This window comes from Pseudomonas sp. EMN2 (genome assembly GCF_009650555.1).
Lineage (GTDB): Bacteria > Pseudomonadota > Gammaproteobacteria > Pseudomonadales > Pseudomonadaceae > Aquipseudomonas > Aquipseudomonas sichuanensis.
This window is the reverse complement of sequence record NZ_VZZR01000030.1, coordinates 57672-114514: the sequence shown is the minus strand read 5'-3', so window position 1 is coordinate 114514 and position 56843 is coordinate 57672. Positions and strand designations below refer to the sequence as shown.

Sequence of the window (56843 nt, the reverse complement as noted above, 5' to 3'; positions counted from 1 at the left end):
ATGTGTCAGCGCACCACCAGCCGTAACTTGCGCTGCACCCTGCACGAAATACCCGTTACTCACGCCCATGCCCAGTGCGGTTCAAAGCCCAGGCAGCACAGTGGCGAAGGAGAACGGACTATGCCCAAGAAAATCATCATCTCGTTTGACGGCACCTGGAATACACCGGATACCAAATCCGAAATCAAAGGCAGCAAGAGCACCAACGTGTGGAAGTTGCACGCGGCCCTGCTCGCTCGCGACAAGGACGGTACCACCCAGAACAAATGGTATGACCCAGGCGTTGGCACGGCATGGTACGACCGCATCCGCGGGGGTGCCTTCGGCGTGGGGCTTTCAGATAAGATCCTCGAAGGCTATCGTCACCTGGCAAACACCTACGAGCCCGGTGACTTGGTCCACATCTTCGGTTTCAGCCGGGGCGCCTACACCGCGCGCAGTCTGGTGGGCCTGATCCGCAACGCAGGGTTGCTCAAACCCGAGCATATCGACCTGACAGAAGAGGCCTATGGCCTGTATCGGACCCGGGACGAGGGCGCCGACTCGGACAGAGCACAACTTTTCCGCAGCAACTTCTCACGCAACATCACCATCCACATGCTGGGCATCTGGGATACCGTCGGCGCACTGGGCGTGCCGCTGGAATCCTTCGACTGGTTCAACAGGTCGTACTACGAATTCCATGACACCGAACTGAGCTCGATCGTCCACAACGCCTTCCACGCGCTAGCGATCGATGAATGGCGCAAGAACTACCAGTGCACCCTGTGGGATCCGAAGAGCAAACCCAACCAACGTGTGGAGCAAGTCTGGTTCTCCGGTGCCCACGCCAATATCGGCGGTGGCTACCCGGACAACAGCCTCTCGGATATCGCCCTGACGTGGATGATCAACAAGGCGGTCGAATGCGGGTTGGCGGTGGACACCAGCAAGATCCCCAGCCTGCCCACCACCACACTGCCGATCACCAACTCCTACAAGCAGTTCCTCGGCGGCGCCTATAGCCAGTTCAATCCGCCCCACTACCGGGACATCGGGCAAACGCTGTTTGGCCGGGAGGCCATCGATCCAAGCGTCGAGGACCGGCTGAAACACGAGGCGGATTACAAGCCGAAGAACACGGTTGGCCCGAACCTGGTCGGCAGTTTCACGCCGGTTGGGAAGGTCAGGTGACGTTGGCCTGCGCCGCCATCAGCTCGGGGCGCTGGCAAAGGTCTGTCACCGTTTTATCCAGAATTATTGGATTTCAATAATTATTGGCCTGGAATAATTCCACTTAAACCATCTGGGCAACACGGCCTGAGAGTGAATGCACTCAGGCCTGGTTGGCCGCCACAGGACCTCAACTCAACTGGGCAATCAGCACCGCATTGGTGTAGATCAGGCTGCCATCGCTAGCCCGATGGCCCACCAGGTGAAACTGCCCGCGCTCATCATCACTCAGGTACACGCGCAGACGGCAGTCGGACAGCGGCCCATAGCCTTCCGGCAACATCAGGTTCAGCGTGCCCATGTCGACATCGACCATGGCCTCGGGCTCATGGCTCTGTTGCAGGCGCTCTTCGGCCTGCTCCAGCAACGTATGGGTGGGGCCTTGGATGTCGAAATGGATATCGCCCACCGGGGTGGAGCGGCGATCACCGTTGCCTTTGCACCAACCTTCTATCGTCAGGGTACTCATGGCCAATCCTCCTGCTATGGAGCGTTCTCGAACACCAATGCAGTTGTTGACCCAACCCCCGCTTGATTCGTTCCGACGGGCTCATCCCCCCTTCGCCAATGCCGCCTCCATCTCCCGCGCCTGAAACCGCCGGATCAGCATCACCTGGTAAGGCACCGAGATACTCAAGCGCCGAATCGCCAACCCACCCTGCCCCGCCTCCGAGTGGGATTCGATGGCGTTTCTACTTAAGGGGCCAACGAGCCAGCCCTTCTTCTCCATAAGCCTGGATGTCCGGGTCGGCACTGCTCGCCATGCGTTCAAGCACTGCGCGGGATTCCGGGGTGCCAATCCGTGCCAGCGCATACGCGCACTTGCGCTGGAACTCCTGCAGGTTGCCCCAGCGCACCAGGCTGGCGAACGGAATGTTCACCGCCTGCGCAATGGCAGGGACGGCTGCCGCATCGCCGAGCAGCCCGAGTTCGAACACGATATCTTCGTGTCGCTCATGGGTTTCATCCAGCAATAACCGGGTGAGGGTCGATACTGCGTCTGGAAGGGGTTCGAGATCCCCCAGGGATTTTGCCGTCGTGGGCTGCGATCCGTTCATTGTGCTTCCTTGTGGTGGGACAAAGCTGTCCCGGATTATGCGGTCACTTGAGCGCTGCTACCGCCCAGCGCCGCTGTCATTTCCCGTGCCTGCTCGCGCAAAGCCTGGCAAAACGGCTCCACAACCGCCGACGCCGGCCGGTGCTCAGGTTGGATCAGCATCACCCGATACGGCACCGAGATACTCAAGCGCCGAATCGCCAACCCACCCTGCCCCGCCTCCAGCCCGCTCAGCGGGTTAATGATCGCCACCCCCAACCCCTGCCGGACCATGGCGCACACCGAGGCCGCGCTGGTGGTCTCGATCACCGTGCGCCGATTCACCCCGGCGGCGCGAAAGTGCTGGTCGAGCTGCTGGCGGTAGGTGTCGAGGCTGGCCAGGTTGATGAAGTCGACCTCATCGAAATCACTCAGCTCAAGCACAGCCTTGGCCTGCAACGGGTGCCCCTGGGGCAGTACGCAGACCATGTCGGCGCTGAACAGCAGCTCGCCCACCGCGCCCCGGGGCACCTGTTCGACTTCGGTCAGGCCGAGGTCGTGCTGCTGGGCGACCAGCGATTCCTCCAACAGCGGCGACTCCTGGGCGGTGATGCTCACGCTCACGCCACGGTGTTGCTGATGGAAGCGCTGGCAGGCCCTGGGCAGCAGGGTTTGCGAGAACAGCGGCAGGCAGGTGACGGCCAGCCGGCCTTGCTCGAAGTTGCGGATGGCCTGGGCAAAGCGGTCGATGCGTTCCAGGCCGACGAAGGTGCGTTCGACCTCGTCGATCAGCAGCAAGGCCTGGGCGGTGGGCGCCAGGCGCCCGCCTTCGCGGTCGAACAGGTTCAGGCCGGTGACCTGCTCCATGCGCGCCAGCTCACGGCTGACGGTGGGCTGCGAGGTGAACAGCAGCCGCGCGGCGCCGGTGACGCTGCCGGCGGCCATGATGGCGCGGAACACTTCGATGTGGCGGACGGAGAGTTTCATGGGGGTGGCTCGTGGTAGTGGTGTCGTGGGAGCGGGCTTGCCCCGCGATGCAAGCAACGCGGTGTTTGGCACCGGCTATGCCGGTGATCGCGGGGCAAGCCCGCTCCCACGCATGAGTACATGCATATGCATATCAAATATGAATAGATTAAATAAAATTAGCTATTTTTCTGAATCCATCCATTAGCTCACCATCGGTGCATCCATTACAAGGAACACCACCATGAGCACCCCTTCCACCCTCCTGGCCGACGCCGTCCGCCAACACGGCTCGCCCCTGTGGGCCTACGACGCGCAAACCATCGGCCAGCGCATCGACCAGTTGCTGCAGCACTTCGACACCGTCCGTTTCGCGCAAAAGGCCAACCCCAACCTGCACGTCCTGCGCCTGATCCGCGAACGTGGCCTGGTGCTCGATGCGGTCTCGCTGGGTGAAATGGAACGTGCCTTCGCCGCGGGCGCGCAGGTATCCGGCGAGCCAGCCGGGGTGGTGCTGACCTGCGACGTGCTGGACCAGCCGACCCTGGCGCGGGTGGTCGAGACCGGTATCGAAGTGAACGCCGGCTCCATCGACATGCTCCGCCAACTGGGCGAGCGCTCCCCCGGGCACCGGGTGTGGCTGCGCGTCAACCCAGGGTTCGGCCACGGCCACAGCCGCAAGACCAACACCGGCGGTGAAAACAGCAAGCACGGTATCTGGCACGAGCAACTGCCCGAGGCGCTGGCCTGCGTGAAGCAGTACGGCCTGCACCTGGTGGGCGTGCACATGCACATCGGCTCGGGGGTGGATTACCAGCACCTGGAGCAGGTGGCCGGGGCCATGGTCGGGCTGATCGGCCAACTGGGCATGGACATCGAAGCCTTCTCCATCGGTGGCGGGCTGTCCACGCCCTACCGCCAGGACGACCAGCCGGTGGACCTGCAGTGCTATGCCCGTACCTGGGCGGTGGCGCGGGCGGAGATCGAAGCGATGCTCGGCCACCCCGTGCGCATGGAGATCGAGCCGGGGCGCTATCTGGTGGCGGAGTCTGGCTACCTGGTGGCCGAGGTGCGCGCCGTCAAGCAGATGGGCAACAACCACTACATCCTGGTGGACGCCGGCTTCAACGACCTGATGCGCCCGGCGATGTATGGAGCCTATCACCGCATGAGCCTGTTCGATGCCGTGGGGCGGCCGGTGAATCGCCCGCTGCAACCGACCGTGGTGGCCGGGCCATTGTGCGAGTCCGGGGATGTGTTTACCCAGGACGATCAGGAGCTAACGCCACAAGTGCTGCCACAAGCCAAGGTCGGTGACCTGCTGGTGATTCACGATGCCGGGGCCTACGGCGCGTCCATGTCGTCGAACTACAACAGCCGGCCGCTGTTGCCGGAGTTTCTGATCGAGCAGGGTCAGGTGCGCATGATCCGCCGGCGGCAGACTGTACAGGAGCTGCTGGCGTTGGAACTGAGTGTCTAACACTCAGTAGTGCGATACGCGCTGATGTGAACATCGTGGGAGCGGCGGTGCGCCGCTGCGACTTGTCCCGCGATTACCGGCAAAGCAGGTGCCATCAAGCCCCGCGCATTCATCGCGGGGCAAGCCCGCTCCCACGTGCCCTCGCTACAGTTGCGCTGGTGCGACCAACCTGTACCCCACCCCCGCCTCGGTAATGATGAACCGTGGCGCGGTTGGATCATCCCCCAGCTTCTGGCGCAGGTGCCCCACCACGATCCGCAGGTAATGCGTGTCATCGGTATGGGTCGGCCCCCAGATGTCCTTGAGCAACTGCTGCTGGGTAATCACCCGCCCCGGGTGCCCGGCCAGTTGCGCCAGCAGCGCATATTCCTTGCGCGTCAGCGCTACTTCCAACCCCTCCAGCGTCACCTTGCGAAAGGCAAAATCCACCACCAGCGGCCCAAAGCTGGCCGTCGAGGTTGCACTGCCCACCTGCGGCGCCTGGCGCAGCAATGCGCGCACGCGGGCGAGGAATTCCTGGATGCCGAAGGGCTTGGTCACGTAGTCGTTGGCACCACCATCCAGCGCATCGACCTTCTGCACTTCACTGGCACGCACCGACAGCACCATCACCGGCACCGTGCTCCATTCGCGCAGTTCGCGCAGCACTTGCTGGCCGTCCATATCAGGCAGGCCGAGGTCGAGCACCACCAGGTCAGGCTTGCTCAAGGCGGCCTGGGCCAGGCCTTCACTGCCGGTACCGGCTTCGATCACCTTGTAACCCTGGGACGCCAGGCTGATACGCAGGAACTTGCGGATCTGCGGTTCGTCGTCGATCACCAGCAGGGTGGCGGCTTGGCTCATGGGGCTTCACTTTCGCTATCGGGTTGGGTGGGCAGCGGCAAGCATAGTGTGATGCAGGTGCCGTGGCCATCGAGGCCGTCGCCCACCAGGATGCGCCCGCCATGGGCGCCGATCATGCCCTGGCAGATCGCCAGGCCCAGGCCGGTGCCCTGCCCGCCGCGGTCGCCGCGGGCGGCGGTGTAGAACATGTCGAAGATCTTTTCGCGCTCGTCTTCAGGGATGCCGGGGCCCTGGTCGCTGACGGCGAAGCACAGTTGCTCGTCCTGCACCTTCACCTGCAAGTCGAGCCGCCCTTGTGCCGGCGAGAAGCGCGCTGCGTTTTCCAGCACGTTCACCAGCGCCTGCTCGATCAGCGCCGCATGCACGAACAGCAACGGCAGCTCGCCGGGCACATCGGTGTGCACACGCAGCGGCGCCAGCACCACGCGCAGGCGGTTGAGGGCGCTGCCGACGATATCGGCGGGGGCCACCCAGTCGCGGGCGAGCTTGAGGCTGCCATGGCCGAGGCGGGTCATGTCCAGCAGGTTCTGAATGTAACGGTCCAGGCGCTCGGCTTCGTCGCGGGTGCCTTCGAGCAACTCGCGGCGGTCAGCCGGGGGGATGGCGTCGCCCAGCGCCAGCAGGCTGTCGATGCTGCCGCGCATGGACGTGAGCGGGGTGCGCAGGTCGTGGGACACCGAGGCGAGCAAGGCGCTGCGCAGCTGCTCGGTTTCGCCGTGCAGGCGCGCGGCCTCCAGTTGCTCGCCCAGGCGGGCTCGGGCCAGGGCCTGGGCCAGGGGCTGTGCCAGGGCCTTCAGCAGGCGACGGCGCTGGGCGCCCATGGGTTCACCGTTGCGCGGGCGTACGCCGAGCAAGGCCAGGGGTTGCTCCTCCACGGCCAGAGGCCACCACCACCAGCGGCCGTGGGGCAAGGTGTCGCTGCCGAAACCTGCGGCCTGGCCGTGTTGCCAGGCCCATTCGGCGGCGGCGCGTTCGTTGTCGGTGAAGGCCGGCGCATCGCCGCTGGCGACTTGCAGCAGGCCGTCGGCGCTGCGTTCGAGCAGGCACACCTGCACGTCCTGCCAGCCGTTCAGGTGCTGGCCGGCGGCGCTGAACACGGCCTGGCGGTCGGTGGCCACGGTCAGCCGGCGCGACAGATCGAGCAACTGGTTGGTCTGCGCCTGGGTCTCGCGCAGGGCCTGCAACTGGCGGCGCTGGCGGGCGGCGAGGTTGCCGGTGAGCGCGGCCATCAACAGGAAGAACACCAGGGTCAGGACGTCTTCTTCGCGCTGGATGCTGAACGAGAAGTTCGGCGGAATGAACAGGAAGTCATAGACGAGGAACGACAGCACGGCGCAGGCCAATGCCGGACCAAGGCTGCTGCGCACCGCCACCAGCAGCACGGCGGCGAGGAACACCAGCGAGATATTGGGCAGCGCCAGCACGCTGGAAACGGCCCAGGACAGACCGGCCGCCAGCACCGTGGCCACCAGCGCCAGCAGGTAGTGGCGCCACACCCACACGCGCTTGGCCGCGGCACTGGCCGGCTGTGGCTGGGCGTCTCGGTCGAGCACGTTGATTTCCAGGCCATGGCTTTCACGCAGCAGGCGCGCCGCTACGCCGGCACCGAAGAAGCGCCGGCGCAGCAGGTCGCGGGACTGGCCCACCAGCACCAGGCTGGCGCGGCGTTCGGCGGCGTGCTGGATCAGCGTGCGGGCCACCTCCCCTGCCCTGAGCAGCACCACTTCACCGCCCAGCCGTTCGGCCAATTGCTGGGCGGCCTGCAGGCGATGGCGGGCGGTTTCGTCGCGCAGCCGGCCGTTGTCGACATGCACCACGCTCCACGGCAAATGGCGGCGTTGCGCAACGCGGCTGGCATGGCGCACCAGGCGTTCGGCCTGGTCGTTGCCGTCGATGCCCACCAGCAGCCGGCCGCGCAAGGCCGGCGCTTCCTGGCCGCGCTGGCGGTAGCCGCTGGCCAGGTCCGCATCCACCTGGGCGGCGGCGGTCTGCATGGCCAGCTCGCGCAGGGCGGTGAGGTTGGTCTGGGAGAAATAGGCGTCGATGGCGGCGCGGGCCTGCTCGGGCACATAGACCTTGCCCTCGCGCAGGCGCTCCAGCAGCTCGCGCGGCGGCAGGTCGATCAGCACCAGTTCGAAGGCTTCCTGCAGAACCCAGTCGGGCAGGGTTTCGCGCACCTGCACGCCGGTGATGTCGCGGACCTTGTCGTTGAGGCTTTCCAGGTGCTGGACGTTGACCGTGGTGTACACGTCGATGCCAGCGGCCAGCAGCTCCTGCACGTCCTGCCAGCGCTTGGCGTGGCGGCTGCCGGGGGCGTTGCTGTGGGCCAGCTCGTCGACCAGCACCAGCGGGGGCTTGGCCTTGAGCAGGCCGTCGAGGTCCATTTCTTCGAGCAGCACGCCACGGTATTCGCTGCGCAGCAAGGGTTGCTGGAGCAGGCCGCCGAGCAGGGCCTCGGTTTCGGCGCGACCGTGGGTTTCGACCACCCCGGCCACCACCTGCACGCCCTGGCGCTGCTGGGCATGGGCGGCCTGAAGCATGGCGAAGGTCTTGCCGACCCCGGGCGCGGCGCCGAGGAATACCTTGAGTCGGCCCCGGCCTTCGCGGGGCAGGCCGGCCAACAGCGCGTCGGCGCGGGTGGGGTTGCTCATGTTCGATCCTTAGGTTGTACGGTGATCGGTGGCGCCTGTAACGGCCATCGCGGGGCAAGCCCGCTCCCACGCATCGAAGGTCTTGCGTGGGAGCGGGCTTGCCCCGCGATGGGTCCGGTCAATTGCCGGCTAGGGGAGCCAAGCGCTCAAGCGCCTGGTTCAGCGCCAGCACATTGACCACCGGCGGCCCGACCAATGGGCGAAGGGTGGCGTCATTCACCAGCACTTGCAAGCGCTCCACCGGCACCTGCCGCGCCGCCGCCACACGCGGCAGCTGGTAGGTAATGGCTTGCGGCGGCAGGTGCGGGTCAAGGCCGCTGCCGGAGGTGGTCAGCAGCGCCAGGGGCACCGGCCCTTGCTGCGCCTGGTATTGCGCGGCAGCCTCGCCCTTGACCCGCTCGGCCAGTGCCGGGTTGCTCGGCGACAAGTTGCTCGCGCTGCTGGCCACGGTGGCATACGCCCCCGCCGAAGGCCGCGACTGGAACCAGCCATCGCCCTTGAACTCTTGGGCGATCAGCGCCGAGCCGCGCACTTCGCCTTTGTCGTCACGCACCAGGCTGCCATTGGCCTGGTCGGGGAACGCCACCTGGGCAATCCCGGTCACCGCCAGCGGGTACAAGGCACCGGTAACCACGGTCATCAGCAGGATCAGGCTCAATGCCGGGCGTACATAAGCAGTCATGTCAGTCTCTCCTTCAAACCAGGTGCAGGGCGTTGAGCAGCAGGTCGATCAGCTTGATCCCGGCAAAGGGCACAAGGATCCCGCCCAGGCCATAGATCAGCAGGTTGCGCCGCAGCAGGTGGGCGGCGCTGGCGGCCTGCACCCGTACCCCGCGCAGGGCCAGGGGGATCAGCACGATGATGATCAGCGCGTTGAACACGATGGCCGAGAGGATCGCGCTCTGCGGGCTGGCCAGTTGCATCAGGTTGAGCACGCCCAACTGCGGGTAGATGGCGGCGAACAGCGCCGGCAGGATGGCAAAGTACTTGGCCACGTCGTTGGCAATGGAGAAGGTGGTCAGCGCGCCACGGGTGACCAGCAACTCCTTGCCCACCTGTACCACGTCCAGCAGCTTGGTCGGGTCGCTGTCGAGGTCGACCATGTTGGCGGCCTCGCGGGCAGCCTGGGTGCCGTCGTTCATGGCCATGCCCACGTCAGCCTGGGCCAGGGCCGGCGCGTCGTTGGCGCCGTCGCCGCACATGGCCACCAGCCGGCCGTCGTTCTGCTCCTGGCGGATGCGCGCCAGCTTCTTCTCCGGGGTGGCTTCGGCGAGCACGTCATCCACGCCGGCCTCGGCGGCAATGGCCGCGGCGGTCAGCGGGTTGTCGCCGGTGACCATCACGGTGCGGATGCCCAGCTTGCGCAGCTCGGCGAAGCGCTCGCGGATGCCGGGCTTGACCACGTCCTTGAGGTGGATCACGCCGAGCAGGCGCTTGTCGACGCACACCAGCAGCGGTGTGCCGCCGCTCTGGGCGATGCGCTCCACTTCACGGGCCAGGGGCACCGGCATTTCCAGGCGTTGCATGCCGACGAAAGCCAGCACCGCATCGACGGCGCCCTTGCGGTAGCGGTGCTGCTGGAAGTCGATGCCCGACAGGCGCGTCTCGGCGCTGAAGGCGATGGCCTGGTACTGGCTGCTCGAGTGTTCTTCGAAGTCATGCAACTGGCGCAGGTACTCGACGATGGACTTGCCTTCGGCGGTGTCGTCGGCCAGCGAGGCGAGCAAGGCGCCCTCCCCCAGTTCCTTGGCCGTCACGCCCGAGGCGGCATGCAGGGCGCTGCAGCGACGGTTACCGAAGGTGATGGTGCCGGTCTTGTCGAGCATCAGCGTGTGCACGTCGCCGGCCGCCTCCACCGCGCGGCCGGAGCGGGCGATCACGTTCAGGCGCACCAGGCGGTCCATGCCGGCGATGCCAATGGCCGACAGCAGGCCACCGATGGTGGTGGGGATCAGCGTCACCAGCAAGGCGGCGAGGAAGATCAGCGGCAGGCTGCCACCGGCAAAGCGGGCGAACGGCTGCAGGGTCACCACCACGATCAGGAAGATCAGGGTGAGGCCGATCAGCAGGATGTCCAGGGCGATCTCGTTGGGGGTTTTCTGGCGCTTGGCACCTTCGACCAGGGCGATCATGCGGTCCAGGGTCGATTCGCCGGGGTTGCTGGAGATGCGGATCAGCAGCCAGTCGGAGACCAGCCGGGTATTGCCGGTGACGGCCGAGCGGTCGCCGCCGGACTCGCGGATCACCGGCGCGGACTCGCCGGTGATGGCGGCCTCGTTGACCGCAGCGATGCCTTCGAGCACCTCGCCGTCACCGGGGATCATCTCGCCGGCCACCACGCGCACCACATCGTCCTTGCGCAGCTGGCTGGCGGCGACGGTCTCAAAGCTGCCGTCGCTCTTGCGGCGCTGCGCGGTCAGGCCCTGGCTGCCGGCCTTGAGGCTGTCGGCGCGGGCCTTGCCGCGGCCCTCGGCGAGGGCTTCGGCAAAGTTGGCGAACAACACGGTGAACCACAGCCATACGGTGATCTGCACCGCCACGCCGGTGCTCACGCCGCTTTCGGGGGCGAAGCACAGCACCGTGGTGAGCAGCGCGGTAAGGGCCACCACCAGCATCACCGGCGAGCGCTTGAGCTGGCGCGGGTCGAGCTTGACGAAGGCCTGCAGCAGCGCCGGGCGCCACAGCGCGGCGAAGCGGGTCTGGTCCTTGGCGCTGCGTTGCGCCTTCACGTCAGGAATGGGCATGTTCATCAATGATTCCTCAGAAACCCAGGCTCAGGTGTTCGGCGATCGGCCCCAGGGCCAAGGTCGGCAGGAAGGTCAGGCCACCGACCAGCAGGATGGTCACCAGCAGCAGCGTGGTGAACAGCGGGCCGTGGGTGGGGAAGCTGTTAAGCCCCTGCGGTGCGCTCTTCTTCGCCGCCAGGCTGCCGGCCAGGGCCAGCACCGGCAGGATGTAGCCGAAGCGGCCAATCAGCATGGCCAGGGCGATCATCACGTTGTGGTAGGGGGTGTTGGCGCCGAAGCCGGCGAAGGCCGAGCCGTTGTTGGCGGTGCCGGAGGTGTAGGCGTACAGCAACTGGCTGAAGCCGTGGGCACCGGGGTTGCTCACCGCGCCGGCCGGGCCTGGCAGGCTGGCGGCGAGGGCGCCGAGCACCAGTACGCCGACCGGCATCACCAGCAGGGTCGCCACCAGCAGTTGCACTTCCCGAGCCTGCAGCTTCTTGCCCAGGTACTCCGGGGTGCGGCCGATCATCAGGCCGGCCAGGAACACCGCGATCAGCACGAACAGCAGCATGCCGTACAGGCCTGCGCCGACGCCGCCGAAGATCACCTCGCCGACCATCATGTTGACCATCGCCACCATGCCGGTCAGCGGGTTGAGGCTGTCGTGCATGGCGTTGACCGAGCCGTTGGAGGCGGCGGTGGTGGTGACCGTCCACAGCACCGAGCCGGTGGTGCCGAAGCGGCTCTCCTTGCCTTCCAGCGGCGCGCTCTGTTGCACCTGGGCACTCTCGAGGGCCGGGTTGGGCTGGTACTCCGACCACAGCGCGGTGCTGCCGCCGATCAGGAACAGCGCCAGCATGCAGGCGATGATCGCGCGGCTCTGGCGCAGGTCCTTGACGTAGTGGCCGAAGGTGAACACCAGCGCCACCGGGATCAGGATGATCGAGGCCACCTCGAACAGGTTGCTCCAGGCCGTGGGGTTCTCGAACGGGTGCGCCGAGTTGACGCCGAAGAAGCCGCCGCCGTTGGTGCCCAGCTGCTTGATGGCGATCTGGCTGGCGGCCGGGCCGAGCGGGATGGTCTGGTCGGCACCCTGCAGGGTGACGGCGTGGGCGTAGTCGGCGAAGGTCTGCGGCACGCCCTGCCACACCAGCAGCAGCGCTAGCACGAGGCACAGCGGCAGCAGGCCATAGAGGGTGGCGCGGGTCAGGTCGACCCAGAAGTTGCCCAGGGTGGTGGTCGAGCGCCGGGCGATGCCACGGCACAGGGCGACCAGTACGGCCAGGCCGGTGGCGGCGCTGACGAAGTTCTGCACGGTCAGGCCGAGCATCTGGCTCAGGTAGCTGACCGAAGCCTCGCCGCTGTAGGACTGCCAGTTGGTGTTGGTCATGAAGCTGACCGCGGTGTTGAACGCCAGTGACCACTCCTGGCCCGCCAGGTGCTGTGGGTTGAGCGGCAGGCTGCCTTGCAGCAGCAATACGGCGAACAGCAGCCCGAAGCCGGCCAGGTTGAAGGCCAGCAGGGCCAGGGTGTACTGCTTCCAGTTGTGCTCTTGCCCGGCGTTGACGCCAGCCAGGCGATAGCAGCCCCGCTCCACCGGGCCGAGCAGCGGGGTCAGCCAGGTGCGCTGGCCTTCCATCACCTTGAAGTAGAAACGCCCAAGCCAGGGTGCCGGTAGCAGCACGATGGCGAAGAACGCCAGCAAAAGCAGGTAATCGTAACTGTGCATGGCCGCCCCTTAGCTGCGATCGGCGCGCAGCAGCGCCACCAGCAGGTAAACCGCCAACGCCACTGCCAACAGCAGTGACAGCCCATCGAGCATGTACATGAGCCCATCTCCCTTGATGCGGCATGAGGGCCGCTTTGGAGAAATTGTCCGAGGGAGGGGCGTAAAGGGGCGAGATGGGGGGTGGGGTCAGGGCATAAAGAAGGCGTAAAGATCGACCAACCATCGCGGGGCAAGCCCGCTCCCACGACTACCCGTGGGAGCGGCGGTGCGCCGATGCGACTTGCCCCGCGATGGGCGTCAGGTCTGCGCCGAGTGGCGACTCCAGTCCAGCAGCAGGCTGTACCCCACCGCCAACAGCGTCGGCCCGATGAACAAGCCGATAAAGCCAAAGGCGAGCAAACCGCCGAACACCCCGAGCAGCACGATCACCAACGGCAGGTTGCCGCCGCGGCTGATCAGGTAGGGTTTGAGCACGTTGTCCACGCCGCTGATGACGAAGGTGCCCCACACGCCAAGGAATACCGCCATGCCGTAATCGCCCTTCGACACCAGCCAGGCGGTGGCGGGGATCCACGCCAGCGGCGGGCCCATGGGGATCAGGCTGAGCATGAAGGTCACCAGGCCCAGCACCACCGCCCCCGGCACGCCGGCAATCAGGAAGCCGATCAGTGCCAGCAGGGCTTGCGCCGCCGCTGTGCCGATCACCCCGTTGACCACCCGTTGCACGGTACCGGCCACCAGTTCGACGTAGTACTCGGCGCGCTCACCCACCAGCCGTTGCAGCAGGCGGTGCACGAACGCCGCCAGGCGCGGCCCGTCGCGGTAGAAGAAGAACACGAACACCAGGCTCAGGGTCAGCTCCAGCACCCCGCTGCCGATCTGCGCGCTGCGCGCCAGCAACCAGTTGCCGACCTGGCCGAGGTAAGGTTTGGCCGAGGCCAGCAGCGCCGCCCCTTGCTGGTCGAACGACTCCCACCAGCCGACCAGGCGCCCACCCACGAACGGAATACCCGCCACCCAGGCCGGCGCATCGGGCAGGCCTTCGACCTGCACGTCGCGCACGAATGCGGTGGCGTCGCGGATATGGTCGGCCAGGTTGAAGCCCAGCCACACCAGCGGCAAGGCCACGATCAGGATCCAGGCCGTGGTCAGCAGGCTGGCGGCCAGGGTTTCCCGCCCGCCCAGCACACGGGTGAGCAAACGCATCAACGGCCAGCTGGCGAAGGCCAGGATGGCGCCCCACAGCAGTGCCGAGATGAACGGCGCCATGACCCACAGCGCGGCGCCGAGCAGCGCCAGCAGCAGGATCTGCACCAGCAGGCGGTCAGTGTTGGGCATGGGGCGCTCGCTCAACGGATCAGCTCCAGGTGCAGGCCATCGGTAGGCGCGTCGCCCACTTCGAGCCGGGCGCTGCGCACGCCGGCCTTGACCAGTTGCTCGCGCCAGGCTTCGGCGCCCTTGCCGCTGAGGCTGGCGCGCAGGGTGCTGTCGAGGTTGAGGCTGCGGGCCAGCAGCGTGACCCAGTTGGCCTGGGGCTCGGCGAGGTCGGGGTAATCGAGCTTGCCCGTGTCGCGCAGTTCGCGCAGCACCGTGGCGGCGGTGGGCAGGATGTCGCCCAACGGGCTCTCGGCTACGAACTCCTCCACATGCAAATATGCTCGGCGGTTGCCACGGGTGACGCTGTACAGCGCCACCAGGGTGTCAGCCTCTTCGGCGGAGCGGCGCAGCAGGATGAACGCCTGCTGCTCGTCCCCACCATTGAGGCGAGCGTTGGCGAACACGTCGTTGGCCCACAGGCTGGCTTCGCCGCAGTCGCGGCCCTGGCACCAGAACAAGGGGTAGCCACCGTCTTTCTGCAAGGTTTCGCGGGCGCTGGTAAACGCCTCGCGGGCGCTGCGCTCGACTGGCAGTTCGTAGGTGACCGAGCTGACCTGGCCACGGCTTTCGACCTTGTCATCGACCCGCAGGCGGCCGCTGATCTTGCGCAGCGGCCCCATCGGGTAGACCCGCTCCTGCTCCACGGCAGGGCGTTGATCGACCACTTTGGCGTCAACCGGAACGGGCAGTTCGCCGGCCCACAGCAAGGGGCTGGCGAAGACGAGGCAGGCGGCGATGGCACTGCGGGCGTAAACGGGTACGCTCATCGGCAGCCCTCGTGGCCGCGGGGTTGGAATACGTGAGTGTCTGGCATGTACATGGTTGTCTCCCTTTCAACCCGCCAAGCCTCGACACTTGCCCGATGCAAGTCAAGGAATGCCAAAGAAGCGATTGAAACAGTCTGCAACAAGGGCCGCACCCTGCTCATCGTTCAAGTGCAGGTGATGGCCACCCGGCAGCGTGATCTGCTCGAAGGGTAGCTGCTCCAGCAGCTCCGTGTGGCGCGCCAGCATGCCGTCGGCCGCCACCACCAGGCAGGCCGGGCAGGCCACGCGCTTGACGAAGGCCATGGCCTGGGCCTGGTTCAGGCGGGTGGGTGAAGGCAAGGTGAGGCGGCTGTCGCTGCGCCAGCTGTAACCGCCGGGTACCGGCATCAGGCCGCGCTGGGCCAGCAGTTCGGCCGCTTCACGGCTGACCGCGACCATGCCTTTCATGCGTGCCTCGACGCCCTCCTCCAAGGTTGCGTAGACCGTCTTGCGTTTGCCGTCCAGGCGCAGTTGGGCCAGCAGGGCCATCCCCAGACGCTCGGCGGCGTCCTGTTCGGTCACGGTGGGCGGGATCACCCCGTCGATCAGCGCCAGGTGGCTGACCCGCTCGGGCAAGGCGCCGGCCAGCTGCACCGAGATGATCGCCCCCAGCGAATGGCCGAGCAGGCCGAAGCGCTGCCAGCCCAATTGCTCGGCGACGCGCAGCACGTCATGTGCGTAATCGGCCAGGGCGTAACCGGCCCCGACCGGACGGTGCTGCGAATAGCCATGCCCGGCCAGGTCGAGGGCGACGATGCGCAGCCCTTTCAGCTGGGGCGCCAGGCGAGCGAAGCTGTTGGCGTTGTCCAGCCAGCCGTGCAAGGCGATCACCGGCAGGCCGTCGGCGGGACCGAACAGGTGGGCGGCCAGTTCGATATGGCCCAGGGTCAGGCGTACTTCTTCAACCTGGGCGCTCATGCCCGGCCCCAGCGGTCGAACAGGCCTTTGATCAGGCTGGCGGTGTCGAGGGGGCGCTCCAGCGGGAACATGTGCCCGCCCGGCAGGCTGTGATATTCGCCCCGGGCCATGCCCCGCACGCCCAGCGCGTGGTGCCGGCGGATCACCCGGCTCTGGGCGCCACGCACCACGGCCAGCGGCACCTGCAACTGGCGCGGCGGCAGCGGGCTGGCATGGGGGATGCTGCGGTAGATGCTGATCTCGGTGGCCGGGTCGAAACGCAGGCGCAGTCCGTCTTGCGCGCTTTCCAGGCCGTGCTCCAGGTACGCCTCCAGGCATTCCGGGTCGAAGTGGCGGAACAGGCTCTTGCCGGCGAAGTAACTGCGTGCGCTGTCGCGGTCGGCGAACGCCTCACGCCGGCCCAGGGTGCGCCCGGCCGGGGTGATGCGGTCGATGAAGCCCAGGCGCTTGGCCGCCTGGATCAGCCATTCATCCACCCGGGTCAGCACCGGCGAGTCGAGCATCACCACGCCGCGGTAGAGCTCCGGGCGGCGCAGCGCCGCGTGCAGGTGCAGCACGCCGCCCAGCGAATGGCCGACTCCCCACACCGGGGCGTCCTGCTGTTCGAGGTGATGCAGCAGTTCGTCCACCAGGCTTTGCCAGTTGTCGTTCACCGGGAAGCGCGGGTCGTGGGCATGCTGGGCCAGGTGACGCACCTGGTAATCCGGCGCCAGGGCGGCGAACAGCTTGCCGTAGGTGGCCGAGGGGAAGCCATTGGCGTGGGCGAAGAAGATCTGCTGCGACATGGCCGCCTGCTCTGCACGGGGAAGGATGGCCCATTGTCGGCAAGGCGATTGATGGCGGCAACGTCCGGATAGGTCATCGCCAAGGGCGATCAGGTCATTCAGAAGGTGTCGAAACTGTCCAAAGAGCGGCGCAGGCAGGCCTGCAGGTAGGCCAGTTGGCATTCCAGTGCCTGGCGGGCCAGGCGCCGGTCCGGTTTTTCCAACCCGCTTCTGCGCAGGTACAGGCAGCTGGACTGTATCAGCGCGGCCAGCTGGAGGCTCAGCGCCTCCACTTCCTGGAGCTTCTGCACGCTGTCGGTGCGTTCCTTGTGCACCAAGTCCGGGTTTGTCCGCAGCGAGCTCAACAAGTGGTTGAACTTGGCCTGCGCCGACTCGCGCAGGAGGCTGTATTCGGCAAAGTCCAGGACAGCGTCACTCTGCAGTTTCTTGAGTGTCGGCTCCATGTCAGCCGACCCCATCAACGCCAACCAGTGGCTATTCATGAATCACTCCCTCGATCCGCCAATGTTCACTTCCTGGCGCTGACGCTAACAAGTGGCCAAGCGAGGGGACAACTGGCAAAAATGCCAGTTGCCTGGGTCACGCCGAATGATGGAGGCCGCGCAGTGTCATCAGCCCGGCCAGCGGCCAGTCGCCCTCCAGCATGGCCAGGCTGGCGGTGCTCAAGGGCGCCGGTTGCTGAGCATGGCCATGCTCCAGCATGCCCACCAGCGAACCCACCAGTGGCTGGTGGCTGACCAGCAGCACATGCTCCAGCCCCAGGCGCTCGAGCTCGCCGATCACCTGCTGCACATTGCTCTCGGGGGTGAGCCAGGGCACGGTGCGCACCGACTCGGCGAAGCCCAGGGCATCGTGCACCAGTGCTGCGGTTTGCTGGGCGCGCACGTAAGGGCTGGCGATGATCGCCTGCAGCGGCTGGCCCAGCAGGTGCGCGGCGCTGCGCAGCACCTGCTCGCGGCCGTGGGCGGTGAGGCGCCGCTCGGCGTCAGTGTTGGCGCGCGGCTCCGCCTCGCCGTGGCGCAGCACCCACAGTTTCACAGCTTGGGCTCCTCGTCACGCACCGGGTGCGGCGCCGGGGCCACGGCATGCGCCGCCTCGCCTTCCGCAGTGCGGGGCGCCGGCCAGTCGGCGAACGGCCAGGGTTTCTGGTCGCTGTGGAAGCTGCCGAAGCGACCGATCTGTGCCAGGTACTGGCTGAGGCTGTCGCCAAAGTTCATCAGGCTGGCGCTGGGCGCGCCGTAGATCAGCCGGTAGATCAGCTGCACCAGGACCAGGCCGCCCAGCAACAGCTCGGCGAGCTGCCAGACCACCAGGAACACCAGCATCCACAGCACCCGCAGGATGATCGACTCGCGCTCGGCGCTTTGCGGGGTATCGTTCATGTGTCGCTCCTTCGTTCAGTTGAAACCGCTGGTGGAAATGAAATCGATGTCGGTCTTGGGCTCGGCGCGCATCAGGTGCTCGATCACCTGGTTGAGCGTACGGCCTTCGAAGAGGATCGCATGCAGGCCAGCCACCAGGGGCATGTACACCTGCACCTCCTGGGCCTTGGCCTTGAGCACCTTGATGGTGTTGACCCCTTCGGCCACCTCGCCCAGGCGGCTGACTGCCTGCTCCAGGGTCAGGCCCTGGCCCAGGGCGTGGCCGACCTGGTAGTTGCGGCTCTTGGGCGAGGAGCAGGTGACGATCAGGTCACCGACCCCGGCCAGGCCAAGGAAGGTCATGGGGTTGGCACCCTGGCTCACGGCGAAACGGGTCATCTCGGCCAGGGCACGGGTGATCAGCATGCTCTTGGTGTTCTCGCCCATGCCCAGTGCCACCGCCATGCCGGCGATGATCGCGTAGACGTTCTTCAGGGCGCCGCCCAGCTCGACGCCGAAGCGGTCGCTGCTGGCATAGACGCGGAAGGTGCGCCCGTGCAGCACGGCCTGCACCTGTTGGCACAGCGCTTCATCTTCGCTGGCGACCACAGTGGCGGTCAGCGCGTGCTCGGCGATCTCGCGGGCCAGGTTCGGCCCCGACAGCACGCCGATGCGCGCCTGGGGGGCGATCTCTTCGAGGATCTGGCTCATCAGCTTGAAGCTCTGCGCCTCGATGCCCTTGGTCAGGCTGACCAGGCCTTTGCCACGCAGCAGCTCAGCGTGGGGCGCCAACACACTGCGCAGGGCGCTCGACGGCAGCGCGACGAAAATCAGGTCGCTGGCCTGCAGGGTGGCGAGCAGGTCGTTGTCCGGCTCGACGCCGTCATGCAGACGAATGCCCTTGAGGTAACGCGGATTCTCGCGGTTGACGCGCATCGCCTCGGCCTGCGCCGGGTCGCGCATCCATTGGCGCACCGGGTGGCCGTTTTCCGCCAGCAGGTTTGCCACGGCGGTGCCGAAGCTGCCACCGCCAAGAACTGCAACAGGTTGCTGTTCAGTCATATCCAATCCGTTAACCCATAAAAAAGTGGCGACTGGCGCATTATAAAGGCAAGCCGCAAGCGTCAAGCTACAAGCGACAAGAAAACCGCGATGTTCGCCTGCTTTTGCTTGCAGCTTGAGGCTTGCAGCTTGCAGCTTGAGAAAGGTCAGTTAACATGCCTGATTCATTTCCGAACAAGGCCGTACCGTGTTCCCTGGCACGCCCCCTTACCCGCGCCTGCTGATACTGACCGCCCTGCTCGGCGGCCCGGCCATGGCCGATGATCTGTTCACCGACACCCAGGACCTGCCCCAGGTTCTGACCGCCACACGCCTGAAACAATCCCCGGCCGCGGTGCCGGGCAGCATGACCGTGCTCGACAGCGAGCTGATCCACGCCAGCGGCGCCCGGGACATCCCCGAGCTGCTGCGCCTGGTGCCGGGCATGATGATCGGCTATGGCGCCGGTAACCAGCCAACGGTCAATTACCACGGCAGCAACGTCAACGATGCCCGGCGCATGCAGGTGCTGATCGACGGCCGCTCGGTGTACCGCGCGGGCCTGGCCACGGTGGACTGGAGCGACATCCCGGTGGCCATCGAGGATATCGAGCGAATCGAGGTGTTCCGCGGCCCCAACACCGTCAGCTATGGCGCCAACGCGCTGATGGCGGTGGTCAACATCCTCACCCGCAACCCCGCCGACAGCCACGGCACGCGGGTGAAGCTGACCCGTGGCCAGGATGGCATCAACGACTATTACGCCAGCCAAGGCATCGGCTGGGACGGCGGCGACCTGCGCCTGTCGCTGTCGGGCCAGCAGGACGACGGCTTCGACAAGGACCAGTTCGGCCGCGACTACCGCGACAGCCGTCGGCTCAACCGTATCAATATCAATGCCAGCCACAGCCTGGCGCCGGACCAGACCCTGGAATGGCAACTGGCGGCCAAGGAGGGCAGCAATCAGCGGCCCTATACCTACCAGCCCGTATTCGGCAGATACGCCGCGGGCAACGATGCCGACGTCAACGCCAAGGACTATGCCGGTTCGGTGCGCTGGAACATCGACTTCAACCCCGACCACAGCCTGTATGTGCAGGGTTCAGCGCAGCACTTCGATCGCCAGCAGGTCTGGCGCGCCTGCGATGCCTCGATTGCCTTCAGCCCGGAGCTGACCCGGCTGTGGCAGCTCAACCCGAACTTTGCCGAAGGTGTTGCGCGCAATCTGTTTACCGGCAACCTGCCGACCACCAGCGACCCGCTGCTCACCTCGCTCACGCAGCAAGTGCGGAATCAATGGAATGCCGGCGGGCGCAACACGGTGTGCGGCGATGTCGACCAGAGCACCCGTGAAACGCGCTACGACCTGGAAATCCAGGACACCTTGAGCCTGAACGAGAGCCTGCGCCTGGTCACGGGCATGAACTACCGCTACGACCGCGCAGACTCGCAGACCTACTTCAACGGCAGCCTCGACGACCAGACCTGGCGCCTGTTCGGCCAGCTGGAGTGGCGCGCCGACGAGCACTGGGTCTTCCAGGGCGGGGCGATGTACGAGAACGCCCAGCTGTCCGGCAACTCGTTGACCCCGCGCGTGGCGGTGAACTACCTGATCACCCCGCGCCACGGCTTGCGGGCGGTGTACTCCGAAGCGGTGCGCTCGCCGGACATGTTCGAGAACAACGTCAACTGGAGCTACACGGTCAAGGGCCTGTCCCCCAACCTGTACGGTCTGCAGAACGGCCAGTACTTCGTCAAGACGCGCGGCCCGGGCAACCTCGACCAGGAGCGCATGCGCTCGCGCGAGCTGGGCTACAACGGCTACTTCAGCGACATCGACCTGAGCATGGACGTGAAGCTGTTCTACGACGAGATCACCGGGATGATCAGCGAGCCTCTGAAGAACAACCAGTACATCGCCAGCAACGCCAACAAGGCGCACTTCACCGGCAGCGAGGCGCAGTTCGACTGGCGTGCCACCCAGCGCGACCGATTGCGCATCACCTACGCCTATGTCGACGCCTGGGCCAGCAACCCCGCCGACCGGCGCCTTAGCGCCCGCAACAGCGGCTCGGCCGGCTGGCTGCGCGAGTGGGGCCTGGGCTGGTCCAGCGCCCTCTTCTATTACGGTGATGATGCGCTCAACCAGTACCGCTACGAGCGCGTCGACCTGCGCGTGGCCAAACGCTTCAAGGTGCAGGGCAGCGACCTGGAGCTGGCGGCCCTGTGGCAACAGCGCCTGGATGACGAACCGACCACTGCCATCCAGAACCGCTACGACAGCCGCCACCGTCTGATCATGAGCGCGGAGCTGGCGTTCTGATGGTCGTGCTGCTGCGCTTGCTGCTGCTGTGCATCTTGCCACTGGGTTCGCTGTCGGCCAGCGAAATCCTGTTGGTGGGTGCCGACGACCAGCCAGGCATCCGCAGCTTCGTCGCCGCCCTGGCGCAGCGCCGCCCGCACGACCATGTGCATTTCCAGACCGTGAACGAACTGCCACGCCCGCAGCAGCTGAAAAGCGATACGCGCCTGGTGCTGCTGGACGGCCCTGCGCTGGAGTGGCGCCTGGGCGAAACCGCCGGGCCGCCGGCACTGGCCCTGAGGGTCAGCCGGGTGCAGGCCGAGCAACGCCTGGGAAAGTCGCGGCCGGCGTTTCTCAGCCTGTTGTGGAGTGACCCGCCGCTGGCCCGGCAATTGCGCCTGGCCCGCTACCTGTTGCCGCAGGCGCGGCGCATCGGCGTGCTGTACGGCGAGCACAGCCGCTTTTTGCTCGATGAACTGCGCCAGGCCGCCCAACCCTTGGGGCTGGAGATCGTCGCAGAGGGCTGGCCCGATTTGCGCGACAGCCGCCCGCTGCAGAACCTGTTGGCCAACAGCGATGTGCTGCTGGGGCTCGACGACCCCGAACTGTACAACTCCAAATCGGCCAAGAACGTGCTGCTCAGCAGCTACGGCCGGCAGATGGCGCTGATCGGGCCGAACGTCGGCTTCGTCCGTGCCGGTGCCCTGGCCAGCACCTACAGCGACCAGGACGATTGGCTGGCAGTGCTCGACCAACTGCTCGAGCAACCGCCGGCACGCTGGCCACGCAGCCTTTACCCCAAGCATTTCGCCGTCAGTGGCAACCAGCAGGTGGCGCGCGCCCTGGGCCTGGAAGCCATCGACCAGGACGCCGCCGCACTGGCGCTGGCCGCAGGAGAACCCACCCCATGAGCAAACGCCTGAGCTGGGACATCCACACCCGCACGCAGATCATCAGCCTCGGCCCTGCCCTGCTGCTGACCTTGCTGCTGATCAGTTTCTTCACCTTCGTACGTATCCAGGACTTGCGCCAGGAGCTCAACCACACCGGCCAGCTGATCGCCAACCAGCTGGCGCCAGCCTCCGAGTACGGCGTGATCTCCGGCAACAATGAAGTGCTCGAAGGCCTGATGCGCGCGACCCTGAGCATCCCTCACGTACGCTTCCTCGAGGTGCAGGACAGCCGCAACCACATCCTGGTGTACGTCGAACAACCGGACGAAAGCCTCAGCCGGGCGCAACGGGTGGAAGTGTTCCAGGCGCCGATCCGCCTGCAGCAGATCCGCCTGGACAACGACTTCCTGCAGGGCAGGCCGCAGTTGCCGAGCATCGGCGACGACTACCTGGGGCGGGTGATCGTGGGCATGTCCGACGACGCCTTCAGCCAGCGTCAGCAGGAAATCGTGATCAAGGCCGGCATCCTCGCCCTGTTCGCGCTGCTGTTCACCTTCCTGCTGGCCCGGCGCCTGGCCATGAGCCTGTCCAAGCCGATCAGCGACATGGGCCATGCGGTCAAGGCCATCCAGCAAGGTGATTTCGATGCCCCGTTGCCGGTGGTCGACGACAGCGAACTGGGCCACCTGGCGCGGCACATCAACAACCTGGCCAGTGCCCTGGACCAGGCCGCCCATGAACAACAGCAGGCCATGGGCCAGCTGATCCAGGCCCGCGAAGAGGCCGAGCAGGCCAACCGTGCCAAGTCGGACTTCCTGGCAATGATGAGCCATGAACTGCGCACCCCCATGAACGGTGTGCTGGGCATGCTGCAGCTGCTGGAGACCACCCGCTTGACCAGCGAGCAGGCCGAATACGCCGCAGTGGCCAGCGAGTCCACCGGGCACCTGCTCAAGGTGATCAACGACATCCTCGATTTTTCGCGGATCGAACGCACCACGCTGCAACTGGAGCACATCGACTTCAACCTGGGCGAGCTGGTCGTCAGCAGTGTCCAGTCGTTCCAGCACAGCGCCCAGCAGCGCGGCCTGGCGCTGCACCTGCAGTTGCCGCCTGGCATGGAGCTGTTGCAGGTGGTCGGCGACCCGACCCGGATCAGGCAGATCCTGCTCAACCTGATCGGCAATGCGCTGAAGTTCACCGAACGCGGCGAAGTGGCGGTAGAGGCGAGCTGGCAGGTGCTCGACCAGCAGATGATCTGGCTGACCTGCAGCGTGCGCGACACCGGCATCGGTATCGACAGCAACCGCCTGGAAATGATGTTCGTCGCCTTCCAGCAGGCCGACAGCTCGATTTCCCGGCGCTACGGCGGTACCGGGCTGGGCTTGTCGATCGCCCGCACCCTGGCCGAACGCATGGGCGGCCAGCTGCGTGGCGAAAGCCGCGAGGGGTTGGGCTCGACCTTCACCCTGGAGATGCCGCTGGCCCTGGCCAACGCCGCTGCGGCCCTGCCTGTGGGCGCAACTGCAGCCGGTGCGCCGGGCGGCAATGGCGAGCGGATCCTGCTGGTGGAGGACAATCCGGTCAATCAAAGCGTCATCGAAGCCATGCTGCGCAGCCTCGGCTTCGAGGTCAGCCTGGCGATGGATGGTGCCCAAGCGGTCGACCTGGTGCAGCAGCAACGCTTCGCCGCCGTGCTGATGGACTGCCGCCTGCCGCAGGTGGACGGTTTCGAGGCCACCCGACGCATCCGCCAGCTGGCGCAGGGCGACGGGCTGCCGATCATCGCCCTGACCGCCAGTGTGCTGGAGGGGGACCGCGAGCGCTGCCTGGCCGCCGGCATGAACGATTACCTGAGCAAGCCATTCAAACGCACCGATCTGCAGCGCATCCTGCACCGCTGGTTACCCGCTCGGACAGCTGCGACTGGCGATAAATGCTAAAGTGCGGCAGTCTTAAAGACTGGACAGGACCTTCGCAGGCCCGGAAAATAACATTTCAGTGCACACCTGTACTTCTTTTGCCAGGTGCGCTGTGACTTTCACCACAACGCAATAGTCTACCTGTAGGCTGCCGCCTCGAATGCAAAGCGCTTCGGGCCGGCCGGGAAGATTCGTCCCCTGCCACAGGGGGTTATTGAGGAGCTCGCATGACCAAACAAAACGCCTTTACCCGGGAAGACCTGCTGCGCTGCAGTCGCGGTGAGCTGTTCGGCCCCGGTAATGCGCAACTGCCCGCCCCGAACATGCTGATGGTCGATCGCATCGTCCATATCAGCGAGGAAGGCGGCAAGTTCGGCAAAGGTGAATTGGTCGCCGAGCTGGATATCAATCCGGACCTGTGGTTCTTCGCCTGCCACTTCGAAGGCGACCCGGTGATGCCAGGCTGCCTGGGCCTCGATGCCATGTGGCAGCTGGTCGGCTTCTTCCTCGGCTGGCAGGGTCTGCCGGGCCGCGGCCGTGCGCTGGGTTCGGGCGAAGTGAAATTCTTCGGCCAAGTACTACCCTCCGCCAAGAAAGTCACCTACAACATTCACATCAAGCGCGTCCTGAAGGGCAAGCTGAACATGGCCATCGCCGATGGCTCGGTCAGCGTCGACGGTCGCGAGATCTACACCGCCGAAGGCCTGCGGGTCGGCGTGTTCACCTCCACTGACAATTTCTAAGGGTTATTCGCATGCGCCGCGTCGTTATCACTGGTCTGGGCATCGTTTCGTGCCTGGGCAATGACAAAGCTACCGTCACCGAAAACCTGCGCAACAGCCGTCCGGGCATTCGTTACAACCCGGAATACAAGGAAATGGGGCTGCGTAGCCAGGTTTCCGGCTCCATCGACCTGAACCTCGAAGAGCTGATCGACCGCAAGGTTTATCGCTTCGTTGGCCACGCCGCTGCCTACGCGTACCTGGCGATGCAGGATGCGATCAAGGACGCGGGCCTGACCGAAGAGCAAGTGTCGAACCCGCGCACCGGCCTGGTTGCCGGCTCCGGCGGCGCTTCCACGCTGAACCAGATGGAAGCCCTGGACACCCTGCGCGAGAAAGGCGTCAAGCGCGTTGGCCCATACCGTGTCACCCGCACCATGGGCAGCACCGTGTCGGCGTGCCTGGCCACCCCGTTCAAGATCAAGGGCATCAACTACTCGATCTCGTCGGCCTGCGCCACTTCGGCACACTGCATCGGCACCGCGCTGGAGCAGATCCAGTGGGGCAAGCAGGACATCGTCTTCGCCGGTGGCGGTGAAGAAGAGCACTGGAGCCAGTCGTTCCTGTTCGATGCCATGGGCGCCCTGTCGACCAAGCGCAACGAAACCCCAGAGCTGGCCTCGCGCGCCTACGACGCCGACCGTGATGGCTTCGTCATCGCAGGCGGTGGCGGCATGGTGGTGGTCGAGGAGCTGGAACACGCCCTGGCCCGTGGCGCCAAGATCTACGCCGAAATCGTCGGCTACGGCGCAACCTCCGACGGCTACGACATGGTCGCCCCGAGCGGCGAAGGCGCGATCCGCTGCATGCAGCAGGCGCTGTCCACCGTCGACACCCCGATCGACTACCTGAACACCCACGGCACCTCCACCCCGGTCGGCGACGTCGCCGAGATGAAGGGCGTGCGTGAAGTGTTCAAGGACAAGGCACCGAAGATCAGCTCGACCAAGAGCCTGTCGGGCCACTCGCTGGGCGCCGCAGGCGTGCACGAGGCGATCTACTGCCTGCTGATGATGGAGAACAACTTCATCGCCGGCTCCGCCAACATCGACGAGCTGGATCCGGAAGTCGCCGACCTGCCGGTCGTGCGCAAGACCGAAGAGAACGCCAAGCTCAACACCGTGATGAGCAACAGCTTCGGCTTCGGCGGCACCAACGCCACCCTGGTGCTCAAGCGCTGGGAAGGCAAGTGATCGCTTGATCTGCTGAACCAGAACGCCCGGGCCTTAGGTCCGGGCGTTTTTGTTTGTGGGCTTGCCCCGCGATGGCCGTCAGACCGAGAAACGCTGCACCAGGGTATTCAAGTCCACCGCCAGCCGCGACAGCGACTGGCTCGCCGCCGAGGTTTGCTCGGCGCCGGCCGAGGACTGATGCGCCAGGTCGCGAATGGTGGTCAGGTTACGGTCCACCTCCCGCGCCACCTGGGCCTGCTGCTCCGATGCACTGGCGATCACCAGGTTGCGCTCGTTGATCTGGCCGATGGCCCCGGCAATCGCTTCCAGCGCCGCACCGGCGGCATGGGCGCCATCGAGGGTCGAGCGGGCCCGCGCATCACTTTGCTGCATGCCCTGCACGGCACGTTCGGCACCGCCCTGGATAGCCACGATCATCTGTTCGATCTCGCGGGTCGAGGCCTGGGTGCGATGGGCCAACGCCCGCACTTCGTCGGCCACCACGGCAAACCCACGCCCGGCCTCGCCGGCCCGGGCCGCCTCGATGGCGGCGTTGAGCGCCAGCAGGTTGGTCTGCTCGGCGATCGAGCCGATCACCTCCAGCACCTTGCTGATATCGTGCACCTGCTGGGCCAATTGGCCGACTTCTTCGGCATTGCCGGCCACGCCGCTGGCCAGTGCCTCGATGGCGATGACCGTGGCCTGCACCTGTTCGCGGCCCTGGCGGGCGATGCGGTCGGATTCGGCAGACGCCTCCGAGGTGGCCACCGCATTGCTCGCCACCTCCTCCACCGCTGCAGTCATCTGGTTGACCGCAGTGGCCGCCTGCTCGATCTCCAGGCTCTGTTGCTGCAGGCCGCGGGTGGCGTCCTCGGTCACCGCGCTGAGCTCTTCGGAGGCCGACGCCAACTGGCTGGCCGAGTCGGAAATCCGCCCGATGGTCTCGCGCAGGCTTTGCTGCATGCTTTTGAGCGCCGCCAGCAAGCGGGCCGGCTCGTCATCGCCATGCACGGCGATCTGCGGCGTCAGATCGCCGGTGGCGACCGTCTCGGCCACTTTCAGCGACTGACCGAGCGGGCGCACGATGCTGCGGGTCAGGGCCATGGCCAGCACCACGGTCAAGGTCAGGGCCACCAGCAGCAGCCCCATGACCCAGATCCGCGCCGCACTGTAGACGGACTCGGCGGTGGTTGTTGCCAGCCCGGCATGGTGAGTGTTCAGCGCAATCAATTCGTTGAGGCTGGCCGTCATCTGATCGGCGATCTGGTTGATCTCGCCATTGACCAGCGCCGCAGCCGCTTCGATGCGGCCATCGCTGGCCAACTGCACCACCTGTCCCTGCAAGGTCATGTACTGGCGTTCAAGGCCCAGATAGCGGTCGAACAGGGTGCGCTCCTCCGGCAGCACGATCAGTGCGTCATAGCGCTGCTGGGCCTTGCTCAGGCCGGCCTTGATCTCTTCGATACGAGCACGGTTCTGCTGCTGCGCCGCGCTGTCGGTGTTGACCAGCAGGCGCAGGGTGAGCGCGCGAATGCGCAGCATGTCCTGGGTCATGCTGCCCACCGAGATGATGCTGGGCAGCCAGTTGTCGTCCACCTGCTCGGCCTGCTGGCGCATATTGGTCATCTGTTGCAGGGCGAAACTACCCAGCGCCACCACCAGCAAGGCCATGATGCCGAAGCCGATCCCGGCGCGCGGGGCGATATTCAAGCGTCTTAGGCTCATTTCAGGATCCCTCCCAAAGGTATTGTTCCGTCGCTTAAAGAAGGTATCGGGCGGCTCGGAATTTGCGTAAGACAAAAACGCGATATCAAAACGCTACTTGTCCTGCTTTGCCTCCTTGGGTAGCACGGCAAGGAAATTGTCGCGTGCCACCTGGTTCGCGACCGCCTCCGGCAGGGCATCGAGAAACGGCTTGAAGCCATGCAACTGCTCGCCAAGGCTGTCGAAGCGCCCCACCAGGTCGGAGCCGAGCATGAACCGCTCGGGGAAGCGCTCTACCAGCTGCAGCCAGGCTTGCCGCGGCACGCCTTCGGTATCCAGCAAGTAAGGCTCGAGCACGCTCCAGGACAGGTCGACGTAAAGATTGGGGTAATCCTCGAGCAGCCGGGTCAGTACCGGCAGCAGAAAGTCCATCTGCGTCTGGTGCCGGTGGATTTCCAGGCTGCTGCCCGCATGGGCCCAGATGAACCGGGTATGCGGGTGGTTACGCAGAGGCTCCTCGATTTCGGCCAGGTACAGCGGGTTGCGCTCGCGCTTGGACGTGATGTTGGAATGCAGCAGTACCGGCAGGTCGCGCTCGGCAGCCAGGTGGTAGATGCGGGTCATGGCCTCGTTGTTGGCCCGAGGCGTATCGCCGCTGGTCAATGCTGTGAGGTCATCGTGGCGGGTGAACACTTCGCCTATGCCCTGCCACAACCCGGGGTACAGATCGAGCATGCGCTCGATGTGGCTGACGGCATTCTTGTCCACCGGGTTAAACCCCGTAAGGAACGGGTGGAAACGCCGCCGTTGCTGCGGCGCCAGCTTTTCCAGGGCCGCGGCCACGTAAAGGTCGGTGGCGCTGTACCAGTAGGCGTCGGCATCATCGCCCGCATAGTAGCGCGGGCGCTTGGGCTCATCTTCGTGCCATTTCTTGGCCACCGGGATACCGGAAATCATCGACTGCTCGACACCGGCCGCATCCATGGCCTTGAGCAGTGCCGACATGCCCTCGGTTTCCTGGAAGAAGTCCACGTAGTGCAGGTGGGCATCGCTGTAACGATAGTCGCGGGCCTGGGCCGACGGATACAGGCATCCGCAGAGCAGCAGGCCGGCGAGGATACGCACAATCATCGCCGCCTCCTTTGCAGGGTATGGAAAGGATAGACCGACTGGCCGCCTTGGCGGTTCAGCGCCAGCACGCGAACCGCTATGCTTGGGGCAGTTCCCCCGCCCACTCCGGAGTATCCCCATGAGCAGCCCCTTGGTCATCCGCCCCCGCGCCGAATCGGTCGAGGGCCAGCCGATCCTGCGCCCGCTGCCCTCGGCCCAGTGCCGCAGTGTCGGGCCATTCGTGTTCTTCGACCATATGCTCGAGACCGACTACGCCCCGGGCAGCGGCATGGATATCCGCCAGCACCCGCATATCGGCCTGTCGACCCTTACCTACCTGTTCGAAGGCGAAATTCAGCATAAGGACAGCCTTGGCTCGGACCAACGCGTGCTGCCGGGGGATGTAAGCTGGATGACGGCGCGAGGCGGCGTCGCCCATGTCGAGCGCACACCGGCCGATCTGCTGGCCAAGGGTTCACGACTGCACGGGCTGCAGGTGTGGCTGGCGTCGCCCCGCGAGCATGAGCAGGGCAAGCCGAGCTACAGCCATCATCCGGCGGCGAGCCTGCCAGTCAGTGACAGCCTTGGGGTGCAGATCCGCATGATCGCCGGCAACGGTTTTTGCCTGGAGTCGCCAGTGCCGGTGCTCTCCCCTACCCTGTACGCCCACGTGCACATGCAATCGGCCACGACGCTGACCGTCCCTGCCGAGCATGAGCAACGCGCCCTGTATGTGCTGGACGGTGAGCTGTCGCTCGATGACGAGCGCGTGGAGGCCTGCAGCCTGGTCGTGCTGCCGGAGGGGGAAGAGGTGATGCTGTATGCCGAGGAAGAATGCCAGCTGGTGCTGATTGGCGGGGAGGCGCTGGATGGGCCGCGGCGGATGAACTGGAATTTTGTGGCCAGTGACCCGGAGTTGATCGAGCGGGCGCGGGCGCGTTGGGCGGCGGGCGATTGGCCGGTGGTGCCTGGGGAAACCGGGCGGATCGAATTGCCGCGTTGATGTCAGGCCCGGATCGCGGGGCAAGCCCGCTCCCACGTGTGAAGTGCAGCCATTGTGGGAGCGGGCTTGCCCCGCGATGGATCAGCGCTGGAACACTTCCTTGAGCAGGTTATGCATCGCGCGGAATGCCCGCTCCGACGTGCGTCGGTCGTACTGCATCTTGCCCGGCACATTGGCATTCGGGTCGGTGAACGAGTGCACCGCACCGCCGTAGCTGAGCAACTGCCAGTCGACCTTGGCGGCGTTCATCTCCTCCTCGAAGGCCGGTAGCTGCTCTTTGGGCACCAGCGGGTCGGAGGCGCCATGAAGGACCAGCACCGAGCCTTTGATGCGCTTGGCATCTTCAATGTTCGGCGTATCCAGCGTGCCGTGGAATGACACGGCCGCCTTCAGATCTGCACCGGTGCGTGCCAGTTCCAAGGCGCAGCAACCGCCGAAGCAGAAGCCGAAGGTAGCCACCTTGCCCGGCTCCAGCAGGGCCTTGGATTGTCCCAGCAGCTGCGCCAGGGCTTCCTGCATGCGTTTGCGCAGCTCGGCGCGATCGTTCTTCAGCGGCATCATCGCCGTCCCGGCCTCATCGGCATTGGACGGCCGCACCGATTGCCCGTAAAGGTCGGCGATCAACACCACATAGCCCTGCTCCGCCACTTCCTTGGCGATGCGCTCGGCACCTTCGCCAATGCCCATCCAGTTCGGCGCCATCACCAGGCCCGGCTGCGGCAGTGCGCCGGGGGCATAGACCAGGCGGCTCTCATAGGTTTTGCCCGACAGGTGATAAACCAGCGACTCGACGATGACCTTGCTCATTCAGCTCTCCTTGGGCTTTCACGGGTCAGCACATGATAGATGCATTTAACGTGGGCGCACCGCCGCTCCCACGGGACACGCATGAATAAAAAAGCCCGCCGAAGCGGGCTTTTCTGTACATCAACTCAAGCAGACAGCTCGACCAACAGCTTGTTGAGGCGGCGCACATAAGCCGCCGGATCCTTCAGGCTGTCACCGGCCGCCAGTGCCGCCTGGTCGAACAGGATGTGCGACAGCTCGGCGAAGCGGTCTTCGCTCTGCTCGCCATCGAGCTTCTCGATCAGCGGGTGGCTTGGGTTGAACTCGAAGATCGGCTTGGAATCCGGCACCTTCTGCCCGCTGGCTTCGAGGATCTGGCGCATCTGCAGGCCCAGGTCCTGCTCGCCGATGGCGAGGATCGCCGGCGAGTCGGTCAGGCGGTGCGAAACGCGTACTTCGGCAACGCTGTCACCCAGCGCGCCCTTGAGGCGCTCGACCAGGCCTTCCTTGTCCTTGGCCACTTCTTCCTGGGCCTTCTTGTCCTCTTCGGAGTCCAGCTTGCCCAGGTCCAGGTCGCCACGGGCGACATCGACGAAGGCCTTGCCATCGAACTCGCTGAGGTAGCTCATCAGCCACTCGTCGATACGGTCGGTGAGCAGCAGCACTTCGATGCCTTTCTTGCGGAAGACTTCCAGGTGCGGGCTGTTCTTGACCTGGGCATGGGACTCGCCGGTGAGGAAGTAGATCTTGTCCTGGCCTTCCTTGGCGCGAGCCAGGTAGTCGGCCAGGGCGACGCTCTGCTCGCCACTGTCATCGTGGGTCGAGGCAAAGCGCAGCAGGCTGGCGATCTTCTCCTTGTTGGCGAAGTCTTCGGCCGGGCCTTCCTTCAGCACCTGGCCGAAGTTCTTCCAGAAGCCCTTGTACTGCTCGGGTTCGTTCTTGGCCAGCTTCTCCAGCATGTCCAGCACGCGCTTGGTCAGCGCGGTTTTCATCGAATCGATGATCGGATCCTTCTGCAGGATCTCGCGGGAGACGTTCAGCGACAGGTCGTTGGAATCGACCACGCCTTTGATGAAACGCAGGTACAACGGCAGGAACGACTCGGCCTGGTCCATGATGAACACGCGCTGCACGTAGAGCTTCAGGCCGCGTGGCGCTTCGCGCTGGTACAGGTCGAACGGTGCGCGGGCCGGCACGTACAGCAGCGAGCTGTACTCGAGCTTGCCTTCGACCTTGTTGTGGCTCCAGGCCAGCGGGTTCTCGAAGTCATGGCCGATGTGCTTGTAGAACTCCTGGTATTCCTCGTCTTTCACCTCGGTGCGCGAACGGGTCCACAGGGCGCTGGCGCGGTTGACGGTTTCCCATTCCTGCGCCGGTTGCTCTTCACCCTCGGCGGCTTCGGCCTGCTCCTTGGGCAGTTCGATCGGCAGGGCGATATGGTCGGAGTACTTCTTGACGATGTTGCGCAGGCGCCAGCCATCGGCGAACTCGTCTTCACCGCTTTTCAGGTGCAGGACGATGCGGGTGCCGCGCTGCGGCTTGTCGACAGTGGCAACTTCGAACTCGCCCTCGCCCTTGGACGACCAGTGCACGCCTTCGGCGGCCGGCAGGCCGGCGCGGCGGCTGAACACGTCGACTTTGTCGGCGACGATGAATGCCGAGTAGAAGCCCACGCCGAACTGGCCGATCAGGTGCGAGTCTTTCTTCTGGTCACCGGTGAGGTTCTTCATGAAGTCGGCGGTGCCGGACTTGGCAATGGTGCCCAGGTGCGCGATGACGTCTTCGCGGCTCATGCCGATACCGTTGTCCTCGAGGGTCACGGTGTTGGCGGCCTTGTCGAAGCTCACGCGGATCTTCAGGTCGGCGTCGCCCTCGAGCAGCTCTGGCTTGGCCAGGGCTTCGAAACGCAGCTTGTCGGCGGCGTCGGAGGCGTTGGAAATCAGCTCGCGCAGGAAGATTTCCTTGTTCGAATACAGGGAATGGATCATGAGGTGCAGCAGTTGCTTGACCTCGGTCTGGAAGCCCAGGGTTTCTTTTTGAGTCTCCACACTCATCGTCTTCAAACTCCAATCTGTTGGTAGGTGACGCCTGGCGACCCCGTGGGCCTGCATTTCTTGGCGGATGTTCAGCAGATGGGGGCTTGCCCGACCATTTCAAGGGGCTATTCGAGCGGTTTCTCGGGTTCGATCTTGAAGTGCGCACGGGCGGTGGCGATGGGCGTGTCGCGATCGGCCTGCCAGGCGGTGATGGCGACGTTGGTCACGCGCCGGCCCTGGCGCCACAGCTGGCACTGGGCGAAGGTGTCGCGGTAGTGGCCGGCACGCAGGTAGTCGATGGAAAAATCGATGATTTTCGGGATGCTCGCGCTTTCGCTGTAGATCAGCAGGTACAGCGCCGCGGACAGCTCCATGAAGCCGGCGATGACGCCACCATGGATGGCCGGCAGCAACGGGTTGCCGATGTTGTTCTCGCTGGCCGGCAGGCGGAACAACAGGTCGTCGCCCTGGCGCTCGCATTCGATACCGATGAGCCCGGCGTAGGGTATCAGCGCCAGCAACGGGCGGTAGTCGCCACGGGCGTGGGCTTCGTTCAACTGCTGGCGAGTGCCTGCGGGGATCATTGGCGTGGCTCCTTGAGGCTGTTGCCGAAGCGGATGCCGCCCTTGATGTCCTGGCCCAGGCGCATGAAGGTGCCGACCACCTGGCAGATCGGTTGCGACGGGTCGTCCTGATAGGCACTGCCACGGGTAAAGATCACGTCGCGGGTGACTCGGTAGCACTGGGCATGGCCATGGATGTCCTTGCCGGCTTCGGCCGGATGCATGTAGTCGATGCGCAGGTCCAACGTCGGGCACACCTCGAAACGCTCCAGCGCGCATAAGGTCGCCATGCCGCAGGTGGTGTCCATCAGTGTGGTCAGCGCACCACCATGCACCGCGCCGTTCTGAGGATTGCCGACAATCGCCGGCGACCAGGGCAGCACCAGGGTCATGCCTTGGGCATCGGCATGCTGCACGCGCATCTGCAACAACTGGCAGTGTTTCAAGGCCGAGAGAAATCGCTCGGCCATGGCCATCAATGGCGTTTCGTTCATACACCCTCGCTGCATAAAATCAGTGAAAAGTCCATATAGGCCGGGCAGTTATATATCTTTAACAATCGTGGAACTTATCCGCCCGCGGTGAACTCTTAGGAACAAGTAAAGTTATTCCACCCAGGAGAGACACCCCATGCGTAAACCTTTTGCTTTTGCTCTGATGCTGGCCGCTGCCATGGGCCTGGCTGCTTGCGATAAAGCGAGCGAAGACAAAGCCCAGGACGCACAGCAACACGCCGAGCAAGCCCAGGAAAAGATGGGCGAAGCTCAGGATAAGATGAACGAAGCCGCCAAGGAAAACGCCGAAGCCGCCAAAGATCAGGCCGAAGCGCAAGAGAAAGCCGCCGAAGAAGCTGCCCCGGCTACTCCGGCTGCCCCAGCGCCGAGCGAGCCTGCCAAGCAGTAATTGGCCAATACAAAAAAACCCGACAATGTCGGGTTTTTTTGTGCCTGTCGCTTTAGATGAAACGCTTCAGTTTATGGTTGCCGAAGTTTCCTTGCCCGCCTCTGCCGCTGCACTTTGCGTGGGCGTGAACACCATCACTTCAAGCACATGGGAGTGGAATTCGCGGCGGTACAGAATGAACACCACCCCGACACTCATGACCATGAACAGCCATGGGCTGATGAACCAGCTCAACATGGCCATGCCGAAGTAGTACGAGCGCAGTCCGAGGTTGAACTGGTTGGCCGCCAGGGATAACACCCGCGCCGCTCGCGACGCGAAGGCATTGCGCTCCAGTTCACTCACCTGGCGCTCGCCGATCATCGGTGCCGAACCCACCAGCACCGCAGCAAAGTTGTATTGGCGCATGCACCAGCTGAAAGTGAAGAAGGCGTAGACGAACACCATCGCCAGGCACAACAGCTTGATCTCCGACATCCCCTGCGAGGCCTGCTGTACCAGCGGCAGGTCGGCCAACAGCGACAGCGCCCGGTCCGAGGCACCGAGCACGGTGAGGATGCCGGCGAGAATGATCAGGGTACTGGACGCAAAGAACGACGCATTGCGCTCCAGGTTGCCAATCACGCTGGCGTCGGCGATGCGGTTGTCGCGCAGCAGCATGCGGCGCATCCAGTCTTCGCGGTACAAGTGCAGCACGCTGGCCAGGCATGCCGTATCGCGGCCTTTCCAGAGCGCATAGCGGGTGTAACCGCCCCAACAGATGGCGAACCAGCATACGGCCACAAGGTTGCCGAAGTTGTTTTGGATGAAGGTCATGCAGATACCCGCATATAAAAAGAGATAGACCGCTTTTCGACGCCTGGATTCGGTAAAAGGCACTCTGCCTGCAAGATTGTTTTTGGCTGTGCAGGCCTCATCACTGGCACGGTGCAGCGTGCCCGATGTACGTCGCCGCACCACCGTGCCGAGCTGGGTCAGTATCGAGGAAATAGCATTCAAGACCTGCCGATAAACCCTATCGAGTAGATCGAATTTTCCGACACTTCTCAGCCGAATTCGCAGCTCAATGCTGCAAGCCGGCATGGCATCTGGGCCATAGGCCGCTGGCAAGCGATTACCTGCGCTTTGCAATGGAATGGTTTCTTCCTGACCCCTCCTGCACCTCAAGATTAATTTCAAGACGCACTTCGAACGAGTGCTCAATCAACCAGAGGTGAAAAAATGAACGAAGAAATCCTGAAGATGTCCGGCGATATCGAAAGCGAGTTCCAGGCTTTCAATGCCACTGAAGAAAACTGCAACGATATGGCAATGGTCACCAACGTGGAATGCAACTCGCAAGGCTGCACGTCCATCCTGTGTATCGCAGGGTAAACCACCGCCAGGAGAAACAAAGCCTGCTCTGTTTCTCCACCACACCAGTACAGCCCCAGCGGACACCCCCCCTGTTCCCGGACATCCTGACGTTTCCAAGTGCAGCGATCCTGCGTTGCCGTCTGAAAACTGAACTCGCTGCTTCGCTCCAACCTCGCCGGTCGCTTGCGTTAGGTCGACCTGCAAGCGGCGAGGGGTAATTCATGCGCAAAAAAAACCCGCTCCGGTCAAGGAAGCGGGTTTCGGTCTCCACCCTTGGCTGACGCCCTTCGGCTTGTGGCCGGCGTCAGCCCTCAGGCTTCAACGCATCAGGCCAGCACTTCGCGCGGCTTGCCGAGCATGCGGTCACAGGCCACGGCAACGCCGAGGGTGATCACCGAAGGTACCAGCCAGGCCAGGCCCTGATCGCTCAGCGGCAGGTGGGCCATGGCGTCCGGCAGCATGTGTGCGAGGCTGCTGCCCTTGATCGCATCGACCATGCCGAACAGCAGCGACACCAGCATCACCGGTGCAAGGATACGCACCGGCGAGTTCCACAGCTCTTTGACGAAGCTCAAGCCCACCACCACGATGCACGGCGGGTAGATCGCGGTGAGTACCGGGATCGAGAACATGATCAGCTTGGTCAGGCCGAGGTTGGAGATCAGCAGCGAGAAGCCCGCCAGGATCACTACCAGGGCGCGGTACGACAGCGGCAGGATCTGGCTGAAGTACTCGGCGCAGGCGCAGGTCAGGCCAACCGCGGTCACCAGGCAGGCCAGGGCGATCAGCACGGCGAGGAAACCACTGCCCAGGGAGCCGAAGGTGTGCTGCACATAGGCATGCAGAACGGCTGCACCGTTGGTGGCGTCGGCGGCGATGTCATGACTGCCCGCCCCCAGACGGAACAGGCTGACGTATACCAGCGCAAGGCCCACACCGGCGATCAGGCCGGCGATGATGGCGTAGCGGGTGATCAGCTTCGGCGACTCGACGCCGCGCGAACGGATGGCGTTGACGATGACGATGCCGAAGACCAGCGCACCCAGAGTGTCCATGGTCAGGTAGCCGTTGATGAAACCCTGGGAAAACGGCGCGGCAACGTATTGCGGCTGCGCTTCACCGATGGTGCCCGCCGGCAGCATGAACGCGGCAATGCCGAGGGCGGCCAGGGCGATGATCTTCAGCGGGGCGAGGAAGCGGCCGACGGTATCGAGCAGCTTGCCCGGGTACATCGATACAGCCAGCACCACGAGGAAATACACCAGGCTGTAGATGAACAACGCCAGCGGGCTTTCACCGGTCAGCGGGGCCACGCCCACTTCGAACGACACCGTCGCGGTACGCGGGGTGGCGAACAGTGGGCCAACCGACAGGTAGCACACGGCCGCCAGCAGGCCGCCGAAGAACTTGCCGATCGGGCTGCTCAGGGCGTCCATGCCACCGCCGACCTTGGCCAGCGCGACCACGGTGATGACCGGCAGGCCTACCGCGGTGACGAGGAAGCCCAGGGCTGCCATCCACACGTGCGGGCCAGACTGCAAGCCAACGATGGGCGGGAAGATGATATTGCCGGCGCCAACAAAAAGCGCAAACGTCATAAAGCCAAGCGCCAGGATATCCTGGCCTTTTAACACTTTCATTTAAGGTAGTACCACACTGCTGAAATCGGGGTTCGTGAGGGAATTTCCCCATGAATGAGGGAAATGTTGCCCGGCTTGATGAGCCAGACCCGTTTAGCGTGTCGTTCCCTTTTGGGGCACGGGCACAGAGTGAACGCGTAGGGTAACCGTTTTACCCACTAAACGCACTGCAAGGGTGCTGCTTGTCCGATGTGCGTATGTGTTTGTCGTCTGGATGACTCTGTGATGGCAGGAATTCTGTCAGGCATCTGCGCTGTCTGTGCGAGAAAGCCCATGAAATCGATCGAGCGCCGCGACCAACGCAATCAGCATCGCCTTGGTCATGACTTGGGCACGACCACAAGCAGGGTCTTGAGGGCGCCGGCTTGCCCTTAAGACCCTGCTCGAGCATCAGGCGTGACCAGAGGCGGAACCTGCCTTGGCCGCCTGCCAGAAACGCTTGATCTCATGAATATTACCGAAGTTGTAGCGCACCCCAGGGTAGAAGCCACCACCACTACTGCATTCGATATTCGAGTCGGTGCCTGTCTGGTGCATGATTTCGCTACCGGCGTTGTAAAGGCGGGCCTGGGCCCAAGCAGGTTTGTTCATGGTTTCATTCCTTTGTTTTATGGGTTACATCGTTATTGATGTGCTTGCCACAGTGCCTCTATTCGCTGGTAGACATGGGTCTCCTGCGAACCGAGGCCTGAGTAGATGGGTTGCAGGTTTCGATCAAAACACCACTCTTGTCGTCCTGCGCGCTGGGCCTCTGGCACGGCGATCATCAGTGCCAGCGAGGCCGAGAATTGCTCGGGGGGAAGCTGATAGTGCAGATCGTCGAAGGCACGCATGTGCAGCAGAGTACCCGGGCTCAATTGGACGACTTCCGCAGCCCCTATCAATGGGGCGGTGTGTGCGTCAACCTGCTCAGCATTGAGCACAGGGTATTTGACGGTTCGGTAACCATCGCCCTGATAACCGACCGCATACAGATCGAAGTCGTGGGTATGCGGCAAGCCATAAATGAATGTTTGCCTTTCCGCCTCTGCATCCGCTGGCAGCCATATGGTCATCCTCAGGGAGAAACGCGACGAGGCATACAAAGCAAAGCCATAGGCGTTGTAGGCTTGATCCCCGCGACTGAAGCCATGCTGCTGGATGTGCTCGTACATGCACTCCCCCAACAGGCCACGATTCTGCGCCAGTGCCTGCAGGTCCTTGCCTATCTGCAACTGATCGGTTTGCAGGTCATAGCCTTCCAGGCGCTCGATGAACGTTGCCAATTTCATGCTGGTTTCCTCGCGAGATAGTCCGACAGCATCTGTCGCAGGCCCGGGTCTGCCAGCCCATTGAGCACTTCGCAGTAATGCTCAAGGTGTTCAGGTGTAAAACGCATCAGTTGTAGAAATGCCTGCCAACGCACCGCGGGATGGTGGTGATAGAGCAACTCACCGGCTACCCGTTCGAGCCCGGGGTCGCCCATGTTTTCCAAAGCTTCGAGCAGCAACAGGTAGCGAGGCACTTCGCTATCGGCGGGGAACCAGGCAATGCGAGACAGGCTCTGGCGTTCGAATACCTGGATATCGCTTCCGGATATCGGCAGGTTGATGCTGAATACCAGATGCCCATCGGTGTCGGCGAGACAGGTACCAACGACGGTAAGCCCACCTGTCACCAGCAGCGGCGCTTGAGGCGTAACTGTCACCCTGCGCGGCGCACTCAGTTGGGTTTCGCCCTGGCTGTAAAGCTGCAGTTCATAGCTGAAGCCCGCTGGCGCAAACCAAATACTGTATCCGGACGTTGAATAAAGATGGTCGGCACGGGTGTGTACCCTCGCGATATCCAGTACCGCGCCATCCTCACGGGCATTCAGGCGCAAGCGTTCAGCAAAGTGGCTGACCGCACCGCACAACAGTGCCCTGCGTTCTGATTCAGGCTTTTCGATCACCTGTTGCTTGAATGTAAGCCACGCTTTGGTAATGAGCGCGCGCATATCGGTGCAACGAACATGCTCCAGCAGTATCTGCGGCTCTGGGTTCCCACGTAGTAGTGCGTCCATGATTCGTATCGTATTCCGTCAATCTGACTCCATGAATAGATAATCTCCGACGCACACTTGCGGAATAAGATGGAAACACCCACCCGTAAACGACAAAGGCCAGCCGAAGGTGGCCTTTGTGCACGCGAGCCCATATGTAACTTACCTCTAGGCTTTCCAGCCACTCAGCCCTGCTAGATGGACATGCCACATGAAAACCAAGGCAGTACATCCTCAATTAAATTTCCAATAAGTTCCGCCTAATTGGTTGACGCATCAATTCCGGCGCATGACAAACCTGAACTGCATGTAAATGAAGGAATCCTGAACATACCCCGCCCTACTGAAACCTGAAGCGACGTTGACCTGAACGCTTGCAGACCGAGGCTCCTCTGGGCGATAAGCATGCAATGTGAGTTCTAAGGAAATACTTCCCCTTTCAATCCCTTATAAGTACTGGCTATCTTGATGGTGCATCAATTCCGATGCATAACAAACCTGAGGTCTGTATGAACGAAGAAATCCTGAACATGTCCGGCGACATTGCAAGCGACTTTGCTGCGTACCAGGCTGTACAACCAGCTAACCACGAAATGGCCGTCGCCACTGTGCTGGAGTGCGAAACGTTAGGCGGCTGCACCTCGATGCTCTGCGTAGCAGCATAACCTTGCCGTAGCCGGGCAATCAGCGTTACGCGTTGCCCGGCGCTGCTGAATCCGCAAACGTCGTCAAAGGGCACAATGTGAATAACCCTTCCCTACCGGCAATTACCCCAAACGAAGAATCGATGGCACTGTTCAGCGCCAACCTCAAGCTGCTGCACCCCGATGACAGCAACCTACAGGCCTATTTTGGCTTGAACCGTTCGCAACTGCTTGAACGCATGCGCGATGAATTGGAAATGGATGGCAATAACCGACTCAAGCCCAGGAAAATATCGTTTGAGGGAGAGCTGCAAAAGCTGTTGAACATCACGCTCCGCACTAGCCCCCCTTGTAATGCATCGCCATTCTTTTGGTTTGAACAACGCTTTTATGTGTATTTCCGGCGGACATTCATCCGCCACCCAGACCTGCTCCCCGTCATTGAACACTTGAACCTGCGGCGCGTGCTAAGCAGTATCAGGCACTACGTCATTAACACCGTGCGGCGTATTTCCGAGGCCGCATTGACCCATGCCCTGAATATTGGCATTCAACAGCATGCGCTCAGTGACCTTGCTGGGTTCTCGGCCGCGTTGAAAGACAGATCGGTCATTGCCTCCCTTGCAGCAAATTACCCTGTACTGTTCGATCTGCTGTTTCAAACGCTGCTGGACATCAACGCTTACCTGATCCGCATCGTCCAGCACTTCATGGACGACCATGAGCCACTCAATGATCGCTTTTCAGATGGCCTTGGCAAGATCGAACGTATCACGCTGGGCCTGGGTGACCCGCACGGTCATTTCCAGACGGTCTGCGAGGTCAACACCACTCACAGAACCCTGATCTACAAGCCTCGTAACAACAATGAGTCGGCTTTTTACCAGGCCACGCTGTCACTGCTATGCAACCTGACCGGCAGTGACTGGTTCCAGGCCCATGAGCCCAGGTCGCTTTTGTGCTCAGATCATTGCTGGACAGAAAAAGTCCTGCATCTGCGCTGCCAAAGCGCAACGCACTACGCCCTGTTCTATCATCGCCTCGGCGCGCAGATAGCCGTTATCCACGCCCTGAACGGCATCGACTTCCACTTTGAAAACATCATCGCCCATGGCTGCAGCCCGGTGATGATTGATCTGGAATGCCTGTTTACCGCACCGCTGGGCACAGCCATCGATACCACCACTACGCAAGCCTCCTTGAAAGACGCGCTGCAAACCGTGCGTGATTCGGTCTTCTCGAGTGGCTTCGTTCCTTTCGCCCAGCATGTCGGAAATGACGTAAGCGGGCTGACTCCACAATGCCGCTTCAGCATTCGCGTGAATACACTGGTTCACGAAAATGGCTTCTATCATCTGCGCAAGACCAGCACAGACCACGACGCCGTAGTCATGCACCAGCCCTTTGCGGCAGGCAGCGACCTGTCTGCAAGGCACTATCTTAAAGAGCTACTGGAAGGCTTCGAGTTCGCGTATGAGGCCATCAGCCAACACAAGCAGAAGTTGGCGATGCATCTGGATCGGCACGCCGACGGGCTCACCACGCGCTTGCTGATAAAGAACACCCAGCGCTACGTCGACTTTCTTGCAATGAGTTTGCACCCGCGCTTCCTGCAAAGCCGGATGGATCGCGAACTCCTGCTTGCTACGCTTTGGTCGGAAGCCAAAGGCAACCCACTGAAAGAGGCAGCATTCAGGACAGAGGTGGATGAACTCCGAAGCCTGAACATTCCGCGCTTCACGCTGCAGATCGGGGATGCATCGTTCAGGCCTTCAACAAACACGGATGCGCTTCTCACACTTGAACAAAGCCCTTTGCAAGCGTGCCGCAACAAGCTGCTTGGCTTCTCCCCAGCCAGCAGAAACCTGCAGCGTGCCGTACTGGTTAAATGCCTGGCACCTGGCGCTGTCAGCGATTGGCCGATGAACATGGCGCATAACGCAAACCAGGCATTCGCAATGCTTCCCGGGGAAGCACTGCTCGGCGCCCAAGCCATCGCCAAGCGCCTGCAACAATTGGTAATCGAGGGCGACGACGGCGGCCTGCGCTGGTTGGCATTCAAGACCAATCACACCACGCTCAAGCCCTACCTGACGGTGATGAACAACGACCTGTATTCCGGCATGGCTGGCATAGGGCTGTTCTACCTGGGGCTTTACCGCATCACGGCCAACCCTGCCTACCTGGACACAACCGATCGGATCATCCGCTCTGTCGCGCAAACACAACGTCACTTCGACAGCGACAGTAACCTCAGCGCCTTTCAGGGGCTCGGTGGCTATCTCTACCTTATCTGGCACCGCAAGATACTGGCGCCGACCGACGCCTATGACCAACAGCTGTCTGCATTGACCACGGCCCTATGCGCGCCACCTACCGAGAGCTGCGAAAGCGACCTTATAGCCGGCAGCTGCGGTACTCTCAGCCTGCTCAGCGCACTCCACAGGCATGCGCCGCAGGCGCAACTCGAACGGGCGATCAGGCTACGCGTGCAACACATCTGCGATGCACTGCAACCAACCGCAAACGGCGCACTGCAAAATCGCGACGGCTCCCCCACACTCAGCGGCCTGGCGCATGGCATTTCTGGCGCGGTGCTTGCGCTTTGCAAGGCCTATGAAGCGACACAGGACAACCAGATCATCGCTCGGGTCGAGCAGTACGTCCGCGCCGAGAACACCCTAAAGCAGAATGGCTGCTGGCTCGACCTGCGTGAATGCCGCACCTCGCAGAGCATGAGCAAATGGTGCCATGGTGATGCGGGCATATTGCTAGCCAGGCAGGCAGTGCTCTCGAGTATGGGCGAGCGGCTTTCACCCGCATTCCTGAGCGAGATACAGGCCGATATCGAATGCTGCCTCGACAATATCTACAACTACGGCCAGGGAAGCGGCTATGGCTTGTGCCATGGCGACTTCGGCAACTTGATGTGCTTGCAAGCCTTCTATCGCGCGCAGGGCGATATCGTTGCCCTGGAGAAAACGCACCCATGGCTGGGCGCAGTCACACGTGATTTTCTCGCTAACCCGGCGATTACCGAGGACAGCTACCCCGAACTGGGGTTGATGACCGGAATCTCCGGTATCGGTTACTGCCTGCTCAAACAGCTTGATCCTGCTCTGCCGGACGTACTGTCGCTGGATTTCACGGCAAGCCCGCTCGTTGCAGATGCCCACTGAAAAAACAAAGGCCACCCGAAGGTGGCCTTTGTCTGCGTGGGGGGTACTACGTGTTACTTACTTCTTGGCTTCCCAGCCAGTCAGCTCGGCCAGGGCCTTGCCGATGTCAGCCAGGGAACGCACGGTTTTCACACCAGCGTCCTGCAGTGCGGCGAACTTCTCGTCCGCAGTGCCCTTGCCGCCGGAAATGATGGCGCCAGCGTGGCCCATGCGCTTGCCCGCAGGAGCGGTCACACCAGCGATGTAGGAAACCACTGGCTTGGTCACGTGGGCCTTGATGTAGGCCGCGGCCTCTTCTTCAGCCGAACCGCCGATCTCACCGATCATGACGATCGCTTCGGTCTTCGGGTCTTCCTGGAACAGCTTCAGGATGTCGATGAAGTTGGAGCCTGGGATCGGGTCACCGCCGATGCCGACACAGGTCGACTGGCCGAAGCCGGCGTCGGTGGTCTGCTTGACAGCTTCGTAGGTCAGGGTGCCGGAACGCGACACGATACCGACCTTGCCTGGCAGGTGGATGTGGCCTGGCATGATGCCGATCTTGCACTCGCCCGGGGTGATCACACCTGGGCAGTTAGGGCCGATCAGGGTAACGCCCAGCTCGTCGCACTTGACCTTGGCGTCCAGCATGTCGAGGGTAGGGATACCCTCGGTGATGCAGACGATCAGCTTGATGCCACCGAAAGCGGCTTCCAGGATCGAGTCTTTGCAGAACGGAGCCGGAACGTAGATCACCGAAGCGTCAGCGCCGGTGGCTTCAACAGCTTCCTTGACGGTGTTGAACACCGGCAGGCCCAGGTGGGTGGTGCCACCCTTGCCCGGGGTAACGCCGCCGACCATCTTGGTGCCGTAGGCGATGGCTTGTTCGGAGTGGAAAGTACCCTGCGAGCCGGTGAAGCCCTGGCAGATGACTTTGGTGTCTTTATTGATCAGGACGCTCATTACTTGCCCTCCGCAGCTTTTACAACTTGTTGAGCAGCGTCGGTCAGGCTGGTTGCCGCAATGATGTTCAAACCGCTTTCTGCCAGTACTTTAGCGCCCAGTTCAGCGTTGTTGCCTTCGAGGCGAACGACGACCGGAACTTTAACGCCGACTTCTTTCACTGCACCGATGATGCCTTCGGCAATCATGTCGCAGCGAACGATGCCGCCGAAGATGTTGACCAGAACGGCCGCGACATTGCTGTCGGACAGAATGATCTTGAACGCTTCGGTAACGCGCTCTTTGGTGGCACCGCCGCCAACGTCGAGGAAGTTGGCTGGCTTGCCGCCGTGCAGGTTGACGATGTCCATGGTACCCATGGCCAGGCCGGCACCGTTGACCATGCAGCCGATGTTGCCTTCCAGCGCGACGTAGTTCAGCTCGAAGCTGGCTGCGTGGGCTTCACGAGGATCGTCCTGGGACGGGTCGTGGAAGGTTTTCAGCTTAGGCTGACGGTACATGGCGTTTGCGTCGATGTTGATCTTCGCATCCAGGCAGTGCAGGTCGCCGTCGGCCTTGATGACCAGCGGGTTGACTTCCAGCAGGGCCAGGTCGTGTTCTTTGAACAGCTTGGCCAGGCCTACGAAAATCTTGGCGAACTGTGCAACTTGCTTGCCTTCCAGACCCAGCTGGAATGCCAGTTCACGACCCTGGAACGGCTGAGCGCCGACCAGCGGATCGATAGTCGCCTTGATGATCTTCTCAGGAGTTTCGTGAGCGACCTTCTCGATGTCCACGCCACCTTCGGTGGAAGCCATGAACACGATGCGGCGGCTCGAGCGATCGACTACAGCGCCCAGGTACAGCTCTTTGGCGATGTCAGTGCAGGATTCGACCAGGATCTTGGTCACTGGCTGACCGTTGGCGTCGGTCTGGTAGGTCACCAGACGCTTGCCCAGCCACTGGGCAGCGAACGCCTTGGCGTCCTCTTTGCTGCGAACCAGCTTGACGCCGCCCGCTTTACCGCGACCACCCGCGTGAACCTGGGCTTTTACAACCCACTCGGAACCGCCGATCTTGTCGCAGGCTTCTGCTGCAGCTTCAGGGGTGTCGACTGCGAAACCCTTGGAAACTGGCAGGCCGTATTCAGCGAACAGCTGCTTACCCTGATACTCGTGAAGATTCATGCTTTTTACCGTCTTCGTTAGGTACTGCGCTTCGGCGCTGCGCCATTACTGGCGCCGCACCACCTGTGACCGTTGACCCCGGGTTTTCCCGTGTGATCCGGTCCGGCGGACGTTCCGCGGTGAGTCTTGCACGCAAGACCCACGACGGGCAGCCCGCCGTGGTTTCTTATAATTAACGCTTCTTACGGTTGGCGACGTGAATGGCACCGCCATTCACTGCCAGCGCTGCTTCATGCAGCGCTTCGGACAGGGTTGGATGGCTGAAGACCATCATGCCCAGATCCTCGGCACTGGTGCCGAATTCCATTGCGATCGCGCCCTGCTGAACCAGCTCGGCAGCGGACGGGCCGATCACGTGCACACCCAGTACGCGGTCGGTCTTGGCATCGGCGATGACCTTGACGAAACCACCGGTGTCGTTGGCTGCCATCGCACGGCCGCTGGCCGCGAACGGGAAGGTGCCCACGTTAACCTCAACGCCTTCGGCTTTCAACGCCTGTTCGGTCTTGCCGACCCACGCGATTTCCGGGTGGGTGTAGATAACCGACGGGATCAGGTCGTAGTTCATCTGGGCTTTGTGGCCCTTGATGCGCTCGACGACCATGATGCCCTCTTCCGAGGCCTTGTGGGCCAGCATCATGCCGCGAACCACGTCACCGATGGCGAACACGCCCGGTACGCTGGTGGCGCAGTGATCGTCGACGAAGATGTAGCCACGTTCGTCGATGGTCACGCCGCTGTCGGCGGCCAGCAGGTCGGTGGTCACAGGGCGACGGCCGACCGCGACGATCAGCTTGTCGAAGGTGATCTTCTGCTCGCCTTCGGCGTTGGTGTAGGTCACTTCGACTTCGTTGCCGTTGACTTTCGAGCCGGTGACGCGAGCGCCCAGCTTGATGTCCAGGCCTTGCTTGGTCAGGGTCTTCTGGGCTTCTTTCGACACGGCGGTGTCGGCAGCCATCAGGAAGGTGTCCAGGGCTTCCAGCACGGTGACTTCAGCACCCAGGCGAGCCCAGACCGAGCCCAGCTCCAGGCCGATTACGCCGGCACCGATAACGCCCAGGCGCTTCGGAACGGTCTGGAATTCCAGGGCGCCGGTGGAGTCGACGATGACGTTCTGGTCGACCGGAGCCGGCGGAATGTCGATCGGACGCGAGCCGGAAGCCAGGATCACGTTCTCGGCTTCGATGACTTCGGTGGTGCCGTCAGCCTTGGTGACTTCGACTTTTTTGCCAGCCAGCAGTTTGCCGTGGCCCTGGATCGAAGTAACGCCGTTGGCCTTGAACAGGGTGGCAACACCGCCGGTCAGGTTCTTGACGATACCGGCCTTGCGGCCAACCATCGCGGCAACGTCCATCTTCACTTCGCCAGTGGAGATACCGTGGACGTTGAAGCTTTCTTTGGCTTCCTTGTACTTCCAGGAGCTGTCCAGCAGCGCCTTGGAAGGAATGCAACCTACGTTCAGGCAGGTGCCGCCCAGGGCCAGCTTGCCCTCGGCGTCGGTGTACTTCTCGATACAGGCAGTCTTCAGACCGAGTTGGGCAGCCTTGATGGCGGCAACATAGCCGCCAGGACCTGCACCAATCACCACTACGTCGAATTTCTGGGTCATAAAAGATTCCTTTTTAGCTTCAAGCGGCAAGCTGCAAGCTGCAAGACCCGCAGGCTTCTACTTGAAGCTTGCGGCTTGCGGCTTGCAGCTGCGCGATTAGATGTCCAGCAGCAGGCGAGACGGATCTTCCAGCAGGTTCTTGATGGTCACCAGGAAGGTTACCGCTTCCTTGCCGTCGATCAGGCGGTGATCGTAGGACAGCGCCAGGTACATCATCGGGCGGATTACCACCTGGCCGTTGACGGCCATCGGACGCTGGATGATGTTGTGCATGCCGAGAATGGCAGCCTGCGGCGGGTTGACGATCGGAGTCGACATCATCGAGCCGAAGGTACCACCGTTGGTGATGGTGAAGGTACCGCCGGTCATCTCTTCGATCGACAGTTTGCCGTCACGGGCTTTCTTGCCGAAGGTGGCGATGCCGTTCTCGATTTCTGCCAGGCTCATCGACTCGGCGTTACGCAGAACCGGAACCACCAGACCGCGGTCGCTGGAGACGGCAACGCCGACGTCAGCAAAGCCGTGGTAGACGATGTCGTTGCCGTCGATCGAGGCGTTGACTGCCGGGAAGCGCTTCAGCGCTTCGGTAGCGGCCTTGACGAAGAACGACATGAAGCCCAGGCGTACGCCGTTGTGGGTCTTCTCGAACAGGTCCTTGTACTTCGAACGCAGGGCCATGACTTCGGTCATGTCGACTTCGTTGAAGGTGGTCAGCATGGCCATGTTCGACTGGGCTTCGACCAGACGCTCGGCGATCTTGGCGCGCAGGCGGGTCATCGGCACGCGCTTCTCGGTGCGGTCACCAGCGGCAACCACGACAGCGGCGGCAGCGGCAGCAGGCTTGGCAGCCGGAGCGGCGGCAGGTGCCGACTTCTTGTTGGCAACGGCAGCAACCACATCTTCCTTGGTGATGCGGCCGCCTTTGCCGGTGCCGGCAACGGTAGCCAGGTCGATGCCGTTCTCTTCAGCCAGCTTGCGCGCGGCTGGAGCGGCGACCGGGTCGTCTTCGCCAGCGTCGGCGGCAGCGGCAGCCGGAGCGGCAGCCGGGGCAGCGGCGGCGGCAGGTGCAGCGGCAGCAGCGCCGCCTTCAACGATCGAACCCAGCACTTCGTCGGACAGGACGGTGTCGCCCTCGCCCTTGACGATGGCGCCCAGCACGCCGTCGGCGGTGGCCAGCACTTCCAGGACGACCTTGTCGGTCTCGATGTCGACGATCAGCTCGTCACGCTTGACGGCGTCGCCCGGCTGCTTGTGCCAGGTGGCAACGGTGCCATCGGCAACCGATTCCGGGAAGGTTGGGGCTTTGATCTCGATAGCCATTATCTGTGTTTCCTTAAATTCGGTTTCAGGTGCGCGAAGGCGTTAGACAGTGAAGGCGTCTTGCAGCAGTTTTTCCTGCTGTTCGGCGTGCTTCGAAGCGTAACCACAGGCTGGCGCGGCAGAAGCGTCGCGGCCGGCGTATTCCAGGACCAGTGCCTTGTTGTGGCGGCCCAGGATACGGCGCATGTGGTGCTGGCTGCTGTACCAGGCGCCCTGGTTCATCGGCTCTTCCTGACACCACACTGCATGCTTGAGGTTGGTGTAAGGCGCGAGGATTTCGATCAGGTCGTCCTCAGGGAACGGATACAGCTGCTCGATACGCACGATGGCGATGTCTTCGCGGCCTTCGGCACGGCGTTTTTCCAGCAGGTCGTAGTAGACCTTGCCGCTGCACAGGATCAGGCGTTCGACCTTGGCCGGATCGAGGCTGTCGATTTCCGGGATCACGGTCTGGAACGAGCCTTCTGCCAGGTCTTCCAAGGTCGAGATGGCCAGCTTGTGGCGCAGCAGCGACTTCGGCGTCAGGACGATCAGCGGCTTGCGCAGCGGACGGATGACCTGGCGACGCAGCAGGTGGTAGATCTGTGCCGGGGTGGTCGGTACGCAGACCTGGATGTTGTGCTCGGCGCACAGCTGCAGGTAACGCTCCAGACGCGCGGAGGAGTGCTCCGGGCCCTGCCCTTCATAACCGTGTGGCAGCAGCATGGTCAGACCGCACAGGCGGCCCCACTTGTGCTCACCGCTGGTGATGAACTGGTCGATCACCACTTGCGCACCGTTGGCGAAGTCGCCGAACTGGGCCTCCCAGATCACCAGCGCGTTCGGCGTGGTGGTCGAGTAGCCGTATTCGAAGGCCAGTACTGCTTCTTCCGAGAGGAAGGAGTCGTACAGCTCGAACTTCGGCTGGCCCGGGAACAGGTTCTGCAGCGGTACGTAGGTGCTGGCGTCCTTCTGGTTGTGCAGCACCGCGTGACGGTGCGAGAAGGTGCCACGGCCGATGTCCTGGCCGGTCATGCGGATCGGGTGACCTTCGAACTGCAGGGTGGCGTAGGCCATGGTCTCTGCATAACCCCAGTTGATCGGCAAGCCACCGGCCTGCATCTTCTGACGGTCTTCGTAGATCTTCGATACCTGACGCTGGACGACGAAGCCTTCCGGCAGCTCGAGCAGCTTGGCCGACAGATCCTGCAGGGTCTTGAGGTCGAATCGGGTGTCGTGACGCGCGGTCCAGGCATGGCCCAGGTATGGGCGCCAGTCGACGAACAGCTCGCGGTTCGGCTCCTTGACCAGGCTCTTGACCACGTGCAGGCCGTTGTCCAGGGCGTTGCGGTATTCGTCGATCTTGGCCTGAGCACGCTCGGCGTCGATACGGCCGGCGCTGATCAGCTGATCGGCATACAGCTCGCGGGTGGTGCGCTGCTTGGTGATCTGCTGGTACATCAGCGGCTGGGTGCCGTTCGGCTCGTCAGCCTCGTTGTGGCCGCGACGACGGTAGCAGACCAGGTCGATGACCACGTCACGCTTGAACTGCATGCGGTAGTCAATGGCCAGCTGGGTCACGAACAGCACGGCTTCCGGGTCATCACCGTTCACGTGCAGGATCGGCGCCTGGATCATCTTGGCGACGTCGGTGCAGTACTCGGTGGAACGCGAGTCCAGCGGGTTGCTGATGGTGAAACCAACCTGGTTGTTGATCACGATGTGCACGGTACCGCCGGTCTTGAAACCGCGGGTCTGCGACATCTGGAAGGTTTCCAGCACCACGCCTTGGCCGGCGAATGCGGCGTCACCGTGAATCGAGATCGGCAGCACCTTGTCACCGACCGTGTCATTGCGACGGTCCTGACGGGCACGCACCGAACCTTCCACCACTGGCGAGACGATTTCCAGGTGGGAAGGGTTGAACGCCATGGCCAGGTGAACTTCGCCACCCGGGGTCATCACGTTGGAGGAGAAGCCCTGGTGATACTTCACGTCACCGGAGCCCAGCTCGTTCATCTTCTTGCCTTCGAACTCGTCGAACAGCTCGCGCGGGTTCTTGCCGAAGGTGTTGACGAGCACGTTCAGGCGGCCACGGTGGGCCATGCCGATCACGACTTCCTTGGTGCCGTACGAGCCGGAACGCTGGATCATCTCGTCGAGCATCGGGATCAGGCTTTCGCCGCCTTCCAGGCCGAAGCGCTTGGTGCCTGGGTACTTGGTGCCCAGGTACTTCTCCAGGCCCTCACCGGCCGTGACGCGCTCGAGCAGGTGTGCCTGCACGTCGGCGGAGAATTCTGGACGGCCACGCACGCTTTCCAGACGCTGCTGGAACCAGCTGCGCTGCTCGGAATCGACGATGTGGGTGAACTCGGCGCCAATGGTGCGACAATATGTCTTCTGCAGCGCTTCGAAGATTTCGCGTAGGCTCGCTTCCTCTTTGCCGAAGAACAGGTCGCCGGCACGGAAGGTCGTATCAAGATCGGCATTGGTCAAGCCGTAGTGATTGATCGACAGGTCTACGGGCGCAGGACGCTGCCACAACCCCAACGGGTCGAGCTTGGCAGCCTGATGGCCGCGCATACGATAGGCCTGGATCAGTCGCAGCACTTCAACCTGCTTCTTCTCGTGTTCTGAGCTCACGCTCCCGGCGGAAACCGGTTGGGCGCGGCGCTGGTTCTTTGCCAGCAATACGAAATGGTCGCGGATTGTCGAGTGCGATACATCGGTAGCGGTGCTGCCGTCGGCGGGCAACTTCTGGAAGTAAGTGCGCCACTCTTCTGGCACAGCGTTAGGGTCGTGCAGGTAGAGCTCATAAAGCTCTTCCACATATGCAGCGTTACCACCTGAAAGGTGGGCGCTATCCCACATGCGCTGCATCACGCTTTCTTGCATGCTTGGTCACCCTCGGTTAGGGGACTGATCGGCGAGAGCCACAGCAAACCTGGAAAAGTCCGAACACAGCGACTGAACCACGCCACTTGGATCTTGCTGATTTTCCGGGTACCAGCCCGGAAAGCCCCTGCTGGTCTCATATCTTCATAGGTAATGGGCGCGGGCTTTGTGGGCCCTTGCCCGAGTTTTACCTCAGTGCGGGCTCACCACCCGCACCTCGGCTTACTGCTGGTACAACGCTTTGAATCAGGTGCCGCTTTGCAGCAGCATGTTACGTACGTGGCCGATTGCCTTGGTCGGGTTCAGACCCTTCGGGCAAACGTTCACGCAGTTCATGATCCCGCGGCAGCGGAATACGCTGAACGGGTCATCCAGGGACGCCAGGCGCTCCTGAGTCTTGGTGTCGCGGCTGTCGGCCAGGAAACGGTAGGCCTGCAGCAGTGCGGCGGGGCCCAGGAACTTGTCCGGGTTCCACCAGAACGATGGGCAGGAGGTCGAGCAGCAGGCGCACAGGATGCACTCGTACAGACCGTCCAGCTTGTCACGCTCTTCCGGCGACTGCAGACGCTCGATGGCCGGAGCCGGGGTGTCGTTCTGCAGGAATGGCTTCACCTTCTCGTACTGCTTGTAGAAGATGCTCATATCGACCACCAGGTCACGAATGACCGGCAGGCCTGGCAGCGGACGCAGGACCAGCTTGTTGCCCTTGACCACGCCCGACAGCGGGGTGATGCAGGCCAGGCCGTTCTTGCCGTTCATGTTCATGCCATCGGAACCGCACACGCCTTCACGGCAGGAGCGACGGTACGAGAAGCCCTCGTCCTTTTCCTTGATCAGTGCCAGCACGTCCAGAACCATCAGGTCCTTGCCGCCGGTATCGACGTCGAACGACTCCATCTTGGGTGCCGAGTCGGTGTCGGGGTTGTAGCGGTAAACTTCGACTTTCAACATAGCAGCCACCCTTAGTAAGTCCGGATTTTTGGCTCGAAGGCCGGAACGGTCTTCGGCGCAAAGTTGACGCCACGCTTGGCAACGCGCTTCTCACCCGGGTAGTACAGGGTGTGGCACAGCCAGTTTTCGTCGTCACGGTCTTCGAAGTCTTCACGGGCGTGCGCGCCGCGGGACTCTTTACGGGCTTCGGCCGCAATGGCGGTAGCTTCGGCAACTTCCAGCAGGTTCTGCAGCTCCAGCGCTTCGATACGCGCGGTGTTGAAGGCCTGGGACTTGTCGTTGATCTTGACGTTGGCGATGCGGTCACGCAGACCGGCCAACTGCTCGATACCCTTCTGCATGTATTCGCCGGTACGGAATACACCGAAGTAGTTCTGCATGCAGCTCTGCAGCTCGCGCTTCAGGCTGGCAACGTCTTCACCGGTGGTGCGCTCGTTGAGCTTGCTCAGGCGGTTCAGGGCAACGTCGACGTCGGTGTCGCTGGCGTCACGGTACTCGACACCATCGCTCAGGGCTTTTTCCAGGTGCAGGCCGGCAGCACGGCCGAACACCACCAGGTCGAGCAGCGAGTTGCCGCCCAGGCGGTTGGCACCGTGAACCGATACGCACGCCACTTCGCCTACGGCGAACAGGCCTGGAATGATGTGGTCCTTGCCTTCGGCGTCCATGGTGATGGCCTGACCATGAATGTTGGTGGCAACACCACCCATCATGTAGTGGCAGGTCGGGATGACCGGCACCGGCGCGACCACTGGGTCGACGTGGGCGAAGGTCTTGGACAGCTCGCAGATACCAGGCAGGCGGCTGTGCAGCACTTCCTCACCCAGGTGGTCCAGCTTCAGCAGTACGTGGTCCTTGTTCGGGCCCACGCCGTTGCCGGCGATGATCTCTTTGACCATGGAACGGGCAACCACGTCGCGGCCAGCCAGGTCCTTCGCGTTCGGCGCGTAACGCTCCATGAAGCGCTCGCCGTGGGCGTTGATCAGGTAGCCACCTTCACCACGGCAGCCTTCGGTAACCAGTACACCGGCGCCGGCAATACCGGTCGGGTGGAACTGCCACATCTCGATGTCCTGCACCGGCACACCGGCACGCAGGGCCATGCCGATACCGTCGCCGGTGTTGATCAGGGCGTTGGTGGTGGAGGCGTAGATACGGCCCGCACCGCCAGTGGCCAGCACGGTGGCCTTGGACTTGATGTACATGGTTTCGCCGGTTTCGATGCAGATCGCGATCACACCGACGAATGCGCCGTCCTGGTTCTTCACCAGGTCTACGGCGTAGTACTCATTAAGGAAGGTGGTGCCTGCCTTCAGGTTGCCCTGGTACAGGGTGTGCAGCAGCGCGTGACCGGTACGGTCGGAAGCTGCGCAGGTACGGGCGGCCTGGCCACCCTTACCGAAGTCCTTGGACTGGCCACCGAACGGACGCTGATAGATGCGGCCGGTTTCGGTACGCGAGAACGGCAGACCCATGTGGTCCAGTTCGAAGACCGCAGCCGGGCCTTCCTGACACATGTATTCGATCGCGTCCTGGTCACCGATGTAGTCGGAGCCCTTGACGGTGTCGTACATGTGCCAGCGCCAGTCGTCGTTCGGGTCGGCCGAAGCGATGGCGCAGGTGATGCCGCCCTGGGCGGAAACGGTGTGCGAACGGGTCGGGAACACCTTGGTGACTACGGCAGTCTTGTGGCCGCCTTGAGCCAGTTGCAGCGCTGCGCGCATGCCTGCGCCGCCGCCACCGATGATGATGGCGTCGAACGAAATGGTTGGAATGTTAGCCATGAATCAGATACCCCAGAGAATCTGCACACCCCAGACGAAGTACGCGAACATCGCAACGCCGCATACAGCCTGGAACAGGAAACGGATCGCAGTCGCCGACTTGCCGAACGCCATCGGCGTCAGGTAGTCGGTGGCAATGGTCCACATGCCGACCCAGGCGTGAGCGCCCAGAGCGACGAGTGCCAGCAGACTGAAGATGCGCATCGCGTTGTTGGTGAACAGACCGTGCCACTGGGCATAGTCGATCCCTGGGTGAACGGCGAGGTAGCCGATCAGGAAGATGAAATAAGCCGCGAGAACGACCGCCGAGACGCGCTGCGCCATCCAGTCGTAGAGGCCCGAACGCGAGAGGTTCGTGACGTTAGTTACCATACCCAAACTCCTGCCAGAACGATCAGCACCACGGAGATGACGATCACGATTTTCGAGCCCAGCTTGCCGCCTTCCAGCGTCTCACCGACACCCATGTCCATGATCAGGTGGCGCACACCTGCGACGAGGTGGTACAGCAGGCCGGACAGCAGGCCCCAGGTCACCAGTTTGGCCAGCGGACTGGTCAGACACGCCTTCACCTCGGCAAAGCCTTCCTCGGAACCCAGCGAATTGCCCAATGCGTACAGCATGATGGCAATGCCGAGGAACAGGATGACGCCGGAAATACGGTGAAGAATGGACGTGTATGCGGTGATCGGGAGTTTGATGGTCCTTAGGTCTAGGTTTACAGGTCGTTGGCTTTTCACGGCTTTTTTCACACTGAAGAGCCCCTAGCGAACAGGGCAAAGTTGTTGGTAAGTGTACTGGTCAGGTACCCACCACCCAGGAGAGCACGACACCCAGCAGGGCAGGCTTGAAAGCCTCTGGGAGTCGGCTGCCGAGTATAGACAGTTAGGCTGCTTATGACAACGCAAGGGACTCGCCCGAATAGCGCATTGCCTTTAGTGAACAAAAGGCGTAAACGGGCGAGAATTTCGTGAAAAATCAGGCCTCAGAGGGCGTTTCAACCAGCCTTTAGGCAAATTGACATTCGAATTTATCCCTCTATAGTGGTGCGGGCCCTGCGTGGGGGGTCTGTCTGATGATTTCAAGCATTAATAGGAGGCCACATGGCTGACAAAAAAGCGCAGTTGGTCATCGAGGGCAATGCCCCCGTCGAGCTGCCCATTTTAACCGGCACCGTTGGTCCTGATGTTATCGACGTCCGCGGGTTGGGGGCATCCGGCCACTTCACCTTCGACCCCGGCTTCATGGCGACCGCTTCGTGCGAGTCGAAGATCACCTACATCGATGGTGACAAGGGCGTGCTGCTGCACCGCGGCTACCCGATCGAGCAACTGGCCGAACAATCGGACTACCTCGAAACCTGCTACCTGCTGCTCAACGGCGAACTGCCGAATGCCGAGCAGAAGGCCCAGTTCGTCAGCACCGTCAAGAACCACACCATGGTTCACGAACAGCTGAAGTCGTTCTTCAACGGCTTCCGTCGCGACGCCCACCCGATGGCGGTGATGTGCGGCGTGGTCGGCGCCCTGTCGGCGTTCTATCACGACTCGCTGGACATCAATAACCCGCAACACCGCGAAATCTCCGCGGTGCGCCTGGTCGCCAAGATGCCGACCCTGGCCGCGATGGTTTACAAGTACTCCATGGGCCAGCCCATGATGTACCCGCGCAACGACCTGTCGTACGCGGAAAACTTCCTGCACATGATGTTCAACACGCCGTGCGAGATCAAACCGATCAGCCCGACGCTGGCCAAGGCCATGGACCGGATCTTCATCCTCCACGCCGACCACGAGCAGAACGCCTCCACCTCCACCGTGCGCCTGGCAGGCTCCTCGGGTGCCAACCCGTTCGCCTGTATCGCTGCCGGCATCGCCGCACTGTGGGGCCCGGCCCACGGCGGTGCGAACGAAGCCGTACTGACCATGCTCGATGAAATTGGCGATGTCTCGAACATCGACAAGTACATCGCCAAGGCCAAGGACAAGAACGATCCGTTCAAGCTCATGGGCTTCGGTCACCGCGTGTACAAGAACCGCGACCCGCGCGCCACCGTGATGAAGAAGACCTGCGACGAAGTCCTCAGCGAACTCGGCATCAAGAACGATCCGCAACTCGAACTGGCCATGCGCCTGGAAGAGATTGCCCTGACCGATCCGTACTTCGTCGAGCGCTCGCTGTACCCGAACGTGGACTTCTACTCGGGCATCATCCTCAAGGCCATCGGCATCCCGACCAGCATGTTCACCGTGATCTTCGCCCTGGCACGTACCGTGGGCTGGATCTCGCACTGGAAGGAAATGCTCTCCAGCCCGTACAAGATTGGCCGCCCGCGCCAGCTGTACACCGGCTACGAGAAGCGCGACATCGTCGAGCTGAAGGACCGCAAGTAAGCCTTCCGAGCCGAACGCAAAAAAGGCCGCCCCTCGGGGCGGCCTTTTTCGTTGCGATTCAGCGGTACACAGGCGCTCAGGGCTTCTCGGCCCTTTCGCGCAGCCCTTTGAGGGTATTGAACGGCGCATCCACCACGAACTTGTTGGCCAGCCACGACGGCACGCTGCCACCTGGCTCGGTGTGCACCTGGTAGGTCACTTCGGTACTGTCACCCTTGGGCACCAGCTTCCAGAAACCTTGCACCTGGGCAACACGCACATAGCCGCTTTCTTCCGGCAGGTACTTGGGCTGCTCTTCGAGGGTGCGAGTCAAGCTGCCGTCGCTCCCCTGGACCGTGGTGATATGCAATACCGAGTCACGCGGAGTCACCGGCCACGGCGTATTGAACTGGGTGTAGGTCCAGCTCTGGTCACCTTCATGCTTGAGCAGTTTCTGCGATTTGCACTCATGCACCCAGGCACAGGCCCCGGCCACGTCCTCCTGCAGCGCCCTGACCTTGGCCAGCGGTGCCTTGATCAGCGTTACACCACGGTAAGCCTTGTACTTTGAGCCCGGCACTTCGCTCAGCGACACCTTGATGCCGTCCTCGTCCTTGGCCACCTGCCAGCTTTCAGCCCAGGCTGCCGGCGCCAACAGCACACTCAGGCCACACAACACAGCAACACGCTTGAACGATCTCATTATCTTGTTCCTTGTTGTAGAAGATCCGCACAGTCACGCCGCCGTCATTTGCTCCAGCCAACCAATGATGCGAATGGCTTCGTCACGATCACTGCCGCAGACATCCACCTCTGCCTTGAAGCCACCACACACCTTCGGCCGTTCGGGCTTGCCGAACAGGGCACAAAGGTTGTCGG

At 63.0% G+C, this 56843-nt stretch carries 52 protein-coding genes and 2 pseudogenes (1 of these 54 only partly in view); 13 read left to right on the top strand and 41 right to left on the bottom strand.

Annotation, left to right across the window (positions count from 1 at the left end):
* Positions 1-120: 120 nt before the first annotated feature.
* Positions 121-1173: a DUF2235 domain-containing protein gene (locus F6X61_RS10790; RefSeq protein WP_153786631.1), complete on the top strand. Its 1053-nt coding sequence runs from the start codon at positions 121-123 to the stop codon at positions 1171-1173.
* Between the two features lie 169 nt (positions 1174-1342).
* Here F6X61_RS10790 and F6X61_RS10785 read toward each other — a convergent pair whose 3' ends face one another.
* From F6X61_RS10785 to F6X61_RS10775, 4 genes and pseudogenes are all read right to left on the bottom strand, one after another.
* On the bottom strand, positions 1343-1681 hold the full coding sequence (locus tag F6X61_RS10785; protein WP_153786630.1) for a hypothetical protein: 339 nt from the start codon (positions 1679-1681) through the stop codon (positions 1343-1345).
* Positions 1682-1762: 81 nt separating this feature from the next.
* Positions 1763-1882: pseudogene (locus tag F6X61_RS27565) on the bottom strand (LysR family transcriptional regulator); the annotation flags it as partial.
* Positions 1883-1904: 22 nt separating this feature from the next.
* On the bottom strand, positions 1905-2270 hold the full coding sequence (locus F6X61_RS10780) for a hypothetical protein (protein ID WP_153786629.1): 366 nt from the start codon (positions 2268-2270) through the stop codon (positions 1905-1907).
* Between the two features lie 35 nt (positions 2271-2305).
* The gene (locus F6X61_RS10775) at positions 2306-3235 is read right to left on the bottom strand and encodes a LysR family transcriptional regulator (RefSeq protein ID WP_153786628.1); all 930 of its coding nucleotides are present in this window, start codon (positions 3233-3235) and stop codon (positions 2306-2308) included.
* 223 nt (positions 3236-3458) lie between these two features.
* On the opposite strand from F6X61_RS10775, the gene lysA reads away from it, so the two are divergent.
* Positions 3459-4694: a diaminopimelate decarboxylase gene (lysA, locus tag F6X61_RS10770; RefSeq protein WP_153786627.1), complete on the top strand. Its 1236-nt coding sequence runs from the start codon at positions 3459-3461 to the stop codon at positions 4692-4694.
* A gap of 144 nt (positions 4695-4838) precedes the next feature.
* Here lysA and F6X61_RS10765 read toward each other — a convergent pair whose 3' ends face one another.
* From F6X61_RS10765 to F6X61_RS10700, 14 genes are all read right to left on the bottom strand, one after another.
* Positions 4839-5537, bottom strand: a complete 699-nt coding sequence (locus F6X61_RS10765; RefSeq protein WP_153786626.1) for a response regulator — start codon at positions 5535-5537, stop codon at positions 4839-4841.
* The gene (locus tag F6X61_RS10760) at positions 5534-8188 is read right to left on the bottom strand and encodes a sensor histidine kinase KdpD (RefSeq protein WP_153786625.1); all 2655 of its coding nucleotides are present in this window, start codon (positions 8186-8188) and stop codon (positions 5534-5536) included. The genes F6X61_RS10765 and F6X61_RS10760 overlap by 4 nt, the downstream gene beginning before the upstream one ends.
* 118 nt (positions 8189-8306) lie before the next feature.
* A complete protein-coding gene (gene kdpC, locus F6X61_RS10755) occupies positions 8307-8870 on the bottom strand; it encodes a potassium-transporting ATPase subunit KdpC (RefSeq protein WP_153786624.1) in 564 nt (187 codons plus the stop codon).
* Positions 8871-8883: 13 nt separating this feature from the next.
* A complete protein-coding gene (gene kdpB, locus F6X61_RS10750; protein ID WP_153786623.1) occupies positions 8884-10938 on the bottom strand; it encodes a potassium-transporting ATPase subunit KdpB in 2055 nt (684 codons plus the stop codon).
* Between the two features lie 10 nt (positions 10939-10948).
* Positions 10949-12643, bottom strand: a complete 1695-nt coding sequence (gene kdpA, locus F6X61_RS10745) for a potassium-transporting ATPase subunit KdpA (RefSeq protein ID WP_153786622.1) — start codon at positions 12641-12643, stop codon at positions 10949-10951.
* Positions 12644-12652: 9 nt separating this feature from the next.
* On the bottom strand, positions 12653-12742 hold the full coding sequence (gene kdpF / locus F6X61_RS10740; RefSeq protein WP_033696222.1) for a K(+)-transporting ATPase subunit F: 90 nt from the start codon (positions 12740-12742) through the stop codon (positions 12653-12655).
* Positions 12743-12940: 198 nt separating this feature from the next.
* Entirely contained in the window at positions 12941-13981 is a 1041-nt protein-coding gene (locus F6X61_RS10735) for an AI-2E family transporter (protein ID WP_153786621.1), read from the bottom strand.
* Positions 13982-13992: 11 nt separating this feature from the next.
* The gene (locus F6X61_RS10730) at positions 13993-14787 is read right to left on the bottom strand and encodes a DUF4892 domain-containing protein (protein ID WP_153786620.1); all 795 of its coding nucleotides are present in this window, start codon (positions 14785-14787) and stop codon (positions 13993-13995) included.
* Between the two features lie 102 nt (positions 14788-14889).
* On the bottom strand, positions 14890-15744 hold the full coding sequence (locus F6X61_RS10725) for an alpha/beta hydrolase (protein ID WP_153786619.1): 855 nt from the start codon (positions 15742-15744) through the stop codon (positions 14890-14892).
* On the bottom strand, positions 15741-16529 hold the full coding sequence (locus F6X61_RS10720; RefSeq protein ID WP_153786618.1) for an alpha/beta fold hydrolase: 789 nt from the start codon (positions 16527-16529) through the stop codon (positions 15741-15743). The genes F6X61_RS10725 and F6X61_RS10720 overlap by 4 nt, the downstream gene beginning before the upstream one ends.
* A 98-nt stretch (positions 16530-16627) precedes the next feature.
* The gene (locus F6X61_RS10715; protein ID WP_153786617.1) at positions 16628-17011 is read right to left on the bottom strand and encodes a hypothetical protein; all 384 of its coding nucleotides are present in this window, start codon (positions 17009-17011) and stop codon (positions 16628-16630) included.
* Positions 17012-17108: 97 nt separating this feature from the next.
* A complete protein-coding gene (gene sixA, locus F6X61_RS10710; protein WP_153786616.1) occupies positions 17109-17567 on the bottom strand; it encodes a phosphohistidine phosphatase SixA in 459 nt (152 codons plus the stop codon).
* The gene (locus F6X61_RS10705) at positions 17564-17911 is read right to left on the bottom strand and encodes a DUF4389 domain-containing protein (protein WP_153786615.1); all 348 of its coding nucleotides are present in this window, start codon (positions 17909-17911) and stop codon (positions 17564-17566) included. Before F6X61_RS10705 ends, sixA begins: the two co-directional genes overlap by 4 nt.
* A gap of 15 nt (positions 17912-17926) precedes the next feature.
* A complete protein-coding gene (locus F6X61_RS10700; protein ID WP_153786614.1) occupies positions 17927-18952 on the bottom strand; it encodes an NAD(P)H-dependent glycerol-3-phosphate dehydrogenase in 1026 nt (341 codons plus the stop codon).
* Positions 18953-19139: 187 nt separating this feature from the next.
* On the opposite strand from F6X61_RS10700, the gene F6X61_RS10695 reads away from it, so the two are divergent.
* The 5 genes from F6X61_RS10695 to fabB all read left to right on the top strand — a co-directional run bounded on the left by F6X61_RS10695 (position 19140) and on the right by fabB (position 26023).
* Positions 19140-21254 (top strand): TonB-dependent siderophore receptor, encoded by a 2115-nt coding sequence (locus tag F6X61_RS10695; RefSeq protein ID WP_153786613.1) that lies wholly within the window; start codon positions 19140-19142, stop codon positions 21252-21254.
* Entirely contained in the window at positions 21254-22144 is an 891-nt protein-coding gene (locus F6X61_RS10690) for an ABC transporter substrate-binding protein (protein ID WP_153786612.1), read from the top strand. The genes F6X61_RS10695 and F6X61_RS10690 overlap by 1 nt, the downstream gene beginning before the upstream one ends.
* Positions 22141-24069 (top strand): response regulator, encoded by a 1929-nt coding sequence (locus F6X61_RS10685; protein ID WP_153786611.1) that lies wholly within the window; start codon positions 22141-22143, stop codon positions 24067-24069. Before F6X61_RS10690 ends, F6X61_RS10685 begins: the two co-directional genes overlap by 4 nt.
* A 206-nt stretch (positions 24070-24275) precedes the next feature.
* A complete protein-coding gene (gene fabA, locus F6X61_RS10680; RefSeq protein ID WP_125464879.1) occupies positions 24276-24791 on the top strand; it encodes a 3-hydroxyacyl-[acyl-carrier-protein] dehydratase FabA in 516 nt (171 codons plus the stop codon).
* Between the two features lie 11 nt (positions 24792-24802).
* Positions 24803-26023, top strand: coding sequence for a beta-ketoacyl-ACP synthase I (fabB, locus tag F6X61_RS10675; RefSeq protein WP_153786610.1), 1221 nt, complete (start codon positions 24803-24805; stop codon positions 26021-26023).
* 78 nt (positions 26024-26101) lie between these two features.
* On the opposite strand, the gene F6X61_RS27560 is transcribed toward fabB, so the two are convergent.
* From F6X61_RS27560 to F6X61_RS10665, 3 genes and pseudogenes are all read right to left on the bottom strand, one after another.
* Positions 26102-26965 (bottom strand): methyl-accepting chemotaxis protein, encoded by an 864-nt coding sequence (locus F6X61_RS27560; protein ID WP_371923686.1) that lies wholly within the window; start codon positions 26963-26965, stop codon positions 26102-26104.
* Positions 26957-27727 (bottom strand): annotated as a pseudogene (locus F6X61_RS27555) (MCP four helix bundle domain-containing protein); the annotation flags it as partial. The gene F6X61_RS27560 and the pseudogene F6X61_RS27555, both read right to left, overlap by 9 nt.
* A 93-nt stretch (positions 27728-27820) precedes the next feature.
* Positions 27821-28837 (bottom strand): amidohydrolase family protein, encoded by a 1017-nt coding sequence (locus tag F6X61_RS10665; RefSeq protein ID WP_153786608.1) that lies wholly within the window; start codon positions 28835-28837, stop codon positions 27821-27823.
* 118 nt (positions 28838-28955) lie between these two features.
* On the opposite strand from F6X61_RS10665, the gene F6X61_RS10660 reads away from it, so the two are divergent.
* Entirely contained in the window at positions 28956-29819 is an 864-nt protein-coding gene (locus tag F6X61_RS10660) for a pirin family protein (protein WP_153786607.1), read from the top strand.
* An 81-nt stretch (positions 29820-29900) separates the two neighbouring features.
* Here the strand turns inward: F6X61_RS10660 and F6X61_RS10655 are convergent, their stop codons facing one another.
* The 4 genes from F6X61_RS10655 to F6X61_RS10640 all read right to left on the bottom strand — a co-directional run bounded on the left by F6X61_RS10655 (position 29901) and on the right by F6X61_RS10640 (position 33698).
* Positions 29901-30626, bottom strand: coding sequence for a dienelactone hydrolase family protein (locus F6X61_RS10655; RefSeq protein WP_153786606.1), 726 nt, complete (start codon positions 30624-30626; stop codon positions 29901-29903).
* Positions 30627-30751: 125 nt separating this feature from the next.
* Positions 30752-32659 (bottom strand): molecular chaperone HtpG, encoded by a 1908-nt coding sequence (htpG, locus tag F6X61_RS10650; RefSeq protein ID WP_153786605.1) that lies wholly within the window; start codon positions 32657-32659, stop codon positions 30752-30754.
* Between the two features lie 107 nt (positions 32660-32766).
* Positions 32767-33225: a PaaI family thioesterase gene (locus F6X61_RS10645; RefSeq protein WP_153786604.1), complete on the bottom strand. Its 459-nt coding sequence runs from the start codon at positions 33223-33225 to the stop codon at positions 32767-32769.
* Entirely contained in the window at positions 33222-33698 is a 477-nt protein-coding gene (locus F6X61_RS10640) for a PaaI family thioesterase (protein ID WP_153786603.1), read from the bottom strand. Before F6X61_RS10640 ends, F6X61_RS10645 begins: the two co-directional genes overlap by 4 nt.
* Before the next feature lie 136 nt (positions 33699-33834).
* Here F6X61_RS10640 and F6X61_RS10635 point away from each other — a divergent pair, with 136 nt between their 5' ends.
* Positions 33835-34107: a hypothetical protein gene (locus tag F6X61_RS10635; RefSeq protein WP_110993986.1), complete on the top strand. Its 273-nt coding sequence runs from the start codon at positions 33835-33837 to the stop codon at positions 34105-34107.
* Between the two features lie 66 nt (positions 34108-34173).
* On the opposite strand, the gene F6X61_RS10630 is transcribed toward F6X61_RS10635, so the two are convergent.
* Entirely contained in the window at positions 34174-34923 is a 750-nt protein-coding gene (locus tag F6X61_RS10630; RefSeq protein ID WP_153786602.1) for a DUF599 domain-containing protein, read from the bottom strand.
* A 405-nt stretch (positions 34924-35328) separates the two neighbouring features.
* Between F6X61_RS10630 and F6X61_RS10625 the strand changes: the two genes are divergently transcribed.
* Complete coding sequence (locus tag F6X61_RS10625; protein ID WP_153786601.1) at positions 35329-35481, top strand: hypothetical protein; 153 nt, start codon at positions 35329-35331, stop codon at positions 35479-35481.
* A 308-nt stretch (positions 35482-35789) separates the two neighbouring features.
* On the opposite strand, the gene brnQ is transcribed toward F6X61_RS10625, so the two are convergent.
* From brnQ to F6X61_RS10605, 4 genes are all read right to left on the bottom strand, one after another.
* Entirely contained in the window at positions 35790-37103 is a 1314-nt protein-coding gene (gene brnQ / locus F6X61_RS10620) for a branched-chain amino acid transport system II carrier protein (protein WP_153786600.1), read from the bottom strand.
* Positions 37104-37493: 390 nt separating this feature from the next.
* On the bottom strand, positions 37494-37694 hold the full coding sequence (locus F6X61_RS10615; protein ID WP_153786599.1) for a hypothetical protein: 201 nt from the start codon (positions 37692-37694) through the stop codon (positions 37494-37496).
* 32 nt (positions 37695-37726) lie between these two features.
* A complete protein-coding gene (locus F6X61_RS10610) occupies positions 37727-38374 on the bottom strand; it encodes a transposase (RefSeq protein ID WP_153786598.1) in 648 nt (215 codons plus the stop codon).
* Complete coding sequence (locus F6X61_RS10605; RefSeq protein WP_153786597.1) at positions 38371-39144, bottom strand: hypothetical protein; 774 nt, start codon at positions 39142-39144, stop codon at positions 38371-38373. Before F6X61_RS10605 ends, F6X61_RS10610 begins: the two co-directional genes overlap by 4 nt.
* A gap of 488 nt (positions 39145-39632) precedes the next feature.
* On the opposite strand from F6X61_RS10605, the gene F6X61_RS26985 reads away from it, so the two are divergent.
* Together F6X61_RS26985 and lanM are read left to right on the top strand one after the other, a co-directional pair.
* Complete coding sequence (locus F6X61_RS26985) at positions 39633-39788, top strand: hypothetical protein (RefSeq protein WP_178125802.1); 156 nt, start codon at positions 39633-39635, stop codon at positions 39786-39788.
* Positions 39789-39910: 122 nt separating this feature from the next.
* Positions 39911-42946 (top strand): type 2 lanthipeptide synthetase LanM, encoded by a 3036-nt coding sequence (gene lanM / locus F6X61_RS10600; RefSeq protein ID WP_153786596.1) that lies wholly within the window; start codon positions 39911-39913, stop codon positions 42944-42946.
* 57 nt (positions 42947-43003) lie between these two features.
* Here lanM and sucD read toward each other — a convergent pair whose 3' ends face one another.
* The 9 genes from sucD to sdhC all read right to left on the bottom strand — a co-directional run bounded on the left by sucD (position 43004) and on the right by sdhC (position 54344).
* Positions 43004-43888, bottom strand: a complete 885-nt coding sequence (gene sucD / locus F6X61_RS10595) for a succinate--CoA ligase subunit alpha (protein WP_003254203.1) — start codon at positions 43886-43888, stop codon at positions 43004-43006.
* Entirely contained in the window at positions 43888-45054 is a 1167-nt protein-coding gene (gene sucC, locus F6X61_RS10590) for an ADP-forming succinate--CoA ligase subunit beta (RefSeq protein WP_008091914.1), read from the bottom strand. Before sucC ends, sucD begins: the two co-directional genes overlap by 1 nt.
* Positions 45055-45226: 172 nt before the next feature.
* On the bottom strand, positions 45227-46663 hold the full coding sequence (gene lpdA, locus F6X61_RS10585) for a dihydrolipoyl dehydrogenase (protein WP_012273351.1): 1437 nt from the start codon (positions 46661-46663) through the stop codon (positions 45227-45229).
* 96 nt (positions 46664-46759) lie between these two features.
* On the bottom strand, positions 46760-47983 hold the full coding sequence (gene odhB, locus F6X61_RS10580; RefSeq protein WP_153786595.1) for a 2-oxoglutarate dehydrogenase complex dihydrolipoyllysine-residue succinyltransferase: 1224 nt from the start codon (positions 47981-47983) through the stop codon (positions 46760-46762).
* 42 nt (positions 47984-48025) lie between these two features.
* Positions 48026-50857: a 2-oxoglutarate dehydrogenase E1 component gene (locus tag F6X61_RS10575; RefSeq protein ID WP_153786594.1), complete on the bottom strand. Its 2832-nt coding sequence runs from the start codon at positions 50855-50857 to the stop codon at positions 48026-48028.
* A gap of 246 nt (positions 50858-51103) precedes the next feature.
* On the bottom strand, positions 51104-51808 hold the full coding sequence (locus F6X61_RS10570) for a succinate dehydrogenase iron-sulfur subunit (RefSeq protein WP_008091906.1): 705 nt from the start codon (positions 51806-51808) through the stop codon (positions 51104-51106).
* An 11-nt stretch (positions 51809-51819) separates the two neighbouring features.
* On the bottom strand, positions 51820-53592 hold the full coding sequence (gene sdhA, locus F6X61_RS10565) for a succinate dehydrogenase flavoprotein subunit (protein WP_110993992.1): 1773 nt from the start codon (positions 53590-53592) through the stop codon (positions 51820-51822).
* A 3-nt stretch (positions 53593-53595) separates the two neighbouring features.
* Positions 53596-53964: a succinate dehydrogenase, hydrophobic membrane anchor protein gene (gene sdhD / locus F6X61_RS10560; protein ID WP_110993993.1), complete on the bottom strand. Its 369-nt coding sequence runs from the start codon at positions 53962-53964 to the stop codon at positions 53596-53598.
* A complete protein-coding gene (gene sdhC / locus F6X61_RS10555; RefSeq protein ID WP_110993994.1) occupies positions 53958-54344 on the bottom strand; it encodes a succinate dehydrogenase, cytochrome b556 subunit in 387 nt (128 codons plus the stop codon). Before sdhC ends, sdhD begins: the two co-directional genes overlap by 7 nt.
* A 351-nt stretch (positions 54345-54695) precedes the next feature.
* On the opposite strand from sdhC, the gene gltA reads away from it, so the two are divergent.
* On the top strand, positions 54696-55985 hold the full coding sequence (gltA, locus tag F6X61_RS10550) for a citrate synthase (protein ID WP_110993995.1): 1290 nt from the start codon (positions 54696-54698) through the stop codon (positions 55983-55985).
* Between the two features lie 76 nt (positions 55986-56061).
* On the opposite strand, the gene F6X61_RS10545 is transcribed toward gltA, so the two are convergent.
* Both F6X61_RS10545 and F6X61_RS10540 read right to left on the bottom strand, forming a co-directional pair.
* The gene (locus F6X61_RS10545; protein ID WP_153786593.1) at positions 56062-56667 is read right to left on the bottom strand and encodes an START domain-containing protein; all 606 of its coding nucleotides are present in this window, start codon (positions 56665-56667) and stop codon (positions 56062-56064) included.
* A gap of 33 nt (positions 56668-56700) precedes the next feature.
* Positions 56701-56843 carry the 3' portion of a YkgJ family cysteine cluster protein gene (locus F6X61_RS10540; protein WP_153786592.1) on the bottom strand. 112 nt of this gene lie beyond the right edge of the window, so the window shows 143 of its 255 coding nt (coding positions 113-255); its start codon lies off the right edge, out of view; the stop codon is at positions 56701-56703.

Coding starts and splice junctions, on each gene's coding strand:
- F6X61_RS10790 (WP_153786631.1), top strand. CDS start 121: ATGCCCAAGAAAATCATCATCTCGTTTGACGGCACCTGGAATACACCG.
- F6X61_RS10785 (WP_153786630.1), bottom strand. CDS start 1,681: ATGAGTACCCTGACGATAGAAGGTTGGTGCAAAGGCAACGGTGATCGC.
- F6X61_RS10780 (WP_153786629.1), bottom strand. CDS start 2,270: ATGAACGGATCGCAGCCCACGACGGCAAAATCCCTGGGGGATCTCGAA.
- F6X61_RS10775 (WP_153786628.1), bottom strand. CDS start 3,235: ATGAAACTCTCCGTCCGCCACATCGAAGTGTTCCGCGCCATCATGGCC.
- lysA (WP_153786627.1), top strand. CDS start 3,459: ATGAGCACCCCTTCCACCCTCCTGGCCGACGCCGTCCGCCAACACGGC.
- F6X61_RS10765 (WP_153786626.1), bottom strand. CDS start 5,537: ATGAGCCAAGCCGCCACCCTGCTGGTGATCGACGACGAACCGCAGATC.
- F6X61_RS10760 (WP_153786625.1), bottom strand. CDS start 8,188: ATGAGCAACCCCACCCGCGCCGACGCGCTGTTGGCCGGCCTGCCCCGC.
- kdpC (WP_153786624.1), bottom strand. CDS start 8,870: ATGACTGCTTATGTACGCCCGGCATTGAGCCTGATCCTGCTGATGACC.
- kdpB (WP_153786623.1), bottom strand. CDS start 10,938: ATGAACATGCCCATTCCTGACGTGAAGGCGCAACGCAGCGCCAAGGAC.
- kdpA (WP_153786622.1), bottom strand. CDS start 12,643: ATGCACAGTTACGATTACCTGCTTTTGCTGGCGTTCTTCGCCATCGTG.
- kdpF (WP_033696222.1), bottom strand. CDS start 12,742: ATGTACATGCTCGATGGGCTGTCACTGCTGTTGGCAGTGGCGTTGGCG.
- F6X61_RS10735 (WP_153786621.1), bottom strand. CDS start 13,981: ATGCCCAACACTGACCGCCTGCTGGTGCAGATCCTGCTGCTGGCGCTG.
- F6X61_RS10730 (WP_153786620.1), bottom strand. CDS start 14,787: ATGAGCGTACCCGTTTACGCCCGCAGTGCCATCGCCGCCTGCCTCGTC.
- F6X61_RS10725 (WP_153786619.1), bottom strand. CDS start 15,744: ATGAGCGCCCAGGTTGAAGAAGTACGCCTGACCCTGGGCCATATCGAA.
- F6X61_RS10720 (WP_153786618.1), bottom strand. CDS start 16,529: ATGTCGCAGCAGATCTTCTTCGCCCACGCCAATGGCTTCCCCTCGGCC.
- F6X61_RS10715 (WP_153786617.1), bottom strand. CDS start 17,011: ATGAATAGCCACTGGTTGGCGTTGATGGGGTCGGCTGACATGGAGCCG.
- F6X61_RS10705 (WP_153786615.1), bottom strand. CDS start 17,911: ATGAACGATACCCCGCAAAGCGCCGAGCGCGAGTCGATCATCCTGCGG.
- F6X61_RS10700 (WP_153786614.1), bottom strand. CDS start 18,952: ATGACTGAACAGCAACCTGTTGCAGTTCTTGGCGGTGGCAGCTTCGGC.
- F6X61_RS10690 (WP_153786612.1), top strand. CDS start 21,254: ATGGTCGTGCTGCTGCGCTTGCTGCTGCTGTGCATCTTGCCACTGGGT.
- F6X61_RS10685 (WP_153786611.1), top strand. CDS start 22,141: ATGAGCAAACGCCTGAGCTGGGACATCCACACCCGCACGCAGATCATC.
- fabA (WP_125464879.1), top strand. CDS start 24,276: ATGACCAAACAAAACGCCTTTACCCGGGAAGACCTGCTGCGCTGCAGT.
- fabB (WP_153786610.1), top strand. CDS start 24,803: ATGCGCCGCGTCGTTATCACTGGTCTGGGCATCGTTTCGTGCCTGGGC.
- F6X61_RS27560 (WP_371923686.1), bottom strand. CDS start 26,965: ATGCAGCAAAGCCTGCGCGAGACCATCGGGCGGATTTCCGACTCGGCC.
- F6X61_RS10665 (WP_153786608.1), bottom strand. CDS start 28,837: ATGATTGTGCGTATCCTCGCCGGCCTGCTGCTCTGCGGATGCCTGTAT.
- F6X61_RS10660 (WP_153786607.1), top strand. CDS start 28,956: ATGAGCAGCCCCTTGGTCATCCGCCCCCGCGCCGAATCGGTCGAGGGC.
- F6X61_RS10655 (WP_153786606.1), bottom strand. CDS start 30,626: ATGAGCAAGGTCATCGTCGAGTCGCTGGTTTATCACCTGTCGGGCAAA.
- htpG (WP_153786605.1), bottom strand. CDS start 32,659: ATGAGTGTGGAGACTCAAAAAGAAACCCTGGGCTTCCAGACCGAGGTC.
- F6X61_RS10645 (WP_153786604.1), bottom strand. CDS start 33,225: ATGATCCCCGCAGGCACTCGCCAGCAGTTGAACGAAGCCCACGCCCGT.
- F6X61_RS10640 (WP_153786603.1), bottom strand. CDS start 33,698: ATGAACGAAACGCCATTGATGGCCATGGCCGAGCGATTTCTCTCGGCC.
- F6X61_RS10635 (WP_110993986.1), top strand. CDS start 33,835: ATGCGTAAACCTTTTGCTTTTGCTCTGATGCTGGCCGCTGCCATGGGC.
- F6X61_RS10630 (WP_153786602.1), bottom strand. CDS start 34,923: ATGACCTTCATCCAAAACAACTTCGGCAACCTTGTGGCCGTATGCTGG.
- F6X61_RS10625 (WP_153786601.1), top strand. CDS start 35,329: ATGAACGAAGAAATCCTGAAGATGTCCGGCGATATCGAAAGCGAGTTC.
- brnQ (WP_153786600.1), bottom strand. CDS start 37,103: ATGAAAGTGTTAAAAGGCCAGGATATCCTGGCGCTTGGCTTTATGACG.
- F6X61_RS10615 (WP_153786599.1), bottom strand. CDS start 37,694: ATGAACAAACCTGCTTGGGCCCAGGCCCGCCTTTACAACGCCGGTAGC.
- F6X61_RS10610 (WP_153786598.1), bottom strand. CDS start 38,374: ATGAAATTGGCAACGTTCATCGAGCGCCTGGAAGGCTATGACCTGCAA.
- F6X61_RS10605 (WP_153786597.1), bottom strand. CDS start 39,144: ATGGACGCACTACTACGTGGGAACCCAGAGCCGCAGATACTGCTGGAG.
- F6X61_RS26985 (WP_178125802.1), top strand. CDS start 39,633: ATGAACGAAGAAATCCTGAACATGTCCGGCGACATTGCAAGCGACTTT.
- lanM (WP_153786596.1), top strand. CDS start 39,911: ATGGCACTGTTCAGCGCCAACCTCAAGCTGCTGCACCCCGATGACAGC.
- sucD (WP_003254203.1), bottom strand. CDS start 43,888: ATGAGCGTCCTGATCAATAAAGACACCAAAGTCATCTGCCAGGGCTTC.
- sucC (WP_008091914.1), bottom strand. CDS start 45,054: ATGAATCTTCACGAGTATCAGGGTAAGCAGCTGTTCGCTGAATACGGC.
- lpdA (WP_012273351.1), bottom strand. CDS start 46,663: ATGACCCAGAAATTCGACGTAGTGGTGATTGGTGCAGGTCCTGGCGGC.
- odhB (WP_153786595.1), bottom strand. CDS start 47,983: ATGGCTATCGAGATCAAAGCCCCAACCTTCCCGGAATCGGTTGCCGAT.
- F6X61_RS10575 (WP_153786594.1), bottom strand. CDS start 50,857: ATGCAAGAAAGCGTGATGCAGCGCATGTGGGATAGCGCCCACCTTTCA.
- F6X61_RS10570 (WP_008091906.1), bottom strand. CDS start 51,808: ATGTTGAAAGTCGAAGTTTACCGCTACAACCCCGACACCGACTCGGCA.
- sdhA (WP_110993992.1), bottom strand. CDS start 53,592: ATGGCTAACATTCCAACCATTTCGTTCGACGCCATCATCATCGGTGGC.
- sdhD (WP_110993993.1), bottom strand. CDS start 53,964: ATGGTAACTAACGTCACGAACCTCTCGCGTTCGGGCCTCTACGACTGG.
- gltA (WP_110993995.1), top strand. CDS start 54,696: ATGGCTGACAAAAAAGCGCAGTTGGTCATCGAGGGCAATGCCCCCGTC.
- F6X61_RS10545 (WP_153786593.1), bottom strand. CDS start 56,667: ATGAGATCGTTCAAGCGTGTTGCTGTGTTGTGTGGCCTGAGTGTGCTG.